This is a genomic window from Nocardia speluncae NBRC 108251 (assembly GCF_001613245.1).
Lineage (GTDB): Bacteria > Actinomycetota > Actinomycetes > Mycobacteriales > Mycobacteriaceae > Nocardia > Nocardia speluncae.
This window is the reverse complement of sequence record NZ_BDBZ01000034.1, coordinates 57,202-112,202: the sequence shown is the minus strand read 5'-3', so window position 1 is coordinate 112,202 and position 55,001 is coordinate 57,202. Positions and strand designations below refer to the sequence as shown.

General features: G+C 66.6%; 40 protein-coding genes, 1 tRNA gene and 3 pseudogenes (1 of these 44 running past the window's edge). 22 read left to right on the top strand and 22 right to left on the bottom strand.

Annotated features, from left to right (window positions below; all coding sequences use genetic code 11):
* From NS6_RS35250 to NS6_RS24910, 4 genes and pseudogenes are all read left to right on the top strand, one after another.
* Positions 1-1,507 (top strand): annotated as a pseudogene (locus tag NS6_RS35250) (hypothetical protein); the annotation flags it as partial.
* A 300-nt stretch (positions 1,508-1,807) separates the two neighbouring features.
* On the top strand, positions 1,808-3,019 hold the full coding sequence (locus NS6_RS24920) for an acetyl-CoA C-acetyltransferase (protein WP_068046161.1): 1,212 nt from the start codon (positions 1,808-1,810) through the stop codon (positions 3,017-3,019).
* A 42-nt stretch (positions 3,020-3,061) separates the two neighbouring features.
* A complete protein-coding gene (locus tag NS6_RS24915; RefSeq protein ID WP_068046158.1) occupies positions 3,062-5,212 on the top strand; it encodes a 3-hydroxyacyl-CoA dehydrogenase NAD-binding domain-containing protein in 2,151 nt (716 codons plus the stop codon).
* 864 nt (positions 5,213-6,076) lie between these two features.
* Positions 6,077-9,709, top strand: a complete 3,633-nt coding sequence (locus NS6_RS24910; protein ID WP_245669497.1) for a protein kinase domain-containing protein — start codon at positions 6,077-6,079, stop codon at positions 9,707-9,709.
* Positions 9,710-9,743: 34 nt separating this feature from the next.
* Here NS6_RS24910 and NS6_RS24905 read toward each other — a convergent pair whose 3' ends face one another.
* The 5 genes from NS6_RS24905 to NS6_RS24885 form a co-directional block, all read right to left on the bottom strand.
* Complete coding sequence (locus tag NS6_RS24905; RefSeq protein ID WP_245669495.1) at positions 9,744-10,172, bottom strand: SRPBCC family protein; 429 nt, start codon at positions 10,170-10,172, stop codon at positions 9,744-9,746.
* 154 nt (positions 10,173-10,326) lie between these two features.
* Entirely contained in the window at positions 10,327-11,334 is a 1,008-nt protein-coding gene (locus NS6_RS24900) for a terpene synthase family protein (RefSeq protein ID WP_157112927.1), read from the bottom strand.
* A gap of 68 nt (positions 11,335-11,402) precedes the next feature.
* Complete coding sequence (locus NS6_RS24895) at positions 11,403-12,791, bottom strand: cytochrome P450 (RefSeq protein ID WP_068046149.1); 1,389 nt, start codon at positions 12,789-12,791, stop codon at positions 11,403-11,405.
* A gap of 539 nt (positions 12,792-13,330) precedes the next feature.
* Positions 13,331-14,647, bottom strand: a complete 1,317-nt coding sequence (locus NS6_RS24890) for a class I SAM-dependent methyltransferase (protein WP_068046147.1) — start codon at positions 14,645-14,647, stop codon at positions 13,331-13,333.
* The gene (locus tag NS6_RS24885; protein WP_068046144.1) at positions 14,644-16,080 is read right to left on the bottom strand and encodes an FAD-binding oxidoreductase; all 1,437 of its coding nucleotides are present in this window, start codon (positions 16,078-16,080) and stop codon (positions 14,644-14,646) included. Before NS6_RS24885 ends, NS6_RS24890 begins: the two co-directional genes overlap by 4 nt.
* A 354-nt stretch (positions 16,081-16,434) precedes the next feature.
* Between NS6_RS24885 and NS6_RS24880 the strand changes: the two genes are divergently transcribed.
* Positions 16,435-16,869 (top strand): SRPBCC family protein, encoded by a 435-nt coding sequence (locus NS6_RS24880; RefSeq protein ID WP_068046139.1) that lies wholly within the window; start codon positions 16,435-16,437, stop codon positions 16,867-16,869.
* A gap of 125 nt (positions 16,870-16,994) precedes the next feature.
* Here the strand turns inward: NS6_RS24880 and NS6_RS24875 are convergent, their stop codons facing one another.
* The gene (locus NS6_RS24875) at positions 16,995-17,348 is read right to left on the bottom strand and encodes a VOC family protein (RefSeq protein WP_068046136.1); all 354 of its coding nucleotides are present in this window, start codon (positions 17,346-17,348) and stop codon (positions 16,995-16,997) included.
* A gap of 252 nt (positions 17,349-17,600) precedes the next feature.
* Here NS6_RS24875 and NS6_RS24870 point away from each other — a divergent pair, with 252 nt between their 5' ends.
* Positions 17,601-17,933, top strand: coding sequence for a YbaB/EbfC family nucleoid-associated protein (locus tag NS6_RS24870; protein ID WP_068046133.1), 333 nt, complete (start codon positions 17,601-17,603; stop codon positions 17,931-17,933).
* A 19-nt stretch (positions 17,934-17,952) separates the two neighbouring features.
* Positions 17,953-18,561, top strand: a complete 609-nt coding sequence (gene recR / locus NS6_RS24865; protein WP_068046131.1) for a recombination mediator RecR — start codon at positions 17,953-17,955, stop codon at positions 18,559-18,561.
* Between the two features lie 198 nt (positions 18,562-18,759).
* Here recR and NS6_RS24860 read toward each other — a convergent pair whose 3' ends face one another.
* The 5 genes and pseudogenes from NS6_RS24860 to NS6_RS24840 all read right to left on the bottom strand — a co-directional run.
* The gene (locus NS6_RS24860) at positions 18,760-19,401 is read right to left on the bottom strand and encodes a hypothetical protein (RefSeq protein WP_068046128.1); all 642 of its coding nucleotides are present in this window, start codon (positions 19,399-19,401) and stop codon (positions 18,760-18,762) included.
* 67 nt (positions 19,402-19,468) lie between these two features.
* A complete protein-coding gene (locus NS6_RS24855; protein ID WP_068046125.1) occupies positions 19,469-20,179 on the bottom strand; it encodes a type 1 glutamine amidotransferase in 711 nt (236 codons plus the stop codon).
* Positions 20,176-21,414 (bottom strand): Mur ligase family protein, encoded by a 1,239-nt coding sequence (locus NS6_RS24850; protein WP_084471383.1) that lies wholly within the window; start codon positions 21,412-21,414, stop codon positions 20,176-20,178. Before NS6_RS24850 ends, NS6_RS24855 begins: the two co-directional genes overlap by 4 nt.
* Positions 21,415-21,669: 255 nt before the next feature.
* Positions 21,670-23,478 (bottom strand): hydroxysqualene dehydroxylase, encoded by a 1,809-nt coding sequence (locus NS6_RS24845; RefSeq protein WP_084471382.1) that lies wholly within the window; start codon positions 23,476-23,478, stop codon positions 21,670-21,672.
* 241 nt (positions 23,479-23,719) lie between these two features.
* A pseudogene (locus tag NS6_RS24840) lies at positions 23,720-24,667 on the bottom strand (EamA family transporter); the annotation flags it as partial.
* Positions 24,668-24,738: 71 nt separating this feature from the next.
* Between NS6_RS24840 and NS6_RS24835 the strand changes: the two are divergent.
* Positions 24,739-25,680 (top strand): LysR family transcriptional regulator, encoded by a 942-nt coding sequence (locus tag NS6_RS24835; RefSeq protein WP_068046116.1) that lies wholly within the window; start codon positions 24,739-24,741, stop codon positions 25,678-25,680.
* On the opposite strand, the pseudogene NS6_RS36545 reads toward NS6_RS24835, so the two are convergent.
* Both NS6_RS36545 and leuA read right to left on the bottom strand, forming a co-directional pair.
* Positions 25,674-27,101: pseudogene (locus NS6_RS36545) on the bottom strand (MinD/ParA family ATP-binding protein); the annotation flags it as partial. The gene NS6_RS24835 and the pseudogene NS6_RS36545 overlap by 7 nt on opposite strands.
* Before the next feature lie 977 nt (positions 27,102-28,078).
* Positions 28,079-29,881 carry a 2-isopropylmalate synthase gene (leuA, locus tag NS6_RS24825; protein ID WP_068046113.1) on the bottom strand — a complete coding sequence of 601 codons (1,803 nt, stop codon included), beginning with the start codon at positions 29,879-29,881 and terminating at the stop codon, positions 28,079-28,081.
* 460 nt (positions 29,882-30,341) lie between these two features.
* On the opposite strand from leuA, the gene NS6_RS24815 reads away from it, so the two are divergent.
* The 3 genes from NS6_RS24815 to NS6_RS24805 all read left to right on the top strand — a co-directional run bounded on the left by NS6_RS24815 (position 30,342) and on the right by NS6_RS24805 (position 33,889).
* Positions 30,342-31,106 (top strand): sulfite exporter TauE/SafE family protein, encoded by a 765-nt coding sequence (locus NS6_RS24815; protein ID WP_068046107.1) that lies wholly within the window; start codon positions 30,342-30,344, stop codon positions 31,104-31,106.
* Between the two features lie 129 nt (positions 31,107-31,235).
* On the top strand, positions 31,236-32,870 hold the full coding sequence (locus tag NS6_RS24810; RefSeq protein WP_068046104.1) for a GMC oxidoreductase: 1,635 nt from the start codon (positions 31,236-31,238) through the stop codon (positions 32,868-32,870).
* A gap of 155 nt (positions 32,871-33,025) precedes the next feature.
* Positions 33,026-33,889 (top strand): ion transporter, encoded by an 864-nt coding sequence (locus NS6_RS24805; protein WP_245669494.1) that lies wholly within the window; start codon positions 33,026-33,028, stop codon positions 33,887-33,889.
* Here NS6_RS24805 and NS6_RS24800 read toward each other — a convergent pair.
* Entirely contained in the window at positions 33,874-34,332 is a 459-nt protein-coding gene (locus NS6_RS24800) for an SRPBCC family protein (RefSeq protein ID WP_068046098.1), read from the bottom strand. The two genes, NS6_RS24805 and NS6_RS24800, sit on opposite strands and share 16 nt — an antisense overlap.
* Positions 34,333-34,500: 168 nt before the next feature.
* Positions 34,501-34,686, bottom strand: coding sequence for a DUF1918 domain-containing protein (locus tag NS6_RS24795; protein WP_068046217.1), 186 nt, complete (start codon positions 34,684-34,686; stop codon positions 34,501-34,503).
* A 169-nt stretch (positions 34,687-34,855) separates the two neighbouring features.
* Here NS6_RS24795 and NS6_RS24790 point away from each other — a divergent pair, with 169 nt between their 5' ends.
* The 3 genes from NS6_RS24790 (at position 34,856) to NS6_RS24780 (ending at position 37,922) form a co-directional block, all read left to right on the top strand.
* Entirely contained in the window at positions 34,856-35,440 is a 585-nt protein-coding gene (locus NS6_RS24790) for a dihydrofolate reductase family protein (RefSeq protein WP_068046095.1), read from the top strand.
* Between the two features lie 178 nt (positions 35,441-35,618).
* Positions 35,619-36,884 (top strand): aspartate kinase, encoded by a 1,266-nt coding sequence (locus tag NS6_RS24785; protein WP_068046092.1) that lies wholly within the window; start codon positions 35,619-35,621, stop codon positions 36,882-36,884.
* A gap of 3 nt (positions 36,885-36,887) precedes the next feature.
* Positions 36,888-37,922 carry an aspartate-semialdehyde dehydrogenase gene (locus NS6_RS24780; protein ID WP_068046089.1) on the top strand — a complete coding sequence of 345 codons (1,035 nt, stop codon included), beginning with the start codon at positions 36,888-36,890 and terminating at the stop codon, positions 37,920-37,922.
* A gap of 47 nt (positions 37,923-37,969) precedes the next feature.
* Here NS6_RS24780 and NS6_RS24775 read toward each other — a convergent pair whose 3' ends face one another.
* The gene (locus NS6_RS24775) at positions 37,970-39,316 is read right to left on the bottom strand and encodes a serine hydrolase domain-containing protein (RefSeq protein WP_068046085.1); all 1,347 of its coding nucleotides are present in this window, start codon (positions 39,314-39,316) and stop codon (positions 37,970-37,972) included.
* 1,053 nt (positions 39,317-40,369) lie between these two features.
* Between NS6_RS24775 and NS6_RS24770 the strand changes: the two genes are divergently transcribed.
* The 5 genes from NS6_RS24770 to NS6_RS24750 all read left to right on the top strand — a co-directional run bounded on the left by NS6_RS24770 (position 40,370) and on the right by NS6_RS24750 (position 45,987).
* A complete protein-coding gene (locus NS6_RS24770; RefSeq protein WP_068046083.1) occupies positions 40,370-40,798 on the top strand; it encodes a hypothetical protein in 429 nt (142 codons plus the stop codon).
* 160 nt (positions 40,799-40,958) lie between these two features.
* Positions 40,959-42,374, top strand: coding sequence for a sensor histidine kinase (locus NS6_RS24765; protein ID WP_068046214.1), 1,416 nt, complete (start codon positions 40,959-40,961; stop codon positions 42,372-42,374).
* A 3-nt stretch (positions 42,375-42,377) separates the two neighbouring features.
* Positions 42,378-43,040, top strand: a complete 663-nt coding sequence (locus tag NS6_RS24760) for a response regulator transcription factor (protein ID WP_068046079.1) — start codon at positions 42,378-42,380, stop codon at positions 43,038-43,040.
* Positions 43,041-43,089: 49 nt separating this feature from the next.
* Positions 43,090-44,655, top strand: a complete 1,566-nt coding sequence (locus NS6_RS24755; protein ID WP_245669493.1) for an SLC13 family permease — start codon at positions 43,090-43,092, stop codon at positions 44,653-44,655.
* Positions 44,656-44,688: 33 nt separating this feature from the next.
* Positions 44,689-45,987, top strand: a complete 1,299-nt coding sequence (locus tag NS6_RS24750) for a glycerate kinase family protein (protein ID WP_068046076.1) — start codon at positions 44,689-44,691, stop codon at positions 45,985-45,987.
* A gap of 134 nt (positions 45,988-46,121) precedes the next feature.
* On the opposite strand, the gene NS6_RS24745 is transcribed toward NS6_RS24750, so the two are convergent.
* Positions 46,122-47,387, bottom strand: a complete 1,266-nt coding sequence (locus NS6_RS24745) for an FAD-dependent monooxygenase (RefSeq protein WP_068046073.1) — start codon at positions 47,385-47,387, stop codon at positions 46,122-46,124.
* Between the two features lie 107 nt (positions 47,388-47,494).
* Between NS6_RS24745 and NS6_RS24740 the strand changes: the two genes are divergently transcribed.
* Complete coding sequence (locus NS6_RS24740; protein WP_068046069.1) at positions 47,495-48,103, top strand: TetR/AcrR family transcriptional regulator; 609 nt, start codon at positions 47,495-47,497, stop codon at positions 48,101-48,103.
* Positions 48,104-48,134: 31 nt separating this feature from the next.
* On the opposite strand, the gene NS6_RS24735 is transcribed toward NS6_RS24740, so the two are convergent.
* A tRNA-Pro gene (locus NS6_RS24735) sits at positions 48,135-48,208 on the bottom strand.
* 84 nt (positions 48,209-48,292) lie between these two features.
* A complete protein-coding gene (locus tag NS6_RS24730) occupies positions 48,293-49,252 on the bottom strand; it encodes a metallophosphoesterase (protein WP_068046208.1) in 960 nt (319 codons plus the stop codon).
* A 204-nt stretch (positions 49,253-49,456) separates the two neighbouring features.
* Between NS6_RS24730 and NS6_RS24725 the strand changes: the two genes are divergently transcribed.
* Positions 49,457-49,921 carry a GatB/YqeY domain-containing protein gene (locus NS6_RS24725; RefSeq protein ID WP_068046067.1) on the top strand — a complete coding sequence of 155 codons (465 nt, stop codon included), beginning with the start codon at positions 49,457-49,459 and terminating at the stop codon, positions 49,919-49,921.
* Positions 49,922-49,952: 31 nt separating this feature from the next.
* Here NS6_RS24725 and NS6_RS24720 read toward each other — a convergent pair whose 3' ends face one another.
* Positions 49,953-52,340, bottom strand: a complete 2,388-nt coding sequence (locus tag NS6_RS24720; protein WP_281211434.1) for a penicillin-binding protein — start codon at positions 52,338-52,340, stop codon at positions 49,953-49,955.
* Positions 52,341-52,689: 349 nt separating this feature from the next.
* Between NS6_RS24720 and NS6_RS24715 the strand changes: the two genes are divergently transcribed.
* The gene (locus NS6_RS24715; protein ID WP_068046064.1) at positions 52,690-53,013 is read left to right on the top strand and encodes a WhiB family transcriptional regulator; all 324 of its coding nucleotides are present in this window, start codon (positions 52,690-52,692) and stop codon (positions 53,011-53,013) included.
* A gap of 96 nt (positions 53,014-53,109) precedes the next feature.
* Here the strand turns inward: NS6_RS24715 and bagB are convergent, their stop codons facing one another.
* Positions 53,110-54,249: an ATPase BagB gene (gene bagB, locus NS6_RS24710; protein ID WP_068046062.1), complete on the bottom strand. Its 1,140-nt coding sequence runs from the start codon at positions 54,247-54,249 to the stop codon at positions 53,110-53,112.
* Positions 54,246-55,001 carry the 3' portion of an ATPase BagA gene (gene bagA, locus NS6_RS24705; protein WP_068046059.1) on the bottom strand. It continues 264 nt past the right edge of the window, so the window shows 756 of its 1,020 coding nt (coding positions 265-1,020); the start codon falls outside the window, past its right edge — the gene reads right to left on this strand; its stop codon occupies positions 54,246-54,248. The genes bagB and bagA overlap by 4 nt, the downstream gene beginning before the upstream one ends.

Below are 55,001 nucleotides of genomic sequence, written 5' to 3'. Positions count from 1 at the left end.
GGCGGACCCGGCCCGCCGGCGCGGGGCCGAAGCGCTGGCGGCACTGCGCGGGTCCAAGACGGCGTCCACACCTGGCGGTTCCGCCGGTGACACCCCGCAGGTCGCCCACACCACCGACTCCGCTCCACGATCGGCGGAATCGGATCCGCGGAACAAAGCAGCCGAGGGTTCGGCCGATGCGACGGTTGCACCGGCCGGAGGCGGCTCGGACCGCGCACCTGCGGCGGGCCCCGACAATGCGAGCAGTGCGGATACGCGGCAGGTGACCGGCGCGGACAATGGAGCTCGTCGGCCGGTGGAGACCGGCGCGGACGAGCGTGCGGGTGCTCAGGCAGCGCCCGGTGGACAGGATCGTGCGAAGACCGGCGCCGGTGAGCAGGACCCGGCGGGAGCGCAGGGATCTGCTGATGATCGGGATCGTCCGGCGGGGGAAGAAGCCGGCGCCGATCGGGTGGGGCCCCAGGCAGCGCCCGGCACCCGGGATCGTGCGAACGCCGACACAGCCGAGGCCGACCGTGCGGGCGCACAGGCGTCCGGTGATGTGCATGATCAGGAACGTGCGACGGGGTCCGGCGCGGATCGTTCCGGGGCGGATCAGGGCGACACCCGCCGTCCCGATATCGAATCGACTGCGCCCGCCGAGCCCGCCGGAGCGCATACCGATGCCGAACTGCTGGCTGCCGTCGAGGCCGCCTGGGCCGAGATCAAGGTGAAGGTCCGCGATTTCGGGCCGACCATCGGCGCGATGCTCACCTCGGGCGCATCGGTCGCCGGAGTGGAGCAGGGCGAGATCGTCCTCGCCCACCACGCGGCCCTGGTGCAGCGGTTGTCCCAGCCCCAGTCGGTGGGGGCAGTCCGGTCGGCAGTCGCCGCGGTGCTCGGCCATGAGTATCCGGTGCGTTGGGTAGTGGCCGGTCAGCAGGTTTCGCGGGGCCCCGGGGGGCGGGAGCGGGGCGGCCGGCGGTCTGGTGATGCCGATTCCGGTGATTCCGAAGGGGGGCGTCGAGGCGGTCCGCACCGAACGCGGACGGGCCGGCCCGGCGCCGGTGACAGCGAATCCGCCCAGGGGGAGACGGCCACCGGGCGTGTTGCGGAAGCCGCCGGTGCCGCGGGAACCGTGCAGACCGTTGCCGGCAGCGGGGAGCCGAACCGTGCAGCAGGTGCATCCGGCAAGCCGGCCCTCCGGTTCTCCCGGCCCAGTCAGGCCCGTGGTGCCGCGGCAGCCGGAGAACCCGGTGCGGCGGGCCCCGGAAATTCCGGCCGGGGTGGCGCCGGGAATCCCGATGACGACATACCGCCGCCGGACTTTCCGGACCTTCCGGACGACCCGGGGCCGGACGATTACGGTTACGGATCCGGTGTCGTTGCGCCCTCCACACCGGAGGAGGAGCGGGAGATGCTTGCCGATGCCGCCCGGCCGGTCGATCCGGGGCAGCGGCGCGATCCGGACGAGGTCGCTCTGCAATTGCTGGCGAGTGAGCTGGGCGCCACCCCGTTGAATGGTTGACAAGCACCGGTTCGACCACGTTAAGTTAACCGGAGTTCGCGTCCGGCGGTACTATGGGCGGGTGGCTGCGGACTTCCGCGAGGCGAGGTTCTATGGTGGGCCCTGACGAGCGGGCCGCCGGATACCCGTCCGCTGGTTCGTGCCGTGGTTTGTACAGCGTATGCCCGCGTGGGTTCTCCGGCCCGCCGACGCTATGCCAACTGAATACGGACGGTCGGTCGAACGGCCGGTCGGCGAGGTAACTCGCGTCTGCTCCGCCAGGTGCGGGCGGGCGTATTCCTAGGAAGGAAACACTCCGATATGACCACAGAGGCCTACATCTACGAGGCCATCCGTACCCCGCGCGGCCGCAACAAGAAGGGGTCGCTGCACTCGGTCAAGCCGATCGATCTCACCACCGGCCTGGTGCAGGAGCTGCGCAACCGTTTCCCGAACCTCGACGAGGACCGGATTTCGGACCTGATCCTCGGTGTCGTCTCCCCGGTCGGTGACCAGGGCTCCGATATCGCCCGCACCACCGTGCTCACTGCCGGCCTGCCCGAAACCGTCGGCGGTTTCCAGCTCAACCGCTTCTGCGCCTCGGGCCTGGAAGCCGTGAACCTCGGTGCCCAGAAGGTTCGCTCCGGCTTCGACGACCTGGTCATCGCCGGTGGCGTCGAATCCATGTCGCGCGTGCCGATGGGCTCCGACGGTGGCGCCTGGATGCTCGACCCGGCCACCAACTACGACACCTACGTCGTACCGCAGGGCATCAGCGCCGACCTGATCGCCAGCATCGAGGGCTTCTCCCGGGACGATGTCGACGCCTACGCGGTGCGTTCGCAGGACCTGGCCGCCAAGGCGACCACCGGCGGCTACTTCGCCAAATCCATCGTCCCCGTGAAGGACCTCAACGGCCTGACCGTGCTGGACCGCGATGAGCACATGCGGCCCGGCACCACCGTGGAGGATCTGGCCAAACTGAATCCCTCATTCGCCGGTCTCGGTGAAATGGGCGGCTTCGACGCGGTGGCGCTGCAGAAGTACCACTTCGTGGAGAAGATCAACCACGTTCACCACGGCGGCAACAGCTCCGGCATCGTCGACGGTGCCGCGCTGGTGCTCATCGGCAGCGAAGAGGCCGGTAAGGCCTCGGGCCTGACCCCGCGCGCCCGCGTCGTCGCGACCGCCACCAGCGGCGCCGACAGCACCATCATGCTCACCGGCCCCACCCCGGCGGCGAAGAAGGTGCTGGCCAAGGCGGGCCTGACGATGGACGATATCGACCTGTTCGAGATCAACGAGGCCTTCGCCTCGGTCGTGCTGAAGTTCCAGAAGGATCTGCAGATCCCGGACGAGAAGCTGAACGTCAACGGCGGTGCCATCGCCATGGGCCATCCGCTGGGTGCCACCGGCGCCATGATCACCGGCACCATGGTCGACGAATTGGAGCGCCGCGGCGCCCGTCGCGCCCTCGTCACGCTGTGCATCGGCGGCGGCATGGGCGTGGCCACCATCATCGAGCGCGTCTGACCCTCCCCAATCGACTCGGATTCACAAGGAGATAGAAAAACCGTGAGCGAAGCCAACATGATCGGTTGGGAGAAGGATTCGGACGGCATCGTCGTACTGACGATGGACGACCCGAACCAGGGCGCCAACACGATGAACAGCCTCTACAAGAAGTCGATGACCGAGACGATCGACCGGCTGGAGGCCGAGAAGGACGACATCACCGGTGTCGTGCTGACTTCCGCGAAGAAGACCTTCTTCGCCGGTGGCGATCTGAAGAACATGATGCAGGTCGGCCCGGACAACGGTCCGGAGCTGATGGCGGAACTGAGCGAGATCAAGTCGGCACTGCGCCGGCTGGAGACCCTCGGCAAGCCCGTCGTGGCCGCCATCAACGGCGCCGCGCTGGGCGGTGGCCTGGAAATCGCGCTGGCGACCCATCACCGGGTCGCGGCCGATATCCCCGGCGTCGTGATCGGCCTGCCCGAGGCCACCCTCGGTCTGCTGCCTGCCGGCGGCGGCATCATCCGCACCGTGCGCATGCTCGGCCTGCAGAACGCGCTCATGGGCGTGCTGTTGCAGGGCCAGCGCAACAAGCCGGCCAAGGCCAAGGAGATCGGTCTGGTCGACGAGCTGGTCGGCTCGATCGACGAACTGGTGCCCGCCGCCAAGGCGTGGATCAAGGCCAACCCCGAGGGTGGCGTGCAGCCGTGGGACAAGAAGGGCTTCAAGATTCCGGGCGGCACCCCCGCCAGCCCGGCGTTCGCCGCCCAGCTCCCCGCCTTCCCCGCCAACCTGCGCAAACAGCTCAAGGGCGCCAATATGCCCGCCCCGCGCGCCATCATGGCCGCGGCGGTCGAGGGTTCGCAGGTCGGCATCGACGATGCCTCGCTGATCGAGTCCCGTTACTTCGTGCACCTGCTCACCGGGCCGGTCGCGAAGAACATGATCCAGGCGTTCTTCTTCGACCTGCAGACCATCAACAACGGTGGTTCGCGGCCGAACGATGTGCCCAAGCGGGAGATCAAGAAGGTCGGCGTTCTCGGTGCGGGCATGATGGGTGCCGGTATCGCCTACGTATCCGCAAAGGCCGGCTACGAGGTCGTGCTGAAGGACGTCACCATCGAGGCGGCCGAGCGCGGTAAGGGGTACTCGGAGAAGATCGAGGCCAAGGCGCTGTCCCGCGGCAAGACCACCGAGGAGAAGTCCAAAGCGCTGCTCGACCGGATCAAGCCGTCCGCCGATGCCGCCGATTTCGAGGGCGTCGACTTCGTGATCGAGGCGGTCTTCGAGAGCACCGAGCTCAAGCACAAGGTGTTCCAGGAGATCGAGGACGTCGTGGCCCCGGACGCGCTGCTGGGCTCCAACACCTCCACCCTGCCGATCACCGGCCTGGCCGCCGGTGTCAAGCGCGAGCAGGACTTCATCGGGATCCACTTCTTCTCGCCGGTCGACAAGATGCCGCTGGTCGAGATCATCAAGGGTGAGAAGACCTCCGACGAGGCCCTGGCCCGGGTGTTCGATTACACCCTCGCCATCAAGAAGACCCCGATCGTCGTCAACGACAGCCGCGGCTTCTTCACCTCCCGCGTGATCGGCACCTTCGTCAACGAGGCGATCGCCATGCTGGGTGAGGGCATCGAGCCCGCCACCATCGAGCAGGCCGGTTCGCAGGCGGGCTACCCGGCCCCGCCGTTGCAGCTGACCGATGAGCTGAACATGAAGCTCATGCAGAAGATCGCCAAGGAGACGGAAGAGGCTGCCAAAGCCGGCGACGCCGCCATGGGCAAAGAACGGCACCCCGCCGTCGACGTGGTCAATTACATGGTCGAGCAGGGCCGCCCGGGGCGTCTCGAGAAGGCCGGTTTCTACGAGTACGACGAAAACGGCAAGCGTCTCAACATCTGGCCGCAGCTGCGCGAGCATTTCAAGACCACGACCGGTTTCGGCGTGCCGCTGCAGGACCTGATCGACCGCATGCTGTTCATCGAGGCCATCGAAACCCAGAAGTGCTTCGACGAAGGCGTGCTCGAGTCCACCGCGGACGCGAACATCGGCTCGATCTTCGGTATCGGGTACCCGGCCTGGACCGGTGGCGTGCACCAGTTCATCGTCGGTTACCCCGGCGGCCAGGCTGCCTTCGTGGCCCGCGCCGACGAACTGGCGAAGAAGTACGGCAAGCGTTTCGAGGCCCCGGCCTCGCTGCGAAAGTAGTCCCGTTCCGGACGGATGGTCCGGAATGTTCGGTCGGCACAGCCCGCCCCACCTCGACTGTGGGGCGGGCTGTGTTTTTTCGGCGTCGCCCACACCTCGAAGCTCGCTGGACCCCGGACTACTCCGTGCACGCCGGGGCCGGCGGGCGGCACGCCGTAGAGTCTTTCGGTGCGCTCGGCGTGTTGGTGGATGCGTCCAGTTGGCGGTGCATCGAAATCATTTGGGAGTTCTGCCCGGAATCGGCAACAGTGAGGCGGGCCCCGCCGATAAATCTATGTGGGGCCTCAGGCGTGCGGACGGTGATGCCTGTTTGTTGTCGGATACCGGGGATATACCTTTATCAGCCGACTGGCCCGGCGGCCCCCCGGTAGGTGCGCCGCCGAGGGGTGATCGCGACGGCGCGGGTGCGTGCAGAACTGCACACAGACCTTCGCCGACCAGCATGTTCAGCGGTTGCGCGGGGCAGTGAACGCCCTGCTGAGAACTCAACACGCGAGCAAGGAGGAAAGCCGCGCATCCTGGTATTGCGCGCGCTACGTTGGAAGTGGATACCGGAACGGCGCCGCGGCGGCGTACTCCACCGCAGCCGGTTCGTTACGAGTGCGAGGTGGTGAGATGATTCCACGAACGCGTTCGGGCCCGTCGGGCCGCGAATCGGAAGACCCCTACGCCACGTCCACCGCCGATCCGGAAAGCGCTGGGGTGGAAAGCGGTAGGTCCGACCAGGGGGCTTCAAAACCGGCGGTGCATCCGGGTCCCGAGGAGGAACCCCGGGAATCCGATGGTGCCGCGCCGCGCAGTACCGAGTCCGGCAGCGATTCCCCCAGCGTCGCCGAGCCCGACCGTGGTGGCCCCGAGCCCACCATGGCTGTTCCAGGGCCTGGACCGGAGGCCCCGGCCGCCGGATCGGAGCGCATCGTCGAAGACCTGGCCGCCATGGGGCTGACCGAGGCGCAGGAGGTCGGCCGCGGCGGCTTCGGCGTCGTATACCGGTGTGTGCAGCGGGCACTGGACCGGGTTGTCGCGGTGAAGGTGCTGTCGTCGGATCTGGACCCGGAGAGCCGGGAACGGTTCCTGCGTGAGGAGCACGCCATGGGCCGGCTGTCCGGGCATCCGAATATCGTCGACATCCTGCAGGTGGATGTAACGGCCGGCGGCCTGCCGTTCATCGTGATGCCGTTCGCCACGCACGGGTCGCTCGAACGTCTCGTCCATGATCTGGGCCCGTTGAGCTGGTCCGATACCCTCCGTGCCGGAGTGAAACTGGCCGGTGCCATAGAGAGCGCACACCGGACCAGGATCCTGCACCGCGATGTGAAACCGGCCAATGTGCTGCTCAGTTCCTACGGCGAACCGCAGCTCACCGATTTCGGGATAGCCCGGATGCCCGGCGGTTTCCGCACTTCGGACAGTCAGATCACCGGTTCTCCGGCGTTCACTGCACCCGAGGTACTCAAGGGCGAGGAGCCTACCGTCCAATCCGATGTGTACGGCCTCGGCGCGACATTGTTCGCTCTGCTCACCGGGCATGCGGCGTTCGAGCGGCAGGCCGGCGAGCGGGTGGTCGCACAATTCCTGCGGATCACCACACAACCGGTACCCGATCTCCGTGAACAGGACATACCCGCCGATGTGGCCGGCGTGATCGAAGAGGCGATGGCACAGGACCCGCGGGACCGTCCGGCGTCCGCCTTCGAGTTCGGTGAGATGTTGCGGGAGGTGCAGATAGCGCACGGGCAGGTCCCGGACGATATGGCACTACTGGACCCGGAGATCACCGCGGTGGAGATGGGGCCGCCGGCGCACGCCCGGCAGCCGCCCGCGGTGACCGCCCGCCGCAGCTGGCCCCTGCTGCCGCCGACGGCCTCCGGCTGGATGAGTGGCACCGGCTCGCGTGCCGGTAGGGCCGTCGGCGAGACCGGTCCGCGCGGCAGCACTTCCGGCCGGCGTGGAGTTGTGGAGGGCGCACGGCCGCGATCGCCTGCCACCCTGCCGCCGAGTCCGGCCACGAAGTTCCGGCCACCGACACCACCCCGGGAACCGGTCCGCCGGCCACGGCTGCTGGAGATCCTGCGCACCGGTGTGGAACGCCGGCTCACCGTGATCCATGCTCCCGCCGGTTTCGGCAAGAGCGTGCTGGCGGCGCAGTGGCGCGACGAGCTGGAGGGACTCGGACTGCCGGTCGCCTGGATCGGGATCGACAGCGGCGACGACCACGAGGTCTGGTTCCTCGCCCATCTCATCGAAGCCATTCACCGGGTGCGTCCCGATATCGGGGCAGGGTTGGGGCAGATGCTCGAGGAGCGGCCCGCGGATTCGATCACCATCGCGGTATCCAGCCTGATCACCGAACTACACACCAGCGACGATCCGGTGGTGGTGATCATCGACGATTGGCATCGGCTGTCCGACCCCGGCGCGAAACGGGTGCTGTCGAGTCTGCTGGACAGCGGCTGCCACCATCTGCGGCTCGTGGTGACCAGTCGGGACCCTTCGGAACTTCCCATCGGCCGGATGCGGATGAACGACGAACTGGTGCAGGTCGATTCCGCGCAGCTGCGGCTCACCCGCGCCGAGGTCGGGGAGATTCTGGTGCGCCGCAACGGTTTCGCTCTCGACGATGAACAGCTGGACCGGCTGTACACCGCCACGGATGGCTGGCCCGCCGCGATCCAGCTGATCAGTCTCGCGCTGCGCGACGATCCCGATCCGGCTGTCCTGCTGGAACGCCTGTCCGAGGGCGGGCACGGTATCCGCGAATATCTGGCCGAGAACGTGCTGGACGCCCTCGAACCCGAGATGCTCGACTTCCTGGCCGTGATTGCGGTGGCCGAGCAGGTGAACGGTTCGCTGGCCATCGCGCTCACCGGAAACTCCGAGGCGCCGCGGTTGCTGGAGCAAGCCGAGCGGCGCGAGCTGTTCGTGCGGCGCGCCGATGACGAACCGGAGTGGTTCCAGATGCAGCCGTTGTTCGCCGAGTATCTGCGTGCCCGCCTGGACCGGACGGACCCGGGCCGGGTGAAAAACCTGCACCGCCGCGCCGCGAGGTGGTACGCCGAACACCAGCTGTTGCGCCGCGCGGTGGACCATTCGCTGGCCGGGACCGATTTCAAGACGGCGCTGGATCTGCTCGAGAACGGCGGAATGGATTTGATCGACGGTTCGCGGGTCGCGACACTGCTCGGTTCGGTGTCCAAACTTCCCGTCCAGCAGGTGGCCTCGCGTTCGAAGCTGCTGATGGCGGTCGCGCGGGCCAATGTGAACCTCCAGCAGTCCACCGCGGCCCGCTCGGCGCTGAATCGGCTGTCGAACGTGCTGTCCCGGAGCCCGGAGGGCGACGGGGAGGTGCGCAAACAGCGCTGCCAGGCCGATGTACTCGCCGCAGCAGACGAGATCTCGCACGACCGCTCCGCGGGCGTACTCGAACTGGTCGCCGAATCGCTGCGCCATCCCGGTGAACTGCCCGCTTGGACGGTCGCCACGGCAGCCAATATCCACGCCTACGTGCAGATTTCCGAATTCGACTATCGGGGCGCGAGCGAAATGTTGGAGTGGGCGCGACCGTATCAGGAACGGTCCCGGGAGCCGCTCGGTGAGATCTTCGCCTGGTGCGGTCGCGGCCTCATCGCCTACGAGCAGCTGGATATCGCGGTGGCGTCGAGTGCCTACCGGCAGGCTTACAAAACGGCTCGGATACGGTCCGGTCCGCGTTCGCACGGGGTCCGGACCGCCGCCGGGCTGCTGGGAGAACTCGAGTACCGGCGCGGTGATCTGCTCGGCGCCGAGGAACTGTTCGACGAGTCCTACCAGCTGGTCGCGCGGGTCGGGCCGATCGAATCCCTGATCGCCACCATCGTGACCGGCGCCCGGGTGAAGGCACTACTCGGGGATCTACCGGCGGCCGCGGTGCGGCTGGGCGAGGGCGCGCGGATCGCCGCGGACCATCAACTGGTCCGGCTGGCCGCGCAGATCCGGGCCGAGCAGTACCGGCTGGGCATTGTCGCGCCCGATCGTGCCCCGGAAAGCACCGCGGCCGTCGCCGGCAACCTTCTCGAACCTCGCCGCGAACCCGAACCCCCCGTGGTGCCGTCGGTCCTGGATATGGAGGCACGCGAGATCGCCACCATCCGGGCACTGCTGGCCGGCGGTGCCCGGCAGGAACACGAACGTGCGGCCCGGCATGCGCGGGCACTTCAAAGCCGCACACGGGAGCAGGGGCGCCCCCGCGCCGACCTGGACCTCTCGCTGCTGCTCGCCGAATCTCTGGCCGCCGCCGGCTGGGTCGGCGAGGCCGCGGCGCTGCTGGCGCCGGTGGTCGCCACCTGCGCCGAACTCGGCTGGACCCGGCCGCTGCTCGATGCGGGACCGGCGGTGCTCGAGATCCTGCGGGTTCTGCGCGACGATCTGCCGGTGTCCACCCCGGACGGGACGGACACGGTTCGCACGCTGGGTGAGAACCGTGTCCCCATCCGTTTCCTGGACGAACTGCTGAGCTGATCCGGCGCGGCGGGACCGTGAACGGACAGGTCGGTTATGTCACCGGCAGTCGAACGAGATGGTCGCGGAGGTTGGCGATGAACTCGGTATAGATACCGGTGAAAACAGCGTTCATCTCCTCGACCTGCGCTGCCTCACAGTCGAATTCGCCGAACCACTCGATGAAGGTCCGATTCGTATCGGTAACAGGCAGAACGTGCACCGTTCCCCGATACGACCGCACCGGGAACGGAAGCTCATCGTCACCGAATTGGTAGGAGTAACGACGGCCGGGATCATCGTAAGCAACCAGCCGCTCGCCTACGACACGTCCATCGACAAGCGTGACGCGGCGAACCGAACCGACACCGTCACCGCCTTCAGGCTTCGAAGTGGCGATCATCGTCACCCACTCCGCCAGTCCGTGAAAGTCACCCAGCACCGACCATACCTTCTCCGCCGGTGCATCCAAGATGGAACTCACATACGACAGACTCATAAATCACCATTCCAGTTTTGTAGATGAGGTGGCGGTCACTTCGACCGAATCACTCGGTCGAATACACGACATGGTCGTTGCCGCAGTGCTGCCGGGCCGAATCGTTCACTATGCGGTGAAATCGGCGTTTCTGTCTGTCTCACAGCAGATCCTCGGTGAATGCCGGTGGCTGCCTCGGCTGCGCCCGATCCATTTGAGACAGACGGCCATCAGCTCGCAAATAGTGGATCGGTACGTACATCGACCAGTCGTACCAGGCGCCGAGAGCCAGTTCGATCCGATCCTGTTCAGCGGCAGAACATTTGCGCGCCGCCCTGCGCACTTCATCTCGGCGACGGGGTAGATCGCGAACCAGTTCCACTATCTCGCCGGTCACCGAATCGATTGCCGTGCGGCGGTCGAGGCCATCGGAATTCTGCCGGATCAGGACATAGTTGTTGGGATCGCGATTGGCCGCATCGTGGTCGACACCCAGTACATCGTTGGTCCATGTCGTGAAGTCGTTGAGGCCGTCGGCATACCGGCAACAGGCAGGGTCGTTTCGAATCGATCCCGGTATCCCGGTGCCTTCACACGCTTCGATGATATCGAAAACCATGTCTGCTGCCCCTGCGCGCCGGCGGACCTCCTTGAACTCGGCCGGCGCGGGGAAATCGTCACTCGACCGATAGGTGTTTTCCTGTCCTTGCGCGGCGAAGACCTGCTCGGCGTGTGCGACGTACCGGGACCACCACTCGTCCGATACGTGCGGAGTGGTGCGGCGGCACAGTTCCGCGACAGCTGCCGGCAGGTCCCGGCCCGGTGCCGAGCCATCCGTACCACGTGTCCGGAGCACGTGCCGGAGTTCCTCCTGCAACGCGACGAAGTCCTCGGTTCTCCCCGTCAGAACAGCCAAGTCTTGTTGATCGTCCAGCAAGAAGTAGTAGGTGAACCACTGGGAGAAAAGGGCCAGACGCTCCAGCGGAGCGGTGGTGCATCCGTAGGCGAGCAGGTGTGTGTAGCCGAGGCGATCGAACAACTGCTGCCGATCGGAATTTCCGAGCAAACCGTAGTCGTTCGCCCAGTTCCGAGTCAGCGTATGCGCTTGTTCGGCGTGGGGATTGAACAAACCGGATACTTCATCGGCCGAAACGCCGAATGAGTCCATGATACTCGACCACATCTCTGAAATGGATTCATTCTGCGGTGGTTCCACCGCACCGGAAACCGAATTCATCACACCGCACATCCTTCGGTTCGGCTCGACGACCTCGCGACAGCGCGCATACGCAATCCCTTCGGTCTGATGACCGCCGCCACGGCGGGACGAACCTGCTGATCGAGAACAGGTTGAAGTTGCCAGCGCGCGGCGATGGCGGCCAGAGCGAGGGTGGCTTCGGCAATGGCGAAGGTGTCTCCGATACATTTGCGCGCACCACCCCCGAAGGGGATGTAGGCGTGGCGCGCAATCGTTCCGGCCCGATCCGGTAGCCATCGGTCCGGGTCGAAACGTTCCGGGTCGTCGTACAGGCCGGGATGGTGGTGCAGGAGATACGCGCTGTACACGATGGTGGTTCCGGCCGGAACCACATGATCGCCCAGGTGTGTATCGGTGGAGACCATCCGAGTGAACATCCATCCAGCCGGCCACAAGCGCAGCGTTTCGGTGATGATCCGGCGAGTGAACTCCAGCCGGGGTAGATCGGCATGGGTCACCGGCCGGCCGGCCAGCGCTTCGTCTACCTCTGCCTGTAGTCGTTCGCGGAGGTGGGGATGCTCGGCCAGGAGGTGGAATGCCCAGGCCAGGGTCGAGGCAGTGGTGTCCGTTCCGACGAAGAAGAAGGATACGGCCTGATCGAGTATCTCGCTGTCGCTCAAACCATGTCGATCGAGCTCACCGTCGCGGGCGGACAGCAACGCGGACAGCAGGTCGCCGTGGTCGGCTCGGTCGGTGTGGTCCGCGCGTCGAGTGGCAATGGCCTCCTGGAGAGTCCCTCGGAGGCGGGCGCGGGCCCGCCGGTAGCGGCGAAGCCTCGGAGTAGGAAGTTTGCCGAGCGGCGGCGGCAACAGCATCTGCTCGACGATGCCGGAAAGCACAGTGGTGAGATCGTCGAGTGCGCGTCGGCGGATCGTGGGTGGTAACGCCTCGCTGAACATCGTGGCAGCGGTCGTAGCCGAGGTGATCGCCGTCATTTCGGCCAGCACGTCCAATTCCTGGCCATCGCGCCATGAATCTGTTGTCTCATCGATCAGATCGGTCATGGTCCGGGCGTAGCCGGGCAGGCGACCAGGGTGAAATGCAGGCTGGACCAGACGCCGTTGTCGCCGGTGCAGGGCATGCGGACACGTCCCGAGACCGTCGCCGAACACCTCCCGCGCGCGTTCGATGAACAGACCACCCTTATCGAAAAGGCGGTCGTGACTCAGTACCTGCCAGGTTAACTCGGGATCGCACACAACCACGGCGCGAGCCGGTCCGACCTGAATTCGGACCAGGTCTCCGTGGGCCGGCAGTGAACGGAAGAACGCCAACGGGTCGCGCAGGAGTAACGGAATATGTCCCGCGAGTGGCCATTTTCCCGGTGCGGTAGGAAGCGTGGCAGGAACTGTGGTCGAAATTTGCATAAACCCAATTCGATTCGAGTGGAACATAGAACCGGTCGGCTGCGGATGAAGGGGTCGATCCCAGCTTGTGCGACCGGACATTAGCACGTCGAATTGCAGGAGCCGCCCGGTGAATTTTTCACTGCTGGGAATGAGAATGCGTGAAGTATATTCGTGTGCCGAAGCAACTGAGCCCGGCCGATCGCACACCTATTTGTCTGCGCCGCAATCGGTCCGAGGCCGTTGCCGACGCTTCGGTGTGCCCGAGCACCTGGGCCGGGTATCACCGCGTGATCGGCGGGATCGCACAGGTATTCCAGGCCTGTGTCGGTAATGGTCGCAGGCACCGGATCCTCGGGAACAAGGAGTCGGCCATGTCCAGCCCCGTTCGGCCGGCGAGAAGCGTCGTGGGCGCCCGCGGGCCTCGTCGACCAGAAGTGCAGTGCTCTGAACACGTCACGCGCTGACCGTGTTACGGCGACACGCCGGCGCCGGCGCCGATGAACAGCACGGTGCCCCGGGTATCGGCGGACACCACCCGGGGCACCGAGGACCACTCGTCAGGGCTGCCACCAGGGCCGTAGTGGTACCTCCGGCACACCGGAGCTGCTCAGCTTGACACCGAGTACCTGGTGCAACTGCACCACATTGCGCTCGAAACCCAGCCGGCTGCCCGCCATGTACAGGCCCCACACCTTCGCGGTGCCTTCGCCGGCTTCGGCGACACAGGCATCCCAGTTGGCCACCAGGTTCTTGCACCATTCTGTGAGGGTCAGCGCGTAGTGCTCGCGCAGGTTCTCCTCGTGCACAACCTCGAGTCCGGCATTCTGGATATCGCTGATGATGCGGCCCGAGCCGATGAGTTCCCCGTCGGGGAAGACATAGCGGTCGATGAAGTCCCCGGCCTTCGTGGTGCGTGTGTTGTCCGGCCGGGTGATGCAGTGGTTCAGGAACAAGCCGCCGTCACGCAGTTTGCTCTGGATGAACCGGAAATAGGACGGATAGTTGTGGACCCCGATATGTTCGGTGAGACCGATCGAGGAGAGCGCGTCGAACTGGCCCTCGGGCACATCGCGGTAATCCGAATACCGCACCTCGGCGAGATCACCCAGTCCTTCTTCCGCGATCTTCTTCTGCGCCCACGCGGCCTGCTCGGCCGAGAGGGTCGCGCCGATGACGCGGACTCCACGCTTGGCGGCGTAACGCACCATGCCACCCCAGCCGCAGCCGATATCGAGCAGCCGGTCGCCCTCCTTCAGCCGGAGCTTCTCGAAGACCAGCCGGTACTTGTTCTCCTGCGCCTGTTCCAGCGTCCAATCCCGTTCGCCGTAGCACGCGCAGGTGTAGGTCATGGAAGGACCCAGCACGTACTCGTAGAAGGCGTTCGAGACGTCGTAGTGATGGTGGATGACCTCGGCATCCCGGGCTTTGGAATGCCGCAGACCCTCCATCGCGATCCGGCGCCACCGCGGTACCGTCTCCTGGGGCGGCGGCGGTACCGGGCGCAACCGCTCCCAGCCCAGCGAGCGGGCGATCGCCACCAGCGAAAGCGCCGACGGACGTTTGAACTTCAGGTCCGTCATCGCCGCAAGGATCTCGTAGGGATCGCCGGGGTGCACACCCGCGGCGTCCATATCCCCGGCGATGTAGGCGCGGGCCAGGCCGAGATCGCCCGGCGCGTTGGCGAGATAGTTGATGCCGCGCGGATTGCGGATCTCCAGCGCGAAATCGGAATCCACCGGGCCGGTGGTGCTGCCGTCGTAGGCGGTCAGCTTGATGGGAACATCGCCGTCGACCAAGGTCTCGACAACTTCGGCGATACTGAGCCTGGCGCCCAGATCCGCAAAAGCATCGGATCTGTCTTTGAATGTCGTCATCTGCGTTGCACCGCCTTCGAATACAGATCCAGCAGGCGCTGGTCGGGATCGTAGCGTTTCTTCAATTCTTTGTATCTCTCACCGCCGTACAGGGCGGCAAACTCCTCGGGTTCGTAATATGAATCCGAGTACAGGGATTTGTGTCCGTCGAATTCTGTGACGGTTTTCTCGATGGCACGATTTGCCGCGCCATCTATCCGGCCGGGCGATTTCGGCACCGCCGACCAGAAGCCTATGTTCACGTAGGTGCGACCGGTCCGTAGCGGATACAGCGGCCACGGCTGGGTTCCGGTCGCGGCGCCGGTATCGCGCAGCCGCAGCGGGCACAGCCAAACGGGTTCGATGGGGATTTCGCGCAGGAACCATTCCATGAAATCCGCGGTGCGTTCCACCGGGACCTCGATATCCTGCACCACGCGCTCCTGCGGTGGATTACCTTTACGTGCCTCGAGTTTGTCGCCGATGTTGTGGCGGTGATCGAGGGCGATCAGTTTCCAGTAGAAACTGCTGCGGCGGTATCGTTTCGGCCAGTAGCGGCGGATCTTCGGGTTCTGTGTACCGAACGCGCGTGAGCACCAGAACCAGTCGGTATCCCAGCGCCACAGGTAATCGTGGATGGTGAGACGGTCCCGTTTCGGCTCCGGACCGTCGTGCTGGATGGACCGGTAGTAGATATCCATATCGGTGTAATCGCCGACCGGACCCGGTTCGTCGGTCTGCCGGCCCAGCGTCAGATAGCTCTCCCCGGCGCTGAAGACCACACCGTCGAGGTAGTCGACCGGTTCCCCGTCGTGGCTGCGCTCCAGCACGATCCGGTCCAGCGCGGCCTCGAGTTCGCGCAGATCGTGGAACCGCAGATGCCGCAACGCCACATACGGGGGCACCGATTCCAATTCGATCTTCAAGCGGGTGGTGTAACCCAGGGTGCCGTACGAGTTCGGGAATCCGCGGAACAGATCGGCATCCGGGCCGTCCGGTGTGATGGTGACGATTTCTCCCGCCCCGGTGAGCACGTCCATCTCCAGTACCGATTCGTGCGGCAGGCCGCTCCGGAAGGAACTGGATTCGATCCCGAGCCCGGTTACCGCGCCACCCAAGGTGATCGTCTTGAGCTGCGGCACCACCAGCGGGGCCAGCCCGTAGGGCAGGGTTGCGGCCACCAGATCCTCGTAGGTGGTCATTCCCGCGACCTCGGCGGTTTTCGCCCGCGGGTCCACCTCGATTACGCGGGTCAGCCCCGAGACATCCAGTCCCGGTGCGGTGTTCTTCGCCCGCGCCCGGAACAGGTTGGAGGTCTTCTTGGCCAATCGCACATCGGCATCGGCCGGGATCGCACGGTAGCTCGCGAGCAGGCGGTCGACACCTGCCCGATATGCGGCGAACCCGGATTCATATGCGGCCGGACCGTGGCCGGCCTTCCCCAACAGACTCATTGCCACGTCTAGACGCTAGCCCTACATGGTCTTGGTCGGCCAGCGCAGGGGTATGATCAAGATTGAAATGTCACATATTTGTGTCATTAGGCGCGGGGGCGCGGGGAGGTTTCGGCCGCGTGGTCGACCCAAAACCTTCAAGGTGTCGTGCTGAACGCGGCGTCGCTGTTCGGTGCGTGCGGTTCTGGGGCCCGAATCGACCGTTGTGTTATCCAATGTGCAGCCGTTTCGGGCGAGTTTGTTAATTGGTCGGCTTTATGACATTTGTCCGTAATTGCCGGGCTGGCGGGACGGGTTCGGCGGACGCAGGGCAGGATGGGGTTGTCAGAACCCACCCGTATAAGGAGTGTTCAAGTGGGACAGGTCAAGGCCGGCAGTTCGATCGAGGTCGGGGCGGATCCGCAGCGCACGCTGGCGGCCATCACCGACTACACGGAGATGCGGCCGAAGATTCTCTCCGCGCACTATCGCGACTACAAGGTGGTGGAGGGCGGCCAGGGCGACGGCACCGTGGCCGAGTGGACCCTACAGGCCACCGAGAAACGAGTCCGCAATATCCGCGCCCAGGTGTCCGTCGCCGATACCGTCGTCACCGAGAAGGACGCCAACTCCACACTGGTCAACACCTGGAAGGTCACCCCGTCCGGTGCGGGTTCGACCGTGACTCTGGAAACCACCTGGCAGGGCGCAGGTGGAATCGCCGGCATCTTCGAGGGCATTTTCGCCCCGCTGGGGCTGCGCAAGATCCAGGCCGAGGTGCTGGCCAACCTGAACCGCGAACTCGGCTGAGACTGCCGATCCCGCCGCAGGTGGCAGGCACGGATGAACCGTGACCGTCGCCCGCGGCGGGCCGGCCGGTGGCTGCGGAGCAGCTCCGCCATCGATGGCGGTCGAGGCGAAGAACTGTTCCCGGCTCAGGAATGGGTGGCGATATCGAACAGATTGCCCTCCGGATCGGCCAGCGTGGCCCACTGGAAGCCGTGCTCGGCGAAATCACCGATATGCTGCGCGCCCAGCGCCACGGCCCGCTCGACCTCGGCCGCCAGATCGGTGGCCATGAGATCCAGGTGGATCGAATTCTTGCCCGGAGTCCGATCCGGCACCTGCAGGAAAAACAGCGGTGGTGTCATCCCGGATTCGCGGCCGACGGTGGCGACGAATTCGCTGGCTTCCGGGTCGACCGGATGGTCGAGCAGGCGCGCGTAGAAACCCGCCAGTGCGGCGGCATCCGCGCAGTCGTACGTGGTGGCGGCAATCGTCGGTGCCATGATTCTCCCTGCCCTCGACTGAATGATTGCCCGCATCATTCACCGGCCCACCGACAAGAATCGGCCGATCCGCGAACGTACGGCGTAGTGGGATCTTCACTTCGCGCCGGCCGTGCGCGGATCGCGGACTACACCGGTCGCGCGGAGACCAGTGCCCGGCCGGCGTGCCGGCATGTTCCTGCGCATGGCCTGAGCGAACGCAGAGGTGCGCCTACTAGGCTGAATCACGACTCGTCCGTAGAGAGGAATGCCGTGCAGCCCGATGGTCAGTTCGATATGCAGCAGTTGCTCCAGCAGGCCCAGCAGATGCAGGAGCAGATGATGGCGGCGCAGGCCGAGATCGCTGCTGCCGAGGTCGAGGGGCAGGCGGGAAACGGCCTGGTCAAGGTGACGATCAAAGCGACAGGTGAAGTGTTGTCGCTCGATATCGACCCCAAGGCGGTGGATCCTGAGGATGTGGAGACGTTGCAGGATCTGGTGATCGGCGCGATCAACCAGGCGATGGCCAACGCCCAGCAGCTGGCGGCCGAGCGGCTGGGTCCGCTCGCCGGCGGCGGTGGTGCGCCGGGCCTGCCCGGCTTCTGAGCCGTCCCGGAGAATCGCGGTGTACGAGGGTCCGGTTCAGGATCTCATCGACGAGCTGGGCAAGTTACCGGGCGTCGGTCCCAAGAGCGCCCAGCGGATCGCCTTCCACCTGCTACAGGTGGAACCACCGGAGATCGATCGGTTACAGGCGGTGCTGCAGAAGATCCGCGACGGTGTGCGGTTCTGCGCGCAGTGCGGCACCGTCGCCGACGGCGAACTGTGCCGGATCTGCGCGGACCCGCGCCGGGACCGCAGCATGATCTGTGTGGTCGAGGAGCCCAAGGACGTTCCGGCCATCGAACGCACCCGCGAATTCCGGGGCCGCTACCACGTGCTGGGCGGTGCATTGGACCCGCTGAGCGGTGTGGGGCCCGAGCAGTTGCGGATCCGGGAGCTCCTCACCCGGATCGGTAACCAGGACGACGGTGTGGATGTCACCGAGGTCGTCATCGCCACCGACCCGAATACCGAAGGCGAGGCCACCGCGACCTACTTGGTGCGGATGCTGCGCGATTTCCCAGGTCTCACCGTCACGCGTCTGGCTTCCGGCCTCCCCATGGGCGGCGACCTGGAGTTCGCCGACGAACTGACCCTCGGCCGCGCTTTCTCCGGCCGCCGCGCGCTGTAATTGGCGCCGCCTCCGGCGGCACGGGGTTTCGGCCCCCTCGACGGGCCGAAACCTTTCAGGGCCTCGCTGAACTCGACGCCGCCGTTGGTGACGTTCGGTTCGGGGTGGGCGGCGGTTGGGCATGTTCGGCCACATCGGCGGCCGGCTTCGCTGTTTCGGGTGCTGTGGGCACGCAGGTCTGGCCGGGTGTGCCTGCGGTTACATTTCCAGATGTTCCCAGGACAGTCGGCCGAGCCGGTCGTGGTTGCGGCGGGTCCAGTCCCAGATCAGCTCGGCCACGGTGTCCGCGCCCGTGACCTGTGTGGTGAAATGCCGGTCGGGTGTGCCGTCGCGGTATTCGAGGGTGAAATCCTGCGCCGAATTCCGATAGGTCTGGATATAGACCTGCGGTTCCCGTTCCACGATGAGATACGGATTCGGATCGGCCAATTCGCGAATCCAGAAATGGGCAAGGGTTTCGGTCAGGTACGGGAATTCCCCCGCGCCTCCGTGTGTAACGGTGACGGGGATATGCCCGGCCGGGTCGATCAGCCAGGCCAGCTGCGGGTCGTAGACCGCATAGTTGCGCGGTGTGGCCAGTTCGAACACCAGATTTCGGACGAATCCGATCGCATCGTAGGGACTGGCGATATGCAGCGCAGCCCCGTACGGCACCCCGCCGACGGGCGCGCTCAGAAAACTGTCCGCCTCCGGAAGTTCGGTATTGCGGTTGTTCAACTCGGCCGCCAGCGCCGCCACCGCGGACGTTTCCGCCCGCCCCTCCTGCGTAGCGAAATACGCATCCACCTCGGCAGGTGTAGCGGCGACTCCGGACGGCAGCAGCATATGGTCGTAGCTCACTCACACAGTGTCTACGGCGCACCGCCGAGCACTGGTTCCGCCCCCGACTCCACCGGAGCGGACGCAATCACGCACGTAGCCGTTCACGGCGCAGCCGGTCTACCTCTGGTAGGTCCAGGGGCGGTAGCGAGTCCACGCCGAGGGCCCGGCAGAGCAGGTGGTCGGCGAGTTCGGGATTGCGGGCCAGGGCGGGGCCGTGCATGTAGGTGCCGAGGACCGAACCCTGCACCACACCTTCCAGGCCATCGCCGACACCGTTGCCGACACCACGGGACACCCGTGCGAGGCCGGTGGCGCCGGGCCCGAGGGTGGTACCGCCGCGGTGGTTCTCGAAACCGGTGAGCGGGGCGGACAGTCCGGGCAGCAGTGGCGTGGTGGTCACCTCGCCGATCGCGCGGGTGAGTTGCGGGGTGGTGGTGGCGTCCAGCAGTCCGACTCCCTCTACGCGTTCGCCGCTGGAGGTTTCGTACCACTGGCCGAGTACCTGGATCGCCGCGCAGATGGCCAGTACCGGGGCACCGCGACCGGCCGCTGTTTGCAGGCCCGGGTAGCGCAGCAGGTGGCGCGTCGCCAGGCGCTGAGCGGAATCCTCGGCGCCGCCGAGGGTGTAGATGTCCAGCGAGTCCGGGACAGGGTCGGGCAGGTCGATCTCCACGATTTCGGCGTCGATATCGCGCCACCGCAGCCGTTGCCGCAGTACTACCGCGTTGCCGCCGTCGCCGTAGGTGCCCATCACATCGGGTAGTACCAGCCCGATCCGGACGGTCGATTCGCTCATTGTGTGCGCTCCCGGAGGTCACGGTTCAGATCGCGGAACGCCGTGTAATTGGCCAGTACTTCGACCTGCCCTGCCGGGCAGGAAGCGATCGCGCGGACCGGGTCCGGCACGGTGGTGTGCGCGACCCCGGCGTAGGTCAGGCGCACCGCCAGATCGGTCGCACGCTCCCCGGCGGCGACGACGTGGACGTCCTCGAAATGCTCGAATCGCACATCCCACAGCCACGACAGGTCCTCCCCGTCGGGGACCTGCCCGTTCACCGCGATCACCAGGCCCGCGGCGCTGTGGTCGATCATCGACAGCGCTTCCTGCCAACCGGCCGGGTTCTTGGCGAGCAGCAGCCGGGCAGCATGCTCGCCGACCTGCACGGTGCGGTACCGGCCCGCGATCTCCTGCACGGTGCCCGTGGCTGCGCACGCCTGCTCCACCTCGGCCCCCATGGCCACGGCCACGGCTACCGCCTGGGCGGCGTTACCCCGGTTTGCGCGGCCGGGCAGGGCCAGTCGCAACGGCAGCCGGATACCGTCGGGCCCGCAGAGTTTGTCCCCGTCGAGCCACCAATCCGGTTGCGGTCGAGCGAAATCGGTGCCGGTGCTGTGCCAGTGCGGGCCCTCCCACAGAATGGGTTCGCCGCTGCGCGGGCAACTGGTGGCGTCCATCGCCCAGCCGCTCCCGGCCGCGACCCAGATGACATGGGGATGGTCGTAGGCGATCGAGGTGATCAGCACATCGTCGCAATTGGCGATGACGATCGTGTCCGGATGCCGGGCCAGGCCGGAGCGCAGGCGGCGTTCGATCATATTTATCTCACCGACCCGGTCCAGCTGGTCGCGGCTGAGGTTCAGCAGGACGACCGCCTCGGGTTTCAGCGCATCCGTGACGTGCGGCAGATGTAGTTCGTCCACCTCGATGGCGGCCAGCGGTGCGTCGCGGTGGACGTTGAGCGCCGAGACGATCCCGGCATCCATATTGGCGCCGTCGGCCTGGGTGGCGACTTCACCGAGGGTACTCAGTGCGGCGGTGGTCATCCGGGTGGTGGTGGATTTGCCGTTGGTGCCGGTGATCAGCACGGTGCGGCGACCGCGGCCGAGCTGCTTCATGATTTGAGGATCGATGCGCAGGGCGAGCAGGCCGCCGATCATCGAACCGTTGCCACGGCCCGCCTTGCGCGATGCCCACGCCGCCGCGTCGGCCACTGTGAGGGCTGTTCGCCCGCGCACCGAGATATCTGCCACGTCGGGCAGTCTAATGATCCGCGCCGCTCGCTCTCATCCGGCGCGGGTGAGTTCACGCCCTGGTGACAATGAGGGCCCACGGTGATCGGAGGCCCGCGCAGCTCTGCCGCAGGAGCGCTCCGGCTGCCCGGCTCCGGGCCGGCAGTTCGCCCGGTCGCGATCGCCGAATTCGCCGGGTCGCCCCGGCCCTTGCACGGAGGTAAGGGCGCACCGCTGGGGCGGCCCTTGTCTCTCTGGAGACGGCGCGGTCCGGTTTCAGAACTGGATATCGAACCGGTTCGGGCGCCCGGCGGCATAGTCGGCGGTGTCGGCCTGACGAAGCGGCTCGAGTTCGACAGCCCGGTAAAGGGTGTAGGTGCGGCAGCGTGGCGCATCCGATCCGGTGACGTCGAGCAGCGCGTTCACTGCCGACCGGGCGGATTCGTTGGCGCCCTCCATGGTTGCCAGGTCGATATTCGTGCGCACATAGTCGCCCGCCAGGAAGAGATTTTCGACTCCGCCGTGCGGTTCGGGGCGTGCATCCCACGAGCCGGCGGTGTTGATGAGCAGCGGGTCGGCGTTGCTGTTTTCACCGCGATCGGCGTGCCAGGTGATACCGGGGTCGAGGAACCACGAATGCAGATCGGTGTCGCGGAGCAGTTCTTCGCGATCGTTGAGATGGGCGAGGATCTGCGCCCACGTTTCCTTCGCGATTTCCTCGTGTGTGCACTCCTTGGCGGTTTTGCCGAACAATATCCCAGGGGTGTTCCAGTCGGAGATATCCACGGAGAGGCAGTCCTGTACTGTCCCGTCGCCGTATTCGGGCAGTTTGCGCGCCCAGAGGGCGTTCTGGGCGATCGAGGTGAGCGACCAGGGCGAGTCGATATAGGCACTGTGCCCGCTGCCGAGCGCGGCACCGCGGCGCAGGTAGAACTGGATTCCGGTCATCCAGTCGGTGTAGAGCGCGCTCATCTTCGCCAGTGCGGGCCAGGCGGTGAGGATATCGGCGCTCCACAGGTCGCGGGCGCGTTCCGCGGGAAGTGCGACCACGAAATGATCCGCCGTCACCGTTTCGGTGCCGCGGTTTGCGGTGACGATCCGGGCGCCGGTGATCCGCCGGTCGGTGATATCGAGTCCGCGGACCTCGGCCCCGACCTCGAACCGCACTCCGAGATCGCGCAGCAGCGTCACCCAGGGGTCGATCCAGGCGCTGTTGGTGGGGCCGTTCAGCACTCGGTCCAGGTCTCCGTCGAAGCCGATCTTCAGCGGATTACCGAGGAACTGCTCACCCATCGTGCCGATGGTCCGCACACTGGCCAGCTCGTCTTTGGCCGCGACCAGCAGGCTGGTCAGAGTGCGCGAAACCAGCGCCCGGAACTCGTGCGATCGTTCGTGGCCGCCCACGAAATCGAGCCAGGAGGTCCGCTCCCACTGTCCCAGGCGGCGCGCATCGCAGCTGGTGTAGAACACCAGCAGCCGGTTGGCGAAGAACAGCCCCTCCTGGGGCGGCATCTTCAGCATGGTGGAGATCACCGAGGAGAGGCTTTCCCGCATACCGTCGGCGGTCACGGTGGACAGATCCCCGAATTTCATCGAGACGCGGATATCGTCGCCGCCGGCCCTCGAGAAGCGGGCGTCGGGCGCCGTCACCAGGTTGTCCCATACCCCGTGGCGGTTGGCGGCGAACGGGATCCGCCGCATGGTGTCGGGGACGTGCCGGTAGAAACCGGGGAAGAAGCGGAAACCGTGTTCGCCGGGCAGGTCGGGACGCCCGCCGCCGCCGGTGCCGGGTACGCCCATACTGCGGGCCTTGCCACCGAGCGCCCGGCGTTCGTAGACGGTGACTTCGTATCCGCGTTCGGCGAGTTCGTGGGCCGCGGTGAGTCCGGCGACCCCGCCGCCCAGCACGGCGACCCGGGTTTTCGCGGCACCGGCCGATCGGATGGGTAGTGTCGCCGCGGCGGCGGCGCCGGCTCCGGCGGCCGCCGCCCGGAGCGCGGTGCGCCGGGAAATCCCCCCGACTCCGGTGGTCCGCTGATCAGAAACCGTTGCGGTACCCGTGGCGGGCCACCGATGCTGTGCCATTGTGTCCACTACTCGATCCGGATTGCTGTCGCGATTGCGCCATACTCTAATGGGATGCGCTGTCCACGGCGCACCGACCGAGTGGAATTCGGTGCTACCGGAGCGCGTGTTCGGCGGGACGCCCGGAGTCCGTGGCCCCTACCGCCCCGGTTACCCTGCCGCTGTATCGGAGCGCGGAGGCGTCCGGCTTCGGCGCCGGGCCGGCTCCCGGCGGCGCCGATACGGCGCCTTGCTGCGCGACGAGATCCTCCGGCCCGGGTAGGGGGGTGTTCCCGGCCGCCACCAGGGCATCCCGGCGCGAGGCAGCCGGTTTGCGGGCACCCGCAGTGGCCGCAAAAGCACCCGCGATGACCACCGCGCCGCCGATCAGGGTCGCCGGTGCGGGCGTCTCACCCAGGAACATCCATGCCGCGGTGAAACCGACCACCGGGACCAGCAGCGACAGCGGTGCGACGGTCCCCGCCGGATACCGGCTCATCAGGTAGGTCCACATACCCGACCCGACCACGGTCGCCAGTACGGCCGTATAGCCGAGGGCCATCAGTGCGGGCCAGCCGTCCGCGGTGAAGGTGTCCCGCAGCGCCTCCACGCCCGCCGTGGGGCCCTCCCAGAGTGCGGATATCGCCAGCAGCGGCAGCACGGGCACCGTGGTGATCCACAAGGTCAGGTGTAGCGGATTGCTTCCGGGAGCTTCCACGCTTGCCCGGCGGGCCCCGATATTGCCCAGCGCCCAGCCGAATCCGGCGGCCAGCGTCAGCAGTACGGGCAGCAGTGCGGCATGCGCGAACTGATTCCAGCCGATCAACGCCATTCCCGCTACTGCGACGAGCAGCCCGGCGACCTGTACCGGCCGCAACCGTTCCCGCAGCAGTAGGGCGCCCAGGACCACCGTGAACGGCGCGGAGGATTGCAGCACCAGCGAAGCCAGCCCGGTGGGCATGCCGATTCGCATCGCGGTGAACAGGAATGCGAATTGCAGGATCCCGAAACCCGTGCCGTAGAGCAGGATCCAGCGCATTCGGACTCGTGGCCGCGGGATGAACAGCACCGCGGGCAGCGCGATGACCGCGAAGCGCAGGGCGGCGAAGAAGAACGGTGGTAGATGGTCGAGTCCGACTCGGATGGCCAGGAAGTTCACGCCCCACAGCAGGACGACGGTCGCGGCGAGGAGGCGGTCACGGGAGGTCACCGTTCAATCGTGGGATGTTTGAACGATGAGGACAATTGAATTGTTATGGACGAATGATTTAGAATTTCTTAATGGTCTCGGCGGGTCCGAACTTATCCGTGGAGCGGCTCCGTATCCTGCGGGAATTCGCCGATCGCGGCACGGTCGGCGCCGTAGCAGCGGCCCTGTCGATGACACCGTCGGCGGTATCACAGCAATTGAAGGTGCTCACCCGGGAGGCGGGCGTCACTCTGCTCGAACCCAGCGGCCGCCGGGTGCGGCTGACCGATGCGGGCCACGCCCTCGTGGTCCGCGCCGACGAGGTGCTGGCCGCACTCGATCGCGCGGTCGCCGAAATGGCCCACTACCGGGGCTCGCCCCGCGGGCAGGTGCGCGTGGCAGTGTTCCCGTCCGGAGGGGCGCTGCTGCTACCGCATGTCCTACCGGCCATGGCGGGCAGCGGTGTGGAGATCGTGGCCGGTGACGAGGACGTGCCGCCCACCCGGACACCGCGCCTACTGGCCGATTACGACATTGTGCTCACCCATCGCGACGAGCGGGCCGCCCCGGTGTCCGGGCCCCGGATCGGCTCCCGGGTACTCATGCGCGAGCCCATCGATGTGCTCGTTGCGCCCGGCCATCCGCTGGCCGGAAAATCTGCGGTGACGCCGGCGGAACTGGCCGAAGAGGCATGGCTGAGTGTGCGCGGTGGTTTCCCGGTGGACGATGTCCTGCGATCGATCGCCACCGTTACCGGTGTAGCGCCGCGAATCGTTCAGCGGCTCAATGATTTCCGCATGATCGAAACACTGGTCGCCGCCGGGTACGGGGTAGCGCTCATGCCCCGCTACGCCGTGACCCACACCGGTCTGTCCCAGCTCCGGTTATCCGGCGTCCGCGCTGCCCGGATGTACGATCTGGTCACCCGGCCGCGCGCCGATACCCGTCCGGCCATCGCGGCCGTACTGGATTCCTTCGAGACGGCGGCCCGCCGGATCACCGCGGAACCCCCGCCCGCGGCACCCGGTCAGTAACGGTTGCCGTACGGATACCCGTCCACATTGGCGAAGTCGTCGGCGACCATCGCGGCCAGTTCCAGCAGTGCGAGCCGGGTCGGCTTGCTCACCAGCTCCAGATCGATTTCGGCGCCCTCGGCGAGATGATCGTCGAACGGCACCACCTGCACCGCGCGGGTGCGGTCCAGGAACAACCGGCGCAGATGATCCAGATTCACCGAGGTGGAGCCGCGCCGCGAGGCGTTCACCACCACCACCGTCTGCCGCACCAGATGTGAATACCCGTGGTGGTCCAGCCAATCCAGCGTGGCCGAGGCGCTGCGCGCACCGTCGATGGCGGGCGAGGTCACCAGGACGAGCGAACTCGCCATATCGAGCACCCCGGACATCGCCGAATGCATCAGCCCGGTACCGCAGTCGGTCAGGATGATGTTGTAGAACGACTGCAGAACCCCGATCGCGCGCCGGTAGTCGGCCTCGCTGAACGCCTCGGAAACCGCCGGATCCTGCTCGCTGGCCAGCACTTCCAACCGGCTCGGCGATTGCGAGGTATGCGCGCGCACATCCGAGTACCGGGTGATGTTCTGATCTTCCAGCAGATTGCGCACGGTGGAGCGGGTCTGCCGCGGCACCCGGTGGGCGAGGGTACCGAGGTCGGGGTTGGCGTCGATGGCGATCACCCGATCGCCGCGCTGCGAGGCGAAGGTGGCTCCCAGGCCGACCGTTGTGGTGGTTTTGCCGACCCCGCCCTTGAGCGAGAGGATCGCGATCCGGAAATCGCCGTGTACCGGCGCGTTCACCCGGCCCGCCAGGTCGCGGTGGACGACATCGGCAGCCGATTCACCCGGGTTGATCACTCCGCGCGAAACCTTGTGCACCGCCCGGCGCCAACCGCCCCGGGGGGCCTTACGTGCACGTTTCAGCAGGTCCAGATCGTTGACCGAATGCCCCGGTTGGCCCGGTTCCGGCATATGCCGCGGCTGGAACTGCCCTTGCCCCGGTTGGCCCGGCTGCTGCTGGAACTGCTGCTGCTGGTGGGGTTGCTGTCCGCCGCCGGCCTGCTGTGCCGGGTTGCCACCCCACTCCGGTGTCCCGAACTGTCCGGCCGGCGGGTTGCCTACCGGCGGCTGCTGCTGGAAAGGCTGCTGCTGGGGTGGTGCGGCCGGTATCGGTGGCGGAGCCCAGCCGTAGACCGGGCTACCTGGAGCATCGCCCTGCGGCACGGGAACGGCACCGGATTCGGGGGAGGCGCCCGGCGCGTAACTACCTGGGGCCTGGTCGAATTGACTGCCGCCGTCCGGCCACGGCCCGCCTGCGCCGGGAGCGCCGTAGGGCGAGTGCTCCGGGTTGTGCTGTCCGGGATAGAGATTCGGGTCGGCAGTCGGGAACTGCCCACTTCCGTACGGTGCACTGCTCTCGGGCCCGGGTGCCTGGAACCCCGACTGGTGTTCGAACTGGCCACCGCTGTGCGGACCACCGGCCTCGGGTACCTGGAAGCCACCGGGCTGCGGTGGCTCGAATCCGCCGGGGCCGGTGGGGGCCTGGTACGGGTTCTGTTGATCGAACGGTCCGGCGCCCGGCGCGAAGTTCGTGGCCTGGAATTGATTCGGGTCCGGCGGTGCGAACTGACCGCCGGCATACCCGGTGTTCGCGGACGGGAACTGATTCGGGTCCGGTTGCGCGAACTGTCCGCTGCCGTGCGTGGGATTCGGCGGCAGGTATGGGCCGGGACCCGGTTGTGCGAACTGACCGCTCGGGTATCCGGTGTTCGCGGGAGCGAACTGGTTCGGATCCGGCTGAGTGAACTGTCCGCTGCCGGGTGCGAAGGATTCGGCGCCGGGGGCGGTGAACTGGCCGCCGGGGGCCGGTGGCGCGAACGAATCGATCGGCGCCGCACCGTTACCGGCGGGTGCCTGACCGTCTGCACCGGGCGGGGCGAATCCGTCCTGTCCACCCCACGGGCCGGTCGCGGGATCGGCGGGCCACGGTGCGGGCGTACCGGCCTCGGGAGCCTGGTACCGGGAGTTGTCGGCAGGGGAAGGATCCGCGTCGCTTCCGGCGGCGTTCTCGGTCACCGCGGCGGAGGAACTCTCGGCATCGCCGGTCCGCGTATCCGCGTCGATGTCCGATGCCGATCCGGTGGTCACATCGGTGGGCGGTGTTTTCTCCTGCTCACCGCCACCGGCGGTATCCACCGGTTGACTCGGGGGCCAGGGCTGGGAAGTCGGGTTGTGGTCGTCAGTAGTCACAGTTCCCCCATCTGCTCGGGTTTTTCGAGCAGAGAGCTCGGCGGCGTGGAGTCGGCACCAACGCTAGCAGGTGCGCAGCGTAACGCACGCCGGTGGATTCCCCACCTCGGCCGCCGTACCCGGCGGGTGCGGGTACGGCGGCCGAGGGGTGCTCCGACGAGCTCGGATTATTGCCTGGCGGCAGCCCGGTTGACCGCCGAGACCACCGCGCGCAGCGAGGCCGTCGTGATCGAGGTGGCAATACCCACACCCCAGACGATCCGGTCGCCTATCGCGCATTCCACATATGCCGCTGCCTGGGCGTCGTCGCCCGCCGACAGCGCGTGCTCGGAGTAGTCGAGCACTTCGACCTGATAGCCGACCGCTGCGATGGCGTCGACGAATGCCGCGAGCGGGCCGTTACCGCTACCGGAGATCTCCTGTTCGACGCCGTCCACTTTGACCACTGCGGTGATGCTGTCGGTGCCACCGTCGGTTTCCGAGGCGGTCACCTTCTGCCGCATCCGCTCCAGTGGCCGGATCGGAGTCAGGTACTCGTCGGCGAAGGCGTCCCACATCTCCTTCGGCGTGACCTCGCCGCCCTCACCGTCGGTGATCTGCTGGACGGCCTGGGAGAACTCGATCTGCAGCCGGCGCGGCAGCGACAGGCCGTGATCGGTCTTCATGATGTAGGCGACACCGCCCTTACCGGACTGCGAGTTGACCCGGATGACGGCTTCGTAGGTCCGGCCGACGTCCTTCGGGTCGATCGGCAGGTAGGGCACCTCCCACGACGTATCGTCGATATCGGTGTCGGCGGCGTCCGCGGCGGCCTTCATGGCGTCGAGGCCCTTGTTGATGGCGTCCTGATGGCTGCCGGAGAACGCGGTGTACACCAGGTCGCCGCCGTAGGGGTGGCGTTCGTGCACGGGCAACTGGTTGCAGTACTCCACCGTCCGGCGGATCTCGTCGATATCGGAGAAGTTGATCTGCGGGTCCACACCTTGGGAGAACATATTCATCCCCAGGGTCACCAGGCAGACGTTGCCGGTGCGTTCGCCGTTGCCGAACAGGCAGCCCTCGATCCGGTCGGCACCGGCCTGATACCCGAGTTCCGCGGCGGCGACGGCAGTGCCCCGGTCGTTGTGCGGATGCAGCGACAGCACGATCGAATCGCGCCGCGCCAGGTTGCGGTGCATCCACTCGATGGAGTCGGCGTACACGTTCGGGGTCGCCATCTCCACGGTCGCGGGGAGGTTGATGATCAGCGGTTTGTCCGGGGTCGGGGCGATGATCTCGGAGACCGCGTCGCAGACCTCCTTGGCGTATTCCAGCTCGGTGCCGGTGTAGGACTCCGGGCTGTATTCGTAACGCCAATCGGTGTCCGGGTAGCGCTGCTCGACCTCCAGGCACAGCCGCGCGGCGTCGGTGGCGATCTTGCGGACCGCGTCTCGATCGGCCCGGAACACCACCCGCCGTTGCAGGATGGATGTCGAGTTGTAGAAGTGCACGATCACGTTCGTGGCGCCGGAGCAGGCCTCGAAGGTCCGCTCGATCAGTTCGGGACGGCACTGGGTCAGCACCTGGATGGTGACATCGTCGGGGATCGCGCCGTCTTCGATGATCTCGCGGACGAAATCGAAATCGGTCTGGCTGGCCGACGGGAAACCGACCTCGATCTCCTTGTAACCCATCCGCACCAGCAGATCGAACATCCGGCGTTTGCGGGCGGGGCTCATCGGGTCGATCAGTGCCTGGTTACCGTCGCGCAGGTCGACGGCGCACCAGGAGGGAGCGCGGTCGATCACCTTGTCCGGCCAGGTCCGGTCGGACAGCGTGACGGGTTCGACCTCGTCGGCGAACGGCCGGTAGCGGAACACCGGCATGGACGAGTTCTTCTGCTGGTTCCACGCGGGCTGATCGGCGGGCGCGGGTTTGGCGGGCGCGGTGATGGTGCGCGTGCTCGATACGAAGGCGTCAGCGGGTGACATGCGATTTCTCCGTGGGTGAGATTGTTTCCCGAATTGGGTCGACCGGCGCGGCGGAACCCCGCGACGGGAAGCCGGTCCGGTCAGACCCCGTCGCGGCGGCTGAGAAGAAGTGCCCGCTGCATAACCCGTGCGAGTCTACCCCCTGTGCCACCACCCCTGACAAGGCGGTGCGGAGGGTGGACGTTTCACAGCCGGCCGGATGTCGAGCCGCACCCGAGACGATGTCGGGGGGCCGCCGATCACCGGCAGATCGCATGGACGCCCCGGTGATGTGGCACTCCCGCCGGTGCACTGCCGGCAGCTCCGGGGGCTCGGTGTGGCGCAGGCGATGCTCCGCATCGGTGATGCGAATTGCGCTGCGGTCTGCGGGGCCGTCGCGACCGCCGGGGACCGCAACGGTTAGCGTGCCTGAGTGCGGTGCGAGTGACCGGACTGTTCCGGCGAGGTCGAGAGGTCGAGCATGAGTTGGCTGGAAATGCTGGCCGTTTTCGCCGCGGGTATCGCCGCGGGCGGAATCAACGCGGTCGTGGGATCCGGCACGTTGATCACCTTCCCAGTGCTGCTCGCCGTGGGTCTGCCGCCGGTGACGGCGAACGTTTCCAATACCGTCGGTCTCGTACCCGGTTCGCTCAGCGGCGTCATCGGTTACCGCCGGGAACTGTCCGGCCAGCGGGCGCGGCTGTTGCGGTACGGCTCGGCGTCGCTGCTGGGTGCGGCCCTCGGCGCGGTGCTGCTGCTCAACCTGCCCGAAGACGCGTTCGCCACGATCGTGCCGGTGCTGATCATCGCCGCGCTGGTGCTGGTGGTACTGCAACCGCGGCTTTCGGCGTGGGTCCGCGAACGACAGCGCGATAAAGAAGCCACGCCCGCGCACGGCGGCCCGGTCTTGCTGGCCGCGATCTTCGCGACCGGTATCTATGGGGGCTATTTCGGTGCCGCCCAGGGCGTGCTGCTGGTGGGGCTGCTCGGGGTGTTCGTACAGGACGAACTCCAGCGACTCAATGCGGTGAAGAATGTGCTGGCGCTGCTGGTGAACGCATTGGCCGCGGCGGTATTCATCGCGGTCGCCGAGATCGATTGGCGGGTGGTCGCGCTGATCGCGGCCGGGTCGATCATCGGGGGGCAGATCGGTGCGCGGGTGGGGCGGCGGCTGTCGCCGAATGTGCTGCGCGCGGTGATCGTGGTCGTGGGCACGGTCGCGGTGATCCGCCTGGTGTTCGGCTGACCTGCCTGTCGTTCACCTGACCAGTACGAATCCGTCTCGGGCCCACCGGCGTTCGCCGCCTCCGCTGTTCAATACCGGTGAATATCGGTACCATCCCTGCGCTTGTTGCGTTACGAAAGAGGTACAGGGGTGGATAGGCGATCCCTTTTCAAGGCCGTGGGGACGGCTGCGCTGGTCGGAGCGGTGGGATCGGTGATCGCCAAACCCGGCTCCGTCCTTCCGCGGGCCGCGGCACAGCCGATCTGGCACGAGTTGTTCGCCCAATGGGTTCCCGAGATTTTCGAACCGGTACCCGACGCGCCGCAACATACCGAGGCCATCGTCATCGGCTCCGGTTTCGGTGCGGCTGTCACCGCGCTACGGCTGGCCCAGGCCGGGGTCGCGACCACGGTGCTGGAACGTGGGTCACGCTGGCCCAACGACCCCAGGCGCGAGATCTTCACGGGCGACGACCTGCCCGACGGCCGCGGTTTCTGGCACACCACCAGCTTCACCGGCGTCACCAAGGTGCCGATGCAATTCGCCGATTTCGGCGGCGTACTGGACTGCACGTCCTATCCGGGGATCGATGTCTGGCGTGGGGCCGCGGTCGGCGGTGGATCGGTGATCTTCACCGGTGCGATGATCGCCCCGGAGCGCCGGCTGTTCGATCATGTCTTCGGCGGAGTCGTCGACTACGGGGAGCTGGAGCGCGTCTACTACCCGCGGGTCCGGTCCATGCTCCGGCTGGACCCGATGCCCGCCGATATCTACCACTCGTCGCCGTTCAGCCATTCGCGCGCCTGGGACGACCAGGTCCGTAAGGCCGGGTACCAGCCCGTTCCGAACGATTCGATCTTCAACTGGGATGTGCTGCGCGGAGAACTGGACGGGTCCACCCGGCCCTCGGCGACGGTCGGCCGCAGCAACCTCGGCAACTCCAACGGCGCCAAATTCGATCTCAACCAGAACTATCTGAAAGACGCCCAGGCGGGCGGTAAGGCGCGGATCTTCCCGGGACACCGGGTGGATGCCATTGCCGAGGAACCGGGCGGCCGGTTCGCGGTCACGGTATCCAAACTCCATCCCACCGGTGTGGTGATCGGTACCCGCACGATCACCTGCGACAAGTTGTTCCTCGGGGCCGGTTCGATCGGGACCTCGGAACTGCTGGTCCGCGCCCGGGAGACCGGTGCGCTGCCGCGGCTGAACGAGCATATCGGCGACGGCTGGGGCACCAACGGTGATGTGGTGCTGGCCCGTGGCGCCAGTTCGGTCGCCGGGAACGGGCAGGGCGTGCCCAGTGCCAGCCGGATCTACGACGACAGCGGTACCGCACTCACCCTGGAGAACTGGTACATCCCCGGTATCCCGTTCGAGACCGGGGCGCTGGCTTCGCTCGCCGTGGTCCTGGACCCCACCCGCACCCGCTTCGGTTTCGACCGCGCTACCGGCGGGGTCGGGCTGTCCTGGCCGACGCGGGCCCAGGAGGAGGTGACCGCGGCCGCGCTCGCGGTGGATCGGCGGATCGCGGAAAGGGCCGATGCGCTGGCCGAATACAGTGCCCTGGGATATGACGCGAACGCCTTGTTCACCGCCCACCCGCTGGGTGGCGCCGTGCTCGGAAAGGCGACCGATTCCTACGGCCGGGTGCACGGCTACCGCGGTCTCTACGTGATGGACGGTGCGGGGATTCCCGGTAGTACGGCGACAGCGAACCCGTCTCTCACCATTACCGCGCTGGCCGAGCGAAATATCGAGGCGATCATTCGCGAGGGTCGCTGAACCCGGACGAAATGTGTGCGGTACCGAGGCCCCCGGGGGCCCGGTACCGTCCCGCTCAGCGGTGTTCGGCCCGCACAGCGGCGTATTCGGCGGCTCGGACGGTGGGTGAGCGGGTAATACTTGACTACGATCTTTCGGCGTCGAAGGGAATGTAGGTGTCAACACCGTCGTCCACGGAACCCGGGCCGGTGGCCGTAGCCGCAATGGCCGAACCGGACGAATTCCCCCGGAAGCCGCCTGCGCTGTGGACCGATTTCGTCATGCTGGCACTGGCCGTCGCCTCGGTGGTGCTGGTGTGCTGGATCACCTTCTTCGAGGTGGACCCCGATACCTACCGCTACATCGTCATCGCGGATTACACGGTCTGCGCCGTTTTCGCGGCCGAGTTCTTGTGGCGCTGGCGGCGGGCCGGCTGGCCGTGGACCTATCCGTTCGTCTACTGGTACGAAGTTCTCGGAATGATCCCGGTGACCAGCCCGTTCTTCCGGGCGTTCCGGCTGCTGCGGATCATCGTGATCCTCGTACGCCTGGCCCGGGTGGCCGATCGGGTCTTCGGTGACCGGGTCACCGCGGCGGTGATCAACCATTCCGTGGGCACGATCGTGGAGGTCATCAAACGGCCGATGACCATCGCGATCATGGAGGAGGTCACCGCGGTACTGCGCACCGGCCACTACACCCGCAATATCGCGAACGCGCTGGAGGAGAACCGCGGCGAACTCGACGAGATGATCGTCGAGATGATCAAGAACGATCCGCAGACCGGCCGGGTGCGCTATATCCCGTTCCACGACGACATCATCCGGCTTGTCGCCGATACCGTTTTCCGCATCCTGTTCCAGGTGCTGGCCGATCCGCGCACCGACGAACTCGTCTCGGACATGATCCGGGAGAACGTCGACCAGATCCGTGATTCCGTGCGGTCCGGGGTCAAGGTCGCGCCCTCGGCCTACGGCCCGACACCGCACCACCTCACCGCGCGGCATCTGAACGGGCAGCGGGATCAGACGAGGTCGTAGGTCTCGGATTCGCCGAACTGTTCGGCGTAGTCGGTGAAATTCTCGACCAGTGTCTCGTAGGTTTTGCGGACTGTGCGTTTGGCCAGGAAGCCCGGTAGCGGGATCGGGGTGTGCTGTTCGACGCGCAGGAGCACCCGGCTACCGTCCGTGTCGCCGGTGACTTCGAAGGATCCGCCGCCTCTGATGCCCCGAGTGCTGTCGGCGACCCCCCAAGACATCCGGTGGTCCGACCAGCTGAACTCCCACACCTGCATATCGGGTGTATTCGAGATATCGACCTGGACGAACACTCGTCGCGGGCGACCGGCGTCGTCGCGAGTGGCGACCCTGGCGTCGGTGAAATCGGGTGACCATTCGGCGAACATTTCGACCGCCATCAGTGCGTCCATTACCTGTGATGGATCGGCTTGGACTTCGAAACTGATATCGGTCTTCGTACGCATCTGGTCCCTCGCGGCCCCCGGTTATTACGAATAGGCCACGATTGTCTCCCGGTCGGCGCGTGATCGTCAACACGCTGCCGGGGAGATTAAGGTGCCCGGCCTGTGGGCATGCGGCTCGTAAATAACTACGGGCGTTTGCCCGGGGCCGATTCGCGGGGCGGGGCGGGCTCAGTGTGGATGTTCGACCGTGGCGTCCGGTCCGGGGAAGACCAGCGACTCGTGGCCGTCGTCGAAACGCACGATGTACGGCGGTGATCCCTCCGGTCCGCGTACTTCGACGATCTCCCCTTCGTGATCACTTTGCCCGACGGTGTGCCCGTGCACATGTAAGCGGTCTCCGATGTTCGCCATCATGATTCCCATTATTCGGTGATCGTGTCGGGTATCACAACCCAAATCGGATTGCTATTACTTGTTCGGCCGGTGTCGATATATCCCCGCAGCAAGTCGATCTGGAACCACTTCATGTGTAGTGCTATGTTTGAACCACTTCAATCATAGTGATATGAATAGGCGGTACCTCATGCGAAAACTGGTCTACTACGTGGGCGCCTCGATCGACGGCTACATTGCCGGTCCGGGCGGGGAAATCGACTTCTACCCCGTCGCCGACGACATGATGCAGTGGATCAATGCCCGCTATCCAGAAACGGTCCCGGGCCATATCCGGAAACTCGTCGGCCTGCCCGTCGATACGCCCAATCAGTGCTGGGACACCCTGGTCATGGGTCGCGGAACCTACGATCCGGCTCTCGATATCGACATCGCCAGCCCCTACCCGCATATGAAGCAGTACGTGGTCTCGACCACGCTCGAACGGATCGGGGATCCCGAGATCGAACTCGTCCGCACCGACCCGGTGGAACTCGTGCGGCGCCTCAAGCGGGAAGACGGTCCGGAAGGCAAGGACATCTGGCTCGCCGGCGGTGGCAAACTCGCGGGAGCGCTGATCGACGAGATCGACGAGATGATCGTCAAGAGCTATCCGGTATCGGCCGGCGCGGGTGTTCCGATCATCAGCGGAGCGTTCCGGCCGACGCTGTTCACCCCTGTGCGGCGCAAGGAGTTCAGCAACGGGGCGCAGGTCACCTGGTTCGAACGCGGCTGACACCGGCTCCTGGAGAGGTTCGGGCGCCCGCGCGTCGGGCCCCCGCCCGACACGGTAAACGTGACGTCACACGGCTGTGTGTTATTCCACAGCCAGGGCGGATACTGCCGGAGCAAGCACGGCGGGCTCGGTACGCTTATGCACTGATCGCCTGTTCGCCGACATTGGAGGACCCCTCGTGGCACTCGTTGTCCAGAAGTACGGAGGATCCTCGGTCGCCTCGGCCGACCGGATCCGGCGCGTCGCCGAACGGATCGTCGAGACGAAGAAGCAAGGCCATGACGTGGTCGTGGTCTGCTCGGCCATGGGTGACACCACCGACGAACTGCTCGACCTGGCCGAACAGGTCGCTCCCGCGCCACCCGCCCGGGAGATGGATATGCTGCTCACCTCCGGTGAACGCATCTCCAATGCGCTGGTGGCCATGGCCATCCACACTCTCGGCGCCGAGGCGCGGTCGTTCACCGGCTCCCAGGCCGGCGTGATCACCACATCGGTGCACGGTAAGGCCAAGATCATCGACGTGACGCCCAGCCGCGTCCAGGAAGCTCTCGACGAGGGCACGATCGTGCTCGTCGCGGGTTTCCAGGGCGTGAGCCAGGACAGCAAGGACGTCACCACGCTCGGCCGTGGCGGTTCGGATACCACCGCCGTCGCCTTGGCCGCCGCGCTGGAAGCCGACGTCTGCGAGATCTACACCGATGTGGACGGAGTGTTCACCGCCGATCCGCGCATCGTCGCCGACGCGCAGAAACTCGAGCAGGTCTCCTACGAGGAGATGCTGGAGATGGCGGCCTGCGGGTCCAAAGTGCTGATGCTGCGCTGCGTCGAATACGCGCGCCGCTACAACGTGCCCGTGCATGTGCGCTCGTCCTATACCGACAAGCCGGGCACCTACGTATACGGATCGATGGAGGACATCCCCTTGGAACAAGCAATCCTCACGGGCGTCGCGCACGACCGCAGCGAGGCCAAGGTGACCGTGGTCGGGCTACCGGACGTTCCCGGATACGCCGCCAAGGTGTTCCGCGCCGTCGCCGAGTCCGAAATCAACATCGATATGGTCCTGCAGAACATCTCCAAGGTGGAGACCGGTAAGACCGATATCACCTTCACCCTGCCCCGTTCCGACGGCCAGCGGGCGGTGGAGATGCTCGCCGGGCATCAAGAGGAGATCGGCTTCTCGCAGGTGCTCTACGACGATCACATCGGCAAAGTGTCGCTGGTCGGCGCCGGTATGAAGAGCCACCCCGGGGTCACCGCCACCTTCTGTGAGGCGCTGGCCGAGGCCGGTATCAATATCGACCTCATCTCGACCTCCGAGATCCGCATCTCGGTACTGGTCAAGGACACCGAACTCGACGACGCCGTGCAGGTACTGCACAGTGCCTTCGATCTCGGCGGCGACGAGGTCGCCGTCGTGCACGCCGGAACGGGGCGATAACAGATGGGTCTACGTGTAGGCGTGGTCGGCGCGACCGGGCAGGTCGGCGCCGTGATGCGCAAACTCCTGGAAGAACGTGATTTCCCCGCCGACGAGCTGCGGTTCTTCGCCTCGGCCCGCTCGGCCGGTAAGAAACTGCCGTGGCGCGGCGGCGAGATCGTCGTGGAGGACACCGAAACCGCCGACCCCACCGGCTTGGACATCGCCCTGTTCTCCGCCGGCGCGACCATGTCGCGCGTGCAGGCGCCGCGGTTCGCGGCGGCCGGGGTCACGGTGATCGACAATTCGTCGGCGTGGCGCAAGGATCCGGATGTTCCACTGGTGGTCAGCGAGGTCAACCCGGAACAGACCCGCAATCTCACCAAGGGCATCATCGCCAACCCGAACTGCACCACGATGGCCGCTATGCCGGTGCTCAAACCGCTGCACGACGCGGCCGGGCTGCAGCGGTTGATCGTGTCCAGCTACCAGGCGGTCTCGGGGAGCGGGCTGGCCGGCGTCGAGGAACTCGTCTCGCAGACCCGTGCGGTGATCGACGACGCCGAGAAACTCACCCACGACGGCAGCGCCGTGGATTTCCCGGCCCCGAACAAGTACGTGGCACCCATCGCCTTCAACGTGCTCGCGCTTGCGGGTTCGCTGGTGGACGACGGCACCGGCGAGACCGACGAGGACCAGAAGCTGCGCAACGAGAGCCGCAAGATTCTCGGTCTGCCCGAGCTGCTGGTGAGCGGTACCTGCGTGCGGGTTCCGGTATTCACCGGCCACTCGCTGTCGATCAACGCCGAATTCGCCGATCCGCTGTCGGTGCAGCGGGCCCAGGAGATCCTGGCGAAGGCGCCCGGCGTGCAGTTGGTCGATGTACCGACGCCGCTGGCCGCCGCGGGTAAGGACGAATCCTTGGTCGGCCGTATCCGCCAGGATCCAGGTGTGCCGGACGGCCGCGGTCTGGCGCTGTTCATCTCCGGTGACAACCTACGCAAGGGCGCCGCGCTCAACACCATCCAGATCGCGGAAGTGCTACTCGCTGATCGGTGACGACCGGCTTTCTCCCCGGCGCGCGACATGCCGGGGGGAAAGCGGGCTCAGCGGATTCCCGGCGTACGCGGATCGGTACCGAGGCAGGCCAGCAACACACACCCCGGCGGTGCATCGGTGAACGGAGCCGTCAGTGGCTCGCTCAGGCAGGCGAAGACATCGCAGCCCGGATACGCCGAATTACCGATCCCGAAGACCGCCAGCAGGATATCGGTATCGATGTAGGCGCCCGGGTCCGCTCTCACCGGGGGTTCCACGTACGGGCCCGGATCGGCGACCGGTGGCTCCCGGAACGCGGCCAGGAGTCGCCGGAAGAATTCGTGCGGCAATTCCTCGAAGTTCTGGATTACCCCGGCCGGGCCGTATTTGCTGATATTGCCGAAAACGCCGGTCCACACCACCACCAGATCCAGGCTCGGAACGACGAAGACGTTCTGCAACCCCATTCCGGACATCGCGTAGGTATCCGGTGGCAGGAACGACGGATTCTCCGCGCAGCTCGATCCGAGCCAGAACAGATAGCCGTAACACGGGTTCGCCCGTGACGGTGTGGTCGCGCGGGACAGATACTGCGTGGATACGACCTGCTGCCCGTCCCAGTCGCCGTCGTTGGCCACCAGCAGTCCCAGCTTGGCCAGATCGGCCGGCGGGATCAACAGATGTGCGTAACCGTAGGTGTGGCCGCTGCGGTCCCGCGCCCAGTACCAGTCACCCCGGTCGATACCCAACGGCGTGAACAATTCTCGCTGCGCGAACTCCTGTAGCGGTTCGCCGACGGCCAGCTCCACCACATAGGAGAGCAGATCCACGGTGCGCTGACTGTAGGTGAACACGGTGCCGGGTTCGTGATCCAGCGGTACGCCCAGTGCCTGAACAGCGCTGTTGGGATCGATGGGGACAGCTCCCGTGATGCCTTCGGTCACCACCCCGGTACGCATACCGGATGTTTCGGTGAGCAGGTTTTCGATCGTGATCGCCCGCCGCCGGGTGTCGCCCAGACCGGGCGGCAGATACCGGTCGATCGGGGCCGCGATATCCACCAGCCCACGATCCGCGGCGATCCCGGTGATCAGTGAGACCACACTCTTGGTCACGCTCCAGATATTCCACGGGATATGCCCGGTCTGCTCGTTGGCCGGGCCCTCGCCCACCAAGCAGTTGTGCCGGAATACCTGCACATTCAACCGGTTCCGGCCGCCGGCGAAGGTCAGTGCGTCTGTCAGCCGCTGCGCGTCCAGGCCCACCTGCTCGGGTTGCGCCCGCTGCGGTTCCCGCCCGGAACTCACTGTGCATTCGGCCTGCGCCGGCGCGGCGTACGCCTGAGCCGCGAAAACCTGTCCCACCACCAGTGTTACCGCTGTGACCCCCGCCAGGAGCCCACCGAAACGCGCCATGCGCACACACTAATGCCGGGGTGCCGGCACACGCCGGTACTGCCGGGCGTGGCACCGGCGCAGATACGCGACGCCCCTGATCGATCCGGGATCGATCAGGGGCGTCACACCCATCGGCACTCGTACCGTGCGGTCACGATGTCGGTACGGGCGCGGCTACAGCAGGCCGAACCAATAAACCACCGAGGCCAGCGCCCATAGGACCAACGTATCCATCGACACTCCCACTCTTGTCGTAGCGGATGCTCTCCATGATGCCCGAGATACCCGGCCGGCGGGACCCCCGCACATCTCGTGCCACGACCTTGATTGCACTGTGACGGATCGTGTTCTCAGCGTTATAAGTTCACGTTAAGGGCGCGCCAAGCGCGGGGACGCATTGTTGAGTCACGCCGGAGAACACACCGGCACTCACACCGCGAAGAGGAACCCTGTAGATGATCACCCAGCTGACCACCGAACTGTATGCGCCCGGATACCTCGTCGAGGACGGTCGCGCCGAGCTCGGCGTCATCGACTCCCGCCAGTAGTCGCGACGCCGCTGAAAGAGGGGGCGGGATGCGAACCGGTGCCTGGGGAGGACCCGGTACGCATCCCGGAAAGTACGGATCCAGGGGAATCGTGGGGGATCCGTGGGGGTGTGGTGGGTCCGGTGACCGGGGAGGGGAACCGGAACCACTGCGGGGGGACAAGGCCGGTCGGAGCAGTGGGGAGGCGGCCGACCGGGTGGGCCGGTCTGTCTCGCGGGGTGGCAGACCGGCTCACGGGCAGGGCGTCGTCGATCGGACCGGTCTCGCGGGGTGACCGGCCCGGCCGGCAGCCGTCACACCGTACGGCTCTTCCGGATGCTCAGTGCGGGATCAGCGAACAGTAGTCCGCCGGCCCGGCACCGCGAAAGGTAACCGTTCGAGAATCGGCACGGCAGCGTCCACGAACAGTGGCCGGCCGGACGAGACAGTGTCGAAGCGTCCGGCCGGTCGTTCGTGCCTGTGATGAAGAAATCCTCATCTACGCCTCACGACGGGGTCATCAGAGTTGGGCATAGTGGCTGTTATGTCCGGTTCTCGTTCTTTCGCCGCTGCTCTTGTTCTCGCGGGTGCCGCCGCCGTGGTCCTGGTGAGTTTTGCCCTGACCCGTTCGCCCGAGCCCGAGCTCGATCCGTCCTCGGTGTCGGTGAGTGTGGCGCCGGACGGCCCGGAGTCGCCGGCCGCGCCGGACGCCGGTCCGGACTCGGGTACGCAGATCCCGGGTGTGCCGCAGGGCGCGGTACCGCCGCCGGGCGCCACAGTTCCCGCACCGGCACCCCCGGGCCCTGCGCCCGGTCCGGCGGTGCCCGCCCCGGCACCTGTGGCTCCGCCCCCCGGACCGGCTGCCCCGGCACCCGCACCGCAACAGGGCGATGACGATGACGATGCCGACGGATTCGACGACGACGCGGATGATCAGCCGGACATGGACGGGCCGTCCGACGACGATGATTGATCTCGACCCCGCGCGTCCCGCGGACACCACGGGCCCGACTCTGCGGCAACCAGCATCTCGACCCGGCGTCATCGATCACCGCCCGGCAGCGGCCGGCTCGCGGATACTCCGTCGGCGCGGCTCCCGATTGCCGGCCCGCTGGAAAATCACCGCATGGATCATGCTCACGACCTTCCTGCTGCTGGTCGTGGTGCTGGTGACCGCCCGTAACCTGCTGCTGCGCGATGTGAACACTCGGGCGAACGCCGATATCGCGCAGGAAGCCGACGAATTCCGGACTTTCGCCGCCGAGGGGGTGGACCCGACCACCACCCAGCCGTTCACATCGGTGGAAAGGCTGCTCGAGACCTATCTGCTGCGGCAGTCGCCGATCGAGGGCGAGGTGATGGTGGGGATCGTGGACGGCAGGCAAATCCGTGGTATCCGGGGTGACCTGCCCGCGCCGGTGGCCGCCGATCCAGGTCTGTTCACCGCAACAGCAACGGCGGACCGGACCTCGGGAGTGGTCGACTCACCGGCCGGGGAGATGCGGTGGGGCCGGGTCGACGTCGAATCCGGGGCCGACCGGGGATCGTTCGTGGTGGCCGCGTTCACCGAGGTCGGTCGCGCGGGGGTGGACCGGACGATGCGCACCATCGCCGCGGTGTCGCTGACCGGGCTGGCTTTGACCACCGGTGTCGCCTATCTGGTGGCCGGACGAATCCTGTTGCCGGTGCGCACTGTGCGGGCGGTGGCCGCCGATATCGGCGAAACGGATCTCACCGCCCGTGTTCCGGTGGAGGGGCGCGACGATATCGCGGCGCTGGCGGAGACCTTCAACGATATGCTCGACCGTCTCGAACACGCCTATACGACCCAGCGGCAATTCGTCGACGACGCGGGACACGAACTGCGCACGCCGATCACGGTGGTCCGGGGGCATCTCGAACTGCTCTCCGAAGATCCGGAGGAGCGGCGCCGGACGCTCGCTCTGGTCGATTCCGAACTGAACCGGATGGGGCGGCTGGTCTCCGACCTGCTGATGCTGGCCAAGGCCGAGCAGCCGGATTTCGTGGTCCGGCGCCCGGTCGATATCGCGCAGACCATGCTGGATATCGAATCCAAGGTGCAACCGCTCGGGGAGCGGCGCTGGCATCTGATGGAGGTGGCCGAGGGAACCGCGTGGATCGACGCGCAGCGGGTCACCCAGGCGATGTTGCAGCTCGCGGCGAACGCGGTCGCCCATTCGGTGGACGGGACGACCGTGCAGCTGGGATGCCGGTTCACCGGGACCGAACCGGATCGCACCCTGTCGTTGTGGATATCGGATCAGGGGCCGGGGGTTGCGCCGGAAGACGCGCCGGTGATCTTCGAGCGGTTCCGGCGCGGGCGTCCGGCCGATAGCGCCGGGACGGACCGACGGTCCGGTGCAGGGCTCGGACTGGCCATCGTGCGGGCGATCGCCGACGCGCACCACGGATCGGCCTGGGTGCGCAGCGTGCCCGGGGACGGCGCCACATTCGGTCTCGACCTGCCGGCCGACGCAGCATATCCCGCACACCGCGACACCGCCGAACCGAACGAACGCAAGGGGTAGGAGATGAGCCGGATCCTGATCGCCGAGGACGATGTGCACATTGTGTCGTTCGTCGGCAAAGGTCTGCGCGCCGCCGGATACACCACCGAGCATGTCGGCGACGGCGAAACCGCCTTGCTGATGGCCCGTTCCGGTGCCTTCGACATGGTGATCCTCGATATCGGACTGCCCTCGATGGACGGATTCACTGTGCTGCGCCGGCTGCGCGGGGAAGGCGTGCGGACCCCGGTGGTGGTGCTCACCGCCCGCGACAGTGTCGACGATACGGTCGCCGGACTGGAGGGCGGCGCCAACGACTACATGACCAAACCGTTCCAGTTCGCCGAACTACTCGCGCGGGTACGGCTGCGTCTCCAGGACGATACGACCGCGGGTGCGCCGTCGGCTTCTCTGTCGCACAACGGTCTCAGCCTCGACCTGCGCTCCCGGCGGGTACATGTCGACGGACGAACCGTGGACCTGACAGCCCGCGAATTCGGCCTGCTCGAGGTGTTTCTCCGGCATCCCGATCAGGTCCTGAGCCGCGAGCAGATCCTCGGGCAGGTATGGGGTTACGACTTCGACCCTGCGTCCAACGTGGTCGATGTCTACGTGCGCGCGCTACGGGGCAAGATCGGCGCCCAGCGCCTGCAGACCGTACGCGGGATGGGATACCGGCTCTCATGACAGTGCAACGTCGGCAAGGTGAGACCAGGACGTGTTCCGGCGGTGGCCGGTGAAGCAGCAACCCACCGAGACGCCGCTCAGCGGTGTGGCAGGAACCCCGGTTGTGCACGGCCGGGAGGTCGTCGAGGCGACCGAATACCGGACGGTACCGCGCCGGCGCCCGTCGGCCGGTCCGTCCGCACGCCGGCCCGCATGGGCGCCGCTGCTGGCGGCGATTGCGGGGATCCTTGTGTGCCTGGGCTTTCTCGCAGCCGCGGCAGCCGGTGATCTCGCCCGCGATGGTCTGATCACGCTCGTAGTGTTCGTGGCCGCGATTTGGATGTGGGTTTTCGCGCCGGTACCCGACACCTATGTGGCACTCGGTGCGGCGGTGGCGCTCGTCGTCACCGGGCCGATCGATACCGAGACGTTCACCGGAACTCTCGGTGATTCGGTGATCTGGCTGTTGGTGGGATCGTTCGTGATCGCGGCCGCTGTCACCGCGACCGGGTTGTCGGCGCGGATCGCGGCGCGGGTTCTCACCTTCGCCCGGACCCCACGGCAGCTGATGCATCTACTCACTGCGGTCCTCCTGGTGACCACTTTCGCGATTCCGGCGACCTCCGGCCGGGCCGCCCTGGCGCTACCGGTCTTCCTGGCCCTCGCCGCCGTGCTGCGGCATCGACCGCAGCTGGTGCTGGCGCTCGCCGTGGGTATCCCTTCGGTCATCTTGTTCTCGGCGGTGGGTTCACTCCTCGGCGCGGGCGCCCATCTCATCACCAGCGAGATCGTCGCGACTGCCACCGGTGAGGGCTATCACTTCGTGCAGTGGCTGATCCTCGGCCTCCCGCTCGCGGTGGTGTGGTCGCATCTGGCTGCGGAGATCGCGCTCGCGCTGTTCGCCGACCGCACCGAGCGCCGCACCCCGCTCACCGTGCCCGCGACCGCCTTCGCAGAGGCGGCGGGGTCGGACGTGCTGGGTCCGCTGTCCGCACCCCAGCGCCGGGTACTCGGCGTGCTGGCGCTCGTGGTGGTGCTGTGGTGCACCGAGGCGTGGCACGGTGTCGACCCGGCGGTCGTCGCCGTGCTCGGCGCCTTGCTCGCCACAGCTCCGAAAATCGGTGGAACCACGTTGCCGGCCGCCGCGAAAACGATCCCGTGGACGCTGTTGTTGTTCATGGCCGCCACTCTGTGCCTGGGGATCGCCCTCACCACCAGTGGTGCGTCCGCGTGGCTCGCCGGACTCGTATTCGATCCGGTGCGTTCGCTGGGGCCCGCGGCCGGTGTGGTCTTCCTGGTGCTCACGGTGGTCGTATCTCTGGCCGCGCACTTGATGATCCAATCCCGTTCGGCTCGTTCGGCCGTGCTCGTGCCGATCATCGTCGCGACCGCTCCGGCGGTCGGCGTGGACGCCGCGGCAGCGGCCTTCCTGTCGACGGCGGCGGCCGGGTTCTGTCACACCATGACCAGTTCGGCGAAACCGATGGCCGTCTTCGCCGCATCCGACACCGTTCCGGGGTTCCGGCCCGAACATCTACTGCGCTACTCCGCCGTCCTCGCTCCGTTGTCCGTGGCGTTACTCCTCGCGTTCGCGGTCTGGGTCTGGCCGCAGCTGGGTCTCGGTCCCACCCCCTGACCCGAGTGGTCGGCTCTCTCGAAAGGCACCACCATGTCGGTTACCGTTCCGCAGCGCATCCTCGTGGCACCCAGCGGATTCAAGGAAAGCCTCGGGGCAGAATCCGTGGCGCATGCCATCGGCGCGGGTCTGCGCCGGGTGTTGCCCGGCGTGCACGTCGACCTCGCCCCGATCGCCGACGGCGGGGAGGGGACCGCCGCCATGCTCGCCGCCGAGACCGGCGGCACCCTCCATCACCTCGATGTCACCGGGCCGGTGAACCTCCCGGTGCGCGCCCATTGGGCCCGGCTCGGGTTCCCGGCAGCGAAGACGGCCGTGGTCGAGGTGGCCGCTGCCGCGGGGCTGCGGCAGGTGCCGCGTGATCGCCGAGATCCCGGTAACACCACGACATTCGGGGCCGGGGAGCTCATCGCCGCAGCACTGGACTCGGACGCGGAGCGGATCGTGGTGGGCTGCGGTGATTCCGGGACCTGCGACGGCGGCGCCGGTGCGCTGCAAGCCCTGGGTGCTCGAATCCTCGACCTGTCCGGCCGCGAAATAGGCAGCGGGGGATATGAACTCGCGCGCGCTGCTCGACTCGACCTGTCCGGTCTGCATTCCGGGGTGTCGCGCGCCGACATCGTCGTGGCGGGCAATCCGCGGAACCTGCTCTGCGGGCCGCGGGGTGTCGCGCGAGTGTTCGGACCGCAGAAGGGAGCCACACCGGCGCAGGTCGAAGAGCTGTCGTTCGCGTTGGACAACTGGGCGGCGATACTCGAACGCGATGGCCGGGCTCCCGGCGACCTGCGCACCGGACCGGTGACCGGCGCATCGGGTGGGCTCGGCGCGGGGCTGGCCGGCGGGGTGGGTGCCGCACTGCGCTCCCGGTTCGACGTACTGCTGGACTCCGGCCTCACCGGGGCGGACCTGGACCGCCGGATCGCCCGGGCGGACCTGGTGATCACCGCGGAAGGCGCGATCGACCTGCAGACCCCGCACGGAAAGGTACCGGCCGAAATCGCCCGCAGGTCCCGCGTCCAGGGCGTGCCGGTGGTCGCGCTGGCCGGTTCGCTGGGAGAGGGGGCGCCGTCGGTCCACGATGTCGGCATCGGCGCCATCGCGTCGATCATCCCCGTGCCGATGGCCCTGGCCGATGCGGTGGCCGATGCCGAACGCCTGCTCACCGACGCCGCAGAACGCATGATGCGGATGCTGCTGGTCGGCGGAGCCCTCTCGGTGCGGATGAGCCGCGGTGCGGGCCGTCCCGTCCGGCCCACCGGCTCCGGAACCCGCCGTACCACCGGACCGCGCATCCCCGCTGCCCGCGGCCGGACCCGTGGACAGCATCAGTAAAGGCGGTCTCCAGCCTGGTGCGCCCGCCGGCGTGACGCGGTGGTCACTCCCATGAGCCTCCTGTCCGGTGCTACGGCTCGGCGCCGGCTGTCCACGCCGGCCGGCCGGTTCGCCGCGTGCACTGCGGCGAGCGGTCAGGTCAGCGGGGGAGCCGGTTGCGCCGCCGGGTAATCCGGGAGGGTGTAGCTCTCCGTCTCCGACAGCATGCGGGTCATCAGCGGCTGCATCACCCGTGATGTCGCGATGCGCGCGAAGGCGTGCGCGGCGCGGATACCGGTCTTGGTGCGTGGCACCATTGCCTTCACTCCGCCCGGCGGTAACTGCTGTGCCGATTCGACGAACGGCCGCAGGGTTTCGGTGTAGCGAGTGAGGGCGGCGGCCGGGTCGTGCGGGGTGTGGGCGATTTCCCCGGCCAGGACGTAGGCACCCACCAGCGCCATGGCCGTGCCCTGACCGCTGAGCGGTGACCCGCAGTAGCCGGCGTCGCCCACCAGCGCGATCCGCCCGTTGGTCCAGTGCGGCAGGGTGATCCGCGCGATCTCGTCGAAGTAGAAGTCCTCGGCCCGGTCCATCGCGTCGAGGATGGTGGCGGTCTGCCAGCCGCCGCCGGTGAGGCTTGTGCGGATGAGCTCCTGCTGGCCCCCGATATTACGCCGGAGCGCCGGGTCCGGATCGGTACGGATGATGATCAGGGCCTTGGCGGTGGCCGGATCGGCATCGGGGCGCAGCCCGGCCACGATCCCGCCGGGCATCGAGTACATGGTCATCCAGTGCGGTTCGATGCCGGCCGGGGTCGGCATGGTGAAGTACGCCGTGTAGGCGCCGAGGTAGGTGTTGAACTGCTCTTCGGGGCCGAATGCCAGCCGGCGGGTCGCCGAGTGCAGGCCGTCGGCGCCGATCACCACGTCGAATTCCATGGTTGCGCCCGAGGCGAAGCCCACTCGGACGCCGTCGCTGTGTTCGCGCAGGTCGCGAATAAATTCCCCGTACCGGTAGTCGACGCCCGGATTACCGGGTTCACTACCGGCCTCGGAGATCGCTTCCAGGAGAACCTGGTTCAGATCGCCGCGGGTTATCTCGATTTCGGCGACCGCACCGTTGCCGCCGAAGAGGTCTGCGGGCATCCGGACTATCTCGTGTCCGGCGGAATCGACGTGGAGCATGCCGCGTTCGTCGAGCTGGTGCCGGTGGATACCGGGCATCAGACCCATTCGCTCGGCTACGGTCCGGCTGGGTCCACGCAGGTCGACGGCCTGACCGCCGGGGCGGGGAGCGGCGGCGCGTTCGATCACGGTCGGCCGGATACCGGCTCGGGACAGTTGCAGGGCGACGGCATTGCCGGCGATTCCGCCGCCGGAGATCAGCACTCTGGGAGCGGCGGCACTGGAGTGTGTGGTCATCGGTTCCTCGCTGAGCTGTTTATTCGAATGTCTTAGACAAATGTCTAACACAAGCGTAGAACGAATGTCTAGTACAAACGTCTAAGACGAGCGGTTAGGGTGTGCTCATGGGAAACAAGGAGGACCTGCTGGCGGCCGCGCGCACCTGCATCTACGAGCGCGGATTCGCGGCGACCACGGCCAGGGATATCGCCACCGCAGCGGGCGTGAGTCTCGCTGCTATCGGCTACCACTTCGGGTCCAAGGACCGGCTCCTCACCGAAGCCTTCACCGACGAGACCGGCCGGGTGATCGGCGACGACCTCGAACTCCGGATCCGCGCCACCGCCGGACAATCGCCGGCGACGGCGTTTCCGCAGGTCTGGCAGGGCATCGCCGAGTTGTTCGAGCGCCACCGGGAAGTCCTCGTAGCGAGTGTGGAGAACTTGGTCAGGGTCCACCGGACGCCCAGCGAACAAGTACGTATGGGTGAGCTGAGCGAAACGGGGACCACCGAAATCGCCGCCACGCTGGCCGAAACGCATCCGGATCTGGATCCGGCGCACGCCCGCGCGCTCGGCGGGCTCTACATGATCGTCCTCAACGGATTGGTCATGCAATGGATGAGCCACCCGGAAGGCGCCCTGCCCACCTCCGCGGAACTGGGCGCGGCAATATCCGCACTGACCGGGGGAAATGGGCCCGAACACGAGAAAACCCCTGACCAGAAGAACTGATCAGGGGTCAATCGTGTCTCGACCACACGAGTCGGGGTGGCGGGATTTGAACCCACGACCTCTTCGTCCCGAACGAAGCGCGCTACCAAGCTGCGCCACACCCCGTGAAGCGGACCTGAGGAAGCTTACCCCAGGTCCGGTCCGGAAAAGAAACCGGCAGCTCGAGGCCGGTTTTCCGAACGGCAGAGCCTATCCGGCCACTGCCTGCGAGGTCGAGACGCGGCCGGAGTCGGTGGCCGATTTCTTCGGCGGCACCGCCACCAGGGTGAGCAGAGTCGCTTCGGGACGGCAGCAGAAACGGTAGGGCGCCCACGGTGAGGTGCCGATACCGGCGGAGACGTGCAGCCGGGTGTGGGCGCCCCATTTGGACGGCCCCTTCACGCGGGAGCGGTCGATATCGCAATTGGTCACCAGGGCGCCGTAACCGGGCAGGCACAACTGGCCGCCGTGCGTATGGCCGGCGAGGACCAGGTCGTAGCCGTCCTCGGCGAAACGGTCCAGTACCCGCGGCTCCGGCGAATGCGTGAGACCGAGCCGTAGATCGGCCAGCGGATTCGGAGCGCCGGCGATGGTGTCGTAGCGGTCGCGCTGCATATGCGGGTCGTCGACGCCCGCACTGGCGATTCTGATACCGCCCACCTCGATATCGCGGCGGATGTGGGTGAGATCCAGCCAGCCGCGTTCGGTGAACGCCGCGCGAAGATCCTTCCACGGCAGCGGGGCACCGTGTACCCGCTTGTGATTCTTGTCGAAGTACTTCAGCGGGTTCTTCGGCACCGGCGCGAAATAGTCGTTGCTGCCGAATACGAACAGGCCGGGGCGCGACAACAGCGGACCGAGTGACTGCACCACCGCCGGTACGGCCTTCTGGTGGGACAGATTGTCGCCGGTGTTGATCACCAGGTCCGGTTCCAGGCGGTCGAGTTCGCGCAACCACTGCTGTTTGAGCTTCTGCCCGGGGGTCATGTGCAGATCGCTGATATGCAGTATCCGCAGTGGAGCGGAGCCTGGCCGCAGTACCGGCATGGTGGCTTCGCGGAGAACAAAGGCATTGCGTTCGATCAGTGAGGCGTAGCCGACTCCGGCAGCCGCGGCTCCGGCTGCGCCGAGCGCGGTCCGGCGCAGGGCCGACGTCGAGATCACGGGCATTTGCCCAGCATAGGTGACCAGCAGGCGCAGTGCGCAGCGTGTTGAACCACAGCAACGCTGCCGTAGCGAGCGGATCACCTGTGCACTTCTGTCCGCACCGAGCCCGTGGCCTCGGGAAACGATCCGATCACCGCAGGTGGACACGCCCGGCGCGGAAGGATAATCCGATGGGCGTGGCGTGGTGCAGCGGCTACCGTTGCGCCCATGTCGGAACTGAAAACGAGGCTACGCGCCGATATGACCGCCGCGATGAAAGCGAAGGATCCGCTTCGGCTCAATACGCTGCGGATGCTGCTCGCCGCCGTGCAGATGGCCGAGGTAGCCGGCAAGGAAGCCCGGGAACTCTCCGATGCCGAGGTCGTCGCGGTGCTGACCAAGGAGTCGAAGAAACGCAACGAGGCCGCGGAGGTCTACACCCAGGCCGGGCGTGGCGAGCTGGCGGCAAACGAGCACGCCGAGGCACGGATCATCGACGAATATCTGCCCACCCAGTTGACCGACGCGGAGGTTGCCGATCTTGCCGATACTGCAATCGCCCAGGTCGCGGAGGATCTGGGCGAGCGGCCGGGTAAACGGCAGATGGGACAGGTCATGAAAGTCGCGAACGGGCTGGCCGCAGGGAAGGCCGATGGTTCCCGGATCTCGGCGGCGGTGAAGGCGCGGCTCTAGGCGTTGCCCGCCATACCTTCAACGCCGGAGATCACCGGGGTATCGGTACCGGTATAGGGATCGGCGGCAGGAACGGCGGCAGCGGTGGCAGCCCTGGGGCGTTCGGCGGCGCGGCGGGCGGGCGCCCCGGCTCGGGCGCCTGCCGGATGGTGCCGTCGCTGAGATAGATCGTCACCTGCGAACCCGGAATCGCCGAACCGTTCGGGGTCGACCCGGTGACAGTGCCCTTCGGAGCCGAGCCGGGCGAAGTCACCGAGGTGACCTTGAAACCGGCGCCGGTGAGCGCACCGGTCGCCTCGCCCGCCGTCATCCCGACCACATCGGGGACCTGGGCGTTCTCCGCGCCGCGGACATACTTCTCGTCCACCGGAGGCAGGGCCGGCGGCGGGAAGTTCGCCGAGGCCTCCTTGACGGCTTTGAACCAGCTCCTGGCGGGCTCGTTACCGCCGAACAGGCCGTTGGCATCGCTGGCCGGGCAGTTGCGCAGTGGGAAGGAGCAGATCTCGCCGGGTGTGGGGCTGTCGCCGTAGATGTAGGCCGCACCCGCCATCGAATTGGTGAAACCGACGAACGCCGAAGAGCGGTGGCTTTCGGTGGTTCCGGTCTTCGCGGCCACGGGCCCTTGCCAGCCGGTCGCGGCCGCAGCGGCCCCGGCGGTACCGCCCGGATCGTGGTCCTTGCCCATCGCGTTGGCCAGAGTGTCGGCCAGCCCCGGTTCGACGACCTGCTCGCAGGCCTGTTCGGTGAGCGGCACCGGTTTGCCGTACCGGTCGATCACCTCTGCGACAGGCGACGGCGGGCACCATGTCCCGCCGGACGCCAAGGTGGCCGCCACGTTCGACAGCTCCAGCGGATTCACCGCGACAGGGCCGAGCGTGAACGAACCGAGGTTCTGGCCCTTGATCATGTCGGCCAGGCTCTGGTTGTCGAAACCGGAGGTCCCGGGTTCGGTGTAGGAACGCAGGCCGAGCCGTACCGCCATATCCACGGTCGGGGTGACGCCGACGGCCTGGATGAGTTTCACGAAGGCCGTGTTGGGGGACGTGGCCAGCGCCTCGGTCACCGACATCGGCGACTTGTAGTTACCGGCGTTCTCGACGCAGTAGGTGGCGGGCGGGCAACCGGGGGCGCCGCCGTTACCCATCCCGCGGGCGTCGAACCGGCCCGGAACGTCGAGCTGGGCGTTGGTGCCCATACCCTTCTCCATCGCCGCCGCCGTGGTGAACAGTTTGAACACCGATCCCGCGCCGTCGCCGACCATCGAATACGGCTGGGCGAGCAGCGTCTCGTGGGCTTCCCGGTTGAGGCCGTAGGTGCGGCTGCTGGCCATCGCCAGTAGTGGATGTTTGTCCTTACCCGGGCCGATCAGCGACATGACCTCGGCGATATTCGGCAGTTGTGAGTCGGCGTGCTCGGCGAGGGAACGTTTCACCGCGTCCTGCACGACAGGGTCCAGGGTGGTGCGGATCAGGTATCCGCCCTTCTGGATCTGTTCCTGGCTCAGCCCGGCCTTGGCAAGATACTGCAGCGCGTAGTCGCAGAAGAAACCGCGGTCGTCGGCCGCGATACAGCCCTGCGGCAGGCCCTTCGGTTCGGGCAGCACGCCCAGCGGCTGGGCCTTAGCGGCCCGGAACTCCTCGGCCCGGCTGGGGATGTTCTGGATCATGGTGTCCAGGACGGTGTTGCGGCGGTCGGTCACGCCCTCCGGGTTGGTGTAGGGGTTCAGTTTCGAACTGCTCTGCACCATCCCCGCGAGCATCGCCGCTTGCGCGACGTTCAGGTCCTTCGCATCGATACCGAAGTAGGTCTGGGAGGCGTCCTGGATGCCGTAGGAGGAGTTGCCGAACGGGACCAGGTTCAGATACCGGGTGAGGACTTCGTCCTTGCTGAGCTCTTTGTCCAGCGTCAGCGCCATGCGGATCTCGCGGATCTTGCGCGCGGGAGTGGTCTCGATGGCGGCCCGGCGTTCGGCATCGGTTTTCGCGACCACCAGCAGGTTGAAGTTTTTCACGTACTGCTGGTCGAGCGTGGAGGCACCCTGCTGCACCTCGCCGCTGCTGGTGTTCGTGAGGAAGGCACGGATGGTGCCCTGCCAGTCGACACCGTGATGGTCGGCGAAGCGTTTGTCCTCGATGGAGACGATGGCCAGCTTCATATCGTTGGATATCTGGTCGCTGGGCACTTCGAAGCGGCGCTGCTCGTACAGGTAGGCGATGGGGTTACCGGCCGCGTCCACCATGGTGGAGACGGCCGGCACGGTTCCCTCGACCAGTTCCGCCGACACATTGTCGACAGCGTCGGCGGCGCGGTTCGAGACGAATCCGAAACCTCCGGCGACCGGGAACAACATTCCGGCAACGAGTACGGAGGCGAGTACACAGCTGCCCGCCAGCTTGAGGAGCGCACGTGTGATCGGCACAGCACCAGGGTAGAGGGTGGCCGTCCGGCTTCCGTGAAGTGTGGACATCAGGTGTTGTGTATCCGGATTCGCCGATTACGGGCCCGAATCGAGGGAACCCGCTTGACGTGCGGATTCGCCCGTGTGGGCGGGCGACAGTCGTTGGGCTGGAGGGACGGACGTACCAAAAAGTCATCATCCGGTCTTGCGCTAGCGGCATACCTTTACCTAGATTGAGAGCTCAGTGTGATAGAGCTAACACTCAATGTGGAATGTGGTGCACTTCGCAGCGGGGTTCGGGTTGCTGCGGAGTGCACGCGATTCCGGAGCGCCGTGACCCGGTGTTCGGACTGGCAAAGGGGCACACCAAATGCACATGACAACCCCCGTCGCTCGCTTGGATGTAGAGCAGGCCGAAGCAAGGATTGCCTGGGTTTCCCAGGCCCGATGCAAGGAAGTCGATCCAGATCAGTTGTTCGTACGCGGCGCGGCGCAGCGCAAGGCGGCGACGATTTGCCGGCACTGCCCGGTCCTGATGGAGTGCGGGGCGGACGCACTGGACAACAGGGTCGAGTTCGGAGTGTGGGGTGGTATGACCGAGCGGCAGCGACGGGCGCTGCTCAAACAGCATCCTGAAGTGAACTCCTGGGCGGATTTTTTCAACGCCCAGCGCCAGCACTTGATGGCAATGTAACCGTATCCCTATTGGACTACCGGCCGCCGGGCATTCGAATCGCCGAATGCCCGGCGGCCGATTGATCGCCCGGAAAATCCGCGGCGGTGAAACCGTTCAGCCGGCCGCCGCGGACTCCGTACCCGCCAGCTGGGCCCCCACCGCACGCAACGCGGACAGATCGGTGACATCGAAGGGCAGCGCCGTCACCGAGACCAGCGGCACCCGCGGATGTGCGCCGGTGAACCGGTTCAGTAGATGCTGCTCACGCCGGGCAGTCGCTACCCGGTGGGCGTGTACGCGCAGCACTCCGGTGGTCAGCGGATCGGATTCGCCGAGCCGGTCGGCAGCAGTCAAGGCGTGATCGGCCGGAAGCGAGCACAACACCGGGTGGGTCCGGTTGAGCACAAGCCCGGCCAGCGGCATCTGCTCGGTCGACAACCGATCCACGAAGAACGATGCCTCGCGTAGAGCGTCGGGTTCGGGGGCGGCGATCACCAGGAAATGCGTGCCGGGTTCGGCCAGCATCGCGAACGTCCGGTTCGCCCGCTCCTGGAAGCCGCCGAACAGCGATTCCAGCGATTGCAGGAAATTCGAGGCGTCCTTGAGCATCTGACCGCCCACAATGGTCGACACCCCGCGTACAGCCAGACTCATCGCGCCGGTGACGAACCGCCCGACCCCCCGGCCGGGCGCCATGATGACCCGGATCATGCGGCCTTCGAGGAAAGTCCCCAGCCGTTTCGGTGCGTCGAGGAAATCCAGCGCATTCCGCGACGGCGGGGTGTCCACGACGATCAGGTCCCATTCCTTTCGCCCCGCCAGCTGGCCCAGTTTCTCCATCGCCATGTACTCCTGGGTACCACCGAACGACGAGGCGACTGCCTGATAGAAGGGGTTGGCGAAGATCTGCTCGGCCTTCTCCGGTGTGGTGTGTTCGAGCACCATTTCGTCGAATGTGCGCCGCATGTTCAGCATCATGGCGTGCAGTTCGCCTTTGACCTCGGGGCCCAGCTCCACCCGCTGCGGGCTGTTGTCCAGATCCGCCACCCCCAGCGACTGGGCCAGTCGCCGCGCGGGGTCGATAGTGAGCACCACGACCTTGCGTCCCTGTTCGGCCGCCTGCAAGGCAATTGCCGCGGCGGTGGTGGTCTTGCCTACGCCGCCGGAACCGCAACACACCACGATCCGGGCGGTGGGGTCGGCGAGGATGCCGGAGATGTCCAGGGGCGCCGGGCCGGCCGGGCGGGTGCTCATCGGACTCCCTGTTCGGTCAGGTAGGAGGCCAGTTCGTACAGGCCGCCCAGATCCATACCCTCGTCGAGGGTGGGTAGCTGCAGTCGCGCGATATCCAGTTCCAGCAGGTCCGCGGCGCTCTGATCCTGGGCGCTCAACATGGTCGAATGCTCGACCGTCTCAGTGAGCAGGCCGGCGAAGTCGGCGGCCGTCAGAGTGATCCCGGCAGCTTCCAGACCTGTGCGGACGGCCTCGGTGTCGAGTTCGCCCGCGGCCGCGGCCGCACGGGTTTCCGTGCTCAGCGGGCTCTGCGCGGCGCGATTGACGATGACACTGCCGATGCGCAGATCGTTTGCGCTCAACTCGGCCACGGCATCGAGGGTCTCCTGGACGGGCAATGCCTCGAGGAGGGTGACCAGGTGAATCATCGTCTGATCCGAATGCAGCAGCCGGGATACGCTCTCGGCCTGCCCGGCGATCGGGCCGCCCTTGGCGAGTTCGGCCATCGCCTTGGTGACATCGAGGAAGCTCGCGATCCGTCCGGTCGGCGGGGCGTCGACCACGACCTCGTCGTAGACCGGCGAGCCCTGCCTATCGACCCGCACCACGCATTCCTTGATCTTGCCGGTCAGGATGACATCGCGCAGGCCCGGCGCGATGGTGGTGACGAAATCGATCGCCCCCATCCGGCGCATCGCACGCCCCGCGAACCCCAGGTTGTAGAACATGTCGAGGTATTCGAGAAAGGCGTGCTCGATATCGAGTGCCAGGGC

Bases quoted from the DNA above. Each gene is read 5' to 3' on its own strand.
- NS6_RS24920 (WP_068046161.1), top strand. From the start codon at position 1,808: ATGACCACAGAGGCCTACATCTACGAGGCCATCCGTACCCCGCGCGGC.
- NS6_RS24910 (WP_245669497.1), top strand. From the start codon at position 6,077: ATGGCTGTTCCAGGGCCTGGACCGGAGGCCCCGGCCGCCGGATCGGAG.
- NS6_RS24900 (WP_157112927.1), bottom strand. From the start codon at position 11,334: ATGGACTCATTCGGCGTTTCGGCCGATGAAGTATCCGGTTTGTTCAAT.
- NS6_RS24895 (WP_068046149.1), bottom strand. From the start codon at position 12,791: ATGCAAATTTCGACCACAGTTCCTGCCACGCTTCCTACCGCACCGGGA.
- NS6_RS24890 (WP_068046147.1), bottom strand. From the start codon at position 14,647: ATGACGACATTCAAAGACAGATCCGATGCTTTTGCGGATCTGGGCGCC.
- NS6_RS24885 (WP_068046144.1), bottom strand. From the start codon at position 16,080: ATGAGTCTGTTGGGGAAGGCCGGCCACGGTCCGGCCGCATATGAATCC.
- NS6_RS24875 (WP_068046136.1), bottom strand. From the start codon at position 17,348: ATGGCACCGACGATTGCCGCCACCACGTACGACTGCGCGGATGCCGCC.
- NS6_RS24855 (WP_068046125.1), bottom strand. From the start codon at position 20,179: ATGAGCGAATCGACCGTCCGGATCGGGCTGGTACTACCCGATGTGATG.
- NS6_RS24845 (WP_084471382.1), bottom strand. From the start codon at position 23,478: ATGGCACAGCATCGGTGGCCCGCCACGGGTACCGCAACGGTTTCTGAT.
- NS6_RS24835 (WP_068046116.1), top strand. From the start codon at position 24,739: ATGGTCTCGGCGGGTCCGAACTTATCCGTGGAGCGGCTCCGTATCCTG.
- leuA (WP_068046113.1), bottom strand. From the start codon at position 29,881: ATGTCACCCGCTGACGCCTTCGTATCGAGCACGCGCACCATCACCGCG.
- NS6_RS24815 (WP_068046107.1), top strand. From the start codon at position 30,342: ATGAGTTGGCTGGAAATGCTGGCCGTTTTCGCCGCGGGTATCGCCGCG.
- NS6_RS24800 (WP_068046098.1), bottom strand. From the start codon at position 34,332: ATGCGTACGAAGACCGATATCAGTTTCGAAGTCCAAGCCGATCCATCA.
- NS6_RS24795 (WP_068046217.1), bottom strand. From the start codon at position 34,686: ATGATGGCGAACATCGGAGACCGCTTACATGTGCACGGGCACACCGTC.
- NS6_RS24790 (WP_068046095.1), top strand. From the start codon at position 34,856: ATGCGAAAACTGGTCTACTACGTGGGCGCCTCGATCGACGGCTACATT.
- NS6_RS24780 (WP_068046089.1), top strand. From the start codon at position 36,888: ATGGGTCTACGTGTAGGCGTGGTCGGCGCGACCGGGCAGGTCGGCGCC.
- NS6_RS24775 (WP_068046085.1), bottom strand. From the start codon at position 39,316: ATGGCGCGTTTCGGTGGGCTCCTGGCGGGGGTCACAGCGGTAACACTG.
- NS6_RS24770 (WP_068046083.1), top strand. From the start codon at position 40,370: ATGTCCGGTTCTCGTTCTTTCGCCGCTGCTCTTGTTCTCGCGGGTGCC.
- NS6_RS24765 (WP_068046214.1), top strand. From the start codon at position 40,959: ATGCTCACGACCTTCCTGCTGCTGGTCGTGGTGCTGGTGACCGCCCGT.
- NS6_RS24760 (WP_068046079.1), top strand. From the start codon at position 42,378: ATGAGCCGGATCCTGATCGCCGAGGACGATGTGCACATTGTGTCGTTC.
- NS6_RS24750 (WP_068046076.1), top strand. From the start codon at position 44,689: ATGTCGGTTACCGTTCCGCAGCGCATCCTCGTGGCACCCAGCGGATTC.
- NS6_RS24745 (WP_068046073.1), bottom strand. From the start codon at position 47,387: ATGACCACACACTCCAGTGCCGCCGCTCCCAGAGTGCTGATCTCCGGC.
- NS6_RS24740 (WP_068046069.1), top strand. From the start codon at position 47,495: ATGGGAAACAAGGAGGACCTGCTGGCGGCCGCGCGCACCTGCATCTAC.
- NS6_RS24730 (WP_068046208.1), bottom strand. From the start codon at position 49,252: ATGCCCGTGATCTCGACGTCGGCCCTGCGCCGGACCGCGCTCGGCGCA.
- NS6_RS24725 (WP_068046067.1), top strand. From the start codon at position 49,457: ATGTCGGAACTGAAAACGAGGCTACGCGCCGATATGACCGCCGCGATG.
- NS6_RS24715 (WP_068046064.1), top strand. From the start codon at position 52,690: ATGCACATGACAACCCCCGTCGCTCGCTTGGATGTAGAGCAGGCCGAA.
- bagB (WP_068046062.1), bottom strand. From the start codon at position 54,249: ATGAGCACCCGCCCGGCCGGCCCGGCGCCCCTGGACATCTCCGGCATC.